The organism is Ureibacillus thermosphaericus (genome assembly GCF_002370195.2).
Lineage (GTDB): Bacteria > Bacillota > Bacilli > Bacillales_A > Planococcaceae > Ureibacillus > Ureibacillus thermosphaericus.
Genome location: NZ_AP018335.1, coordinates 252672 through 310342, shown reverse-complemented (window position 1 = coordinate 310342; position 57671 = coordinate 252672). Strand labels below are relative to the sequence as shown.

At 36.8% G+C, this 57671-nt stretch carries 56 protein-coding genes, 7 tRNA genes and 3 rRNA genes (1 of these 66 only partly in view); 50 read left to right on the top strand and 16 right to left on the bottom strand.

The annotated features are described in order from the left end of the window. The 3 genes from UtA1_RS01505 to UtA1_RS16920 all read left to right on the top strand — a co-directional run. Positions 1-192, top strand: partial view of a phosphatase PAP2 family protein gene (locus UtA1_RS01505; RefSeq protein WP_096549817.1) — the 3' portion only. Its footprint begins 138 nt before the window's first position; the window shows 192 of its 330 coding nt (coding positions 139-330); the start codon falls outside the window, past its left edge; its stop codon occupies positions 190-192. A gap of 179 nt (positions 193-371) precedes the next feature. After that, complete coding sequence (zupT, locus tag UtA1_RS01500; RefSeq protein ID WP_096549816.1) at positions 372-1187, top strand: zinc transporter ZupT; 816 nt, start codon at positions 372-374, stop codon at positions 1185-1187. Between the two features lie 476 nt (positions 1188-1663). Continuing rightward, the gene (locus UtA1_RS16920; RefSeq protein WP_172597779.1) at positions 1664-1807 is read left to right on the top strand and encodes a hypothetical protein; all 144 of its coding nucleotides are present in this window, start codon (positions 1664-1666) and stop codon (positions 1805-1807) included. 65 nt (positions 1808-1872) lie between these two features. Here UtA1_RS16920 and thrB read toward each other — a convergent pair whose 3' ends face one another. Then, positions 1873-2796, bottom strand: coding sequence for a homoserine kinase (gene thrB / locus UtA1_RS01490; protein ID WP_096549815.1), 924 nt, complete (start codon positions 2794-2796; stop codon positions 1873-1875). Continuing rightward, positions 2793-3845, bottom strand: coding sequence for a threonine synthase (gene thrC, locus UtA1_RS01485; protein ID WP_096549814.1), 1053 nt, complete (start codon positions 3843-3845; stop codon positions 2793-2795). The genes thrB and thrC overlap by 4 nt, the downstream gene beginning before the upstream one ends. Before the next feature lie 252 nt (positions 3846-4097). Between thrC and UtA1_RS01480 the strand changes: the two genes are divergently transcribed. From UtA1_RS01480 to UtA1_RS01470, 3 genes are all read left to right on the top strand, one after another. Further along, positions 4098-5339, top strand: a complete 1242-nt coding sequence (locus UtA1_RS01480; protein ID WP_096549813.1) for an MFS transporter — start codon at positions 4098-4100, stop codon at positions 5337-5339. A 191-nt stretch (positions 5340-5530) separates the two neighbouring features. Then, the gene (locus UtA1_RS01475; protein WP_172597804.1) at positions 5531-6391 is read left to right on the top strand and encodes a MurR/RpiR family transcriptional regulator; all 861 of its coding nucleotides are present in this window, start codon (positions 5531-5533) and stop codon (positions 6389-6391) included. A 148-nt stretch (positions 6392-6539) separates the two neighbouring features. Continuing rightward, positions 6540-7466 carry a manganese-dependent inorganic pyrophosphatase gene (locus UtA1_RS01470; RefSeq protein WP_096549811.1) on the top strand — a complete coding sequence of 309 codons (927 nt, stop codon included), beginning with the start codon at positions 6540-6542 and terminating at the stop codon, positions 7464-7466. Between the two features lie 40 nt (positions 7467-7506). Here UtA1_RS01470 and UtA1_RS01465 read toward each other — a convergent pair whose 3' ends face one another. Next, the gene (locus UtA1_RS01465; protein WP_096549810.1) at positions 7507-8883 is read right to left on the bottom strand and encodes an FAD-dependent oxidoreductase; all 1377 of its coding nucleotides are present in this window, start codon (positions 8881-8883) and stop codon (positions 7507-7509) included. 125 nt (positions 8884-9008) lie between these two features. Here UtA1_RS01465 and UtA1_RS01460 point away from each other — a divergent pair, with 125 nt between their 5' ends. Together UtA1_RS01460 and UtA1_RS01455 are read left to right on the top strand one after the other, a co-directional pair. Further along, a complete protein-coding gene (locus UtA1_RS01460; RefSeq protein WP_096549809.1) occupies positions 9009-9713 on the top strand; it encodes a DsbA family oxidoreductase in 705 nt (234 codons plus the stop codon). Positions 9714-9832: 119 nt separating this feature from the next. Further along, positions 9833-10471 carry an FMN-dependent NADH-azoreductase gene (locus tag UtA1_RS01455; protein WP_016838340.1) on the top strand — a complete coding sequence of 213 codons (639 nt, stop codon included), beginning with the start codon at positions 9833-9835 and terminating at the stop codon, positions 10469-10471. A gap of 136 nt (positions 10472-10607) precedes the next feature. Here UtA1_RS01455 and UtA1_RS01450 read toward each other — a convergent pair whose 3' ends face one another. Continuing rightward, on the bottom strand, positions 10608-11138 hold the full coding sequence (locus UtA1_RS01450) for a YceI family protein (RefSeq protein ID WP_026019078.1): 531 nt from the start codon (positions 11136-11138) through the stop codon (positions 10608-10610). 252 nt (positions 11139-11390) lie between these two features. Here UtA1_RS01450 and murB point away from each other — a divergent pair, with 252 nt between their 5' ends. From murB to UtA1_RS01410, 9 genes are all read left to right on the top strand, one after another. After that, the gene (gene murB, locus UtA1_RS01445) at positions 11391-12302 is read left to right on the top strand and encodes a UDP-N-acetylmuramate dehydrogenase (RefSeq protein ID WP_016838338.1); all 912 of its coding nucleotides are present in this window, start codon (positions 11391-11393) and stop codon (positions 12300-12302) included. 134 nt (positions 12303-12436) lie between these two features. After that, entirely contained in the window at positions 12437-13210 is a 774-nt protein-coding gene (locus tag UtA1_RS01440; protein WP_096549808.1) for an exodeoxyribonuclease III, read from the top strand. Positions 13211-13422: 212 nt separating this feature from the next. Further along, positions 13423-13707 carry a late competence development ComFB family protein gene (locus UtA1_RS01435; protein ID WP_096549807.1) on the top strand — a complete coding sequence of 95 codons (285 nt, stop codon included), beginning with the start codon at positions 13423-13425 and terminating at the stop codon, positions 13705-13707. A 465-nt stretch (positions 13708-14172) separates the two neighbouring features. Next, the gene (locus UtA1_RS16915; protein WP_172597780.1) at positions 14173-14316 is read left to right on the top strand and encodes a hypothetical protein; all 144 of its coding nucleotides are present in this window, start codon (positions 14173-14175) and stop codon (positions 14314-14316) included. A gap of 159 nt (positions 14317-14475) precedes the next feature. Next, on the top strand, positions 14476-14889 hold the full coding sequence (gene mntR, locus UtA1_RS01430; RefSeq protein WP_016838335.1) for a transcriptional regulator MntR: 414 nt from the start codon (positions 14476-14478) through the stop codon (positions 14887-14889). 24 nt (positions 14890-14913) lie between these two features. Beyond that, the gene (locus UtA1_RS01425; RefSeq protein WP_172597803.1) at positions 14914-15768 is read left to right on the top strand and encodes a CvfB family protein; all 855 of its coding nucleotides are present in this window, start codon (positions 14914-14916) and stop codon (positions 15766-15768) included. 106 nt (positions 15769-15874) lie between these two features. Continuing rightward, entirely contained in the window at positions 15875-16798 is a 924-nt protein-coding gene (locus UtA1_RS01420; protein ID WP_096549805.1) for a DUF1002 domain-containing protein, read from the top strand. Between the two features lie 53 nt (positions 16799-16851). Further along, the gene (locus UtA1_RS01415) at positions 16852-17130 is read left to right on the top strand and encodes a GNAT family N-acetyltransferase (RefSeq protein WP_096549804.1); all 279 of its coding nucleotides are present in this window, start codon (positions 16852-16854) and stop codon (positions 17128-17130) included. A gap of 83 nt (positions 17131-17213) precedes the next feature. Continuing rightward, entirely contained in the window at positions 17214-17516 is a 303-nt protein-coding gene (locus UtA1_RS01410; protein ID WP_096549803.1) for a hypothetical protein, read from the top strand. Between the two features lie 367 nt (positions 17517-17883). Here UtA1_RS01410 and UtA1_RS01405 read toward each other — a convergent pair whose 3' ends face one another. Then, a complete protein-coding gene (locus UtA1_RS01405) occupies positions 17884-19404 on the bottom strand; it encodes a succinate CoA transferase (protein WP_016838330.1) in 1521 nt (506 codons plus the stop codon). A gap of 347 nt (positions 19405-19751) precedes the next feature. After that, positions 19752-20402: a LytTR family DNA-binding domain-containing protein gene (locus UtA1_RS01400; RefSeq protein ID WP_016838328.1), complete on the bottom strand. Its 651-nt coding sequence runs from the start codon at positions 20400-20402 to the stop codon at positions 19752-19754. A 484-nt stretch (positions 20403-20886) separates the two neighbouring features. Here UtA1_RS01400 and UtA1_RS01395 point away from each other — a divergent pair, with 484 nt between their 5' ends. The 3 genes from UtA1_RS01395 (at position 20887) to UtA1_RS01385 (ending at position 23521) form a co-directional block, all read left to right on the top strand. Beyond that, entirely contained in the window at positions 20887-21690 is an 804-nt protein-coding gene (locus UtA1_RS01395) for a helix-turn-helix transcriptional regulator (RefSeq protein ID WP_016838327.1), read from the top strand. A 91-nt stretch (positions 21691-21781) separates the two neighbouring features. Beyond that, complete coding sequence (gene yidC, locus UtA1_RS01390) at positions 21782-22540, top strand: membrane protein insertase YidC (protein WP_096549802.1); 759 nt, start codon at positions 21782-21784, stop codon at positions 22538-22540. Positions 22541-22651: 111 nt separating this feature from the next. Then, entirely contained in the window at positions 22652-23521 is an 870-nt protein-coding gene (locus UtA1_RS01385) for a M15 family metallopeptidase (protein WP_096549801.1), read from the top strand. Between the two features lie 44 nt (positions 23522-23565). Here UtA1_RS01385 and cls read toward each other — a convergent pair whose 3' ends face one another. From cls to UtA1_RS01370, 3 genes are all read right to left on the bottom strand, one after another. Continuing rightward, a complete protein-coding gene (gene cls / locus UtA1_RS01380) occupies positions 23566-25020 on the bottom strand; it encodes a cardiolipin synthase (protein WP_016838324.1) in 1455 nt (484 codons plus the stop codon). A gap of 110 nt (positions 25021-25130) precedes the next feature. Further along, complete coding sequence (locus UtA1_RS01375; RefSeq protein ID WP_096549800.1) at positions 25131-25922, bottom strand: YwqG family protein; 792 nt, start codon at positions 25920-25922, stop codon at positions 25131-25133. Between the two features lie 143 nt (positions 25923-26065). Further along, on the bottom strand, positions 26066-27232 hold the full coding sequence (locus UtA1_RS01370; protein WP_026019077.1) for a tetracycline resistance MFS efflux pump: 1167 nt from the start codon (positions 27230-27232) through the stop codon (positions 26066-26068). A 248-nt stretch (positions 27233-27480) separates the two neighbouring features. Between UtA1_RS01370 and UtA1_RS17765 the strand changes: the two genes are divergently transcribed. Then, positions 27481-27612, top strand: coding sequence for an Lmo0850 family protein (locus UtA1_RS17765; RefSeq protein WP_016838321.1), 132 nt, complete (start codon positions 27481-27483; stop codon positions 27610-27612). A gap of 42 nt (positions 27613-27654) precedes the next feature. Here the strand turns inward: UtA1_RS17765 and UtA1_RS01365 are convergent, their stop codons facing one another. Then, complete coding sequence (locus UtA1_RS01365) at positions 27655-28851, bottom strand: FtsW/RodA/SpoVE family cell cycle protein (protein ID WP_016838320.1); 1197 nt, start codon at positions 28849-28851, stop codon at positions 27655-27657. A 204-nt stretch (positions 28852-29055) separates the two neighbouring features. Here UtA1_RS01365 and UtA1_RS01360 point away from each other — a divergent pair, with 204 nt between their 5' ends. From UtA1_RS01360 to UtA1_RS01340, 5 genes are all read left to right on the top strand, one after another. Further along, positions 29056-29805: a hypothetical protein gene (locus UtA1_RS01360; protein ID WP_096549799.1), complete on the top strand. Its 750-nt coding sequence runs from the start codon at positions 29056-29058 to the stop codon at positions 29803-29805. A gap of 112 nt (positions 29806-29917) precedes the next feature. Continuing rightward, a complete protein-coding gene (locus UtA1_RS01355) occupies positions 29918-30991 on the top strand; it encodes a D-alanine--D-alanine ligase (RefSeq protein ID WP_096549798.1) in 1074 nt (357 codons plus the stop codon). 12 nt (positions 30992-31003) lie between these two features. After that, positions 31004-32368 (top strand): UDP-N-acetylmuramoyl-tripeptide--D-alanyl-D-alanine ligase, encoded by a 1365-nt coding sequence (locus UtA1_RS01350; RefSeq protein ID WP_096549797.1) that lies wholly within the window; start codon positions 31004-31006, stop codon positions 32366-32368. Positions 32369-32490: 122 nt separating this feature from the next. Then, on the top strand, positions 32491-33186 hold the full coding sequence (locus UtA1_RS01345; RefSeq protein ID WP_096549796.1) for an alpha/beta hydrolase: 696 nt from the start codon (positions 32491-32493) through the stop codon (positions 33184-33186). Positions 33187-33525: 339 nt separating this feature from the next. Further along, entirely contained in the window at positions 33526-34962 is a 1437-nt protein-coding gene (locus tag UtA1_RS01340; protein WP_016838315.1) for a DEAD/DEAH box helicase, read from the top strand. Positions 34963-34999: 37 nt separating this feature from the next. Here the strand turns inward: UtA1_RS01340 and UtA1_RS01335 are convergent, their stop codons facing one another. Continuing rightward, on the bottom strand, positions 35000-36583 hold the full coding sequence (locus UtA1_RS01335) for a long-chain-fatty-acid--CoA ligase (RefSeq protein ID WP_096549795.1): 1584 nt from the start codon (positions 36581-36583) through the stop codon (positions 35000-35002). A gap of 201 nt (positions 36584-36784) precedes the next feature. Here UtA1_RS01335 and UtA1_RS01330 point away from each other — a divergent pair, with 201 nt between their 5' ends. Together UtA1_RS01330 and UtA1_RS01325 are read left to right on the top strand one after the other, a co-directional pair. Continuing rightward, positions 36785-37267, top strand: coding sequence for a PH domain-containing protein (locus UtA1_RS01330; RefSeq protein WP_016838313.1), 483 nt, complete (start codon positions 36785-36787; stop codon positions 37265-37267). Then, a complete protein-coding gene (locus UtA1_RS01325; protein WP_016838312.1) occupies positions 37257-38756 on the top strand; it encodes a PH domain-containing protein in 1500 nt (499 codons plus the stop codon). Before UtA1_RS01330 ends, UtA1_RS01325 begins: the two co-directional genes overlap by 11 nt. A 46-nt stretch (positions 38757-38802) precedes the next feature. Here UtA1_RS01325 and UtA1_RS01320 read toward each other — a convergent pair whose 3' ends face one another. Then, positions 38803-39408: a rhomboid family intramembrane serine protease gene (locus UtA1_RS01320; RefSeq protein WP_016838311.1), complete on the bottom strand. Its 606-nt coding sequence runs from the start codon at positions 39406-39408 to the stop codon at positions 38803-38805. A 70-nt stretch (positions 39409-39478) separates the two neighbouring features. On the opposite strand from UtA1_RS01320, the gene acpS reads away from it, so the two are divergent. From acpS to rrf, 22 genes are all read left to right on the top strand, one after another. Continuing rightward, a complete protein-coding gene (gene acpS / locus UtA1_RS01315; RefSeq protein WP_016838310.1) occupies positions 39479-39835 on the top strand; it encodes a holo-ACP synthase in 357 nt (118 codons plus the stop codon). Between the two features lie 101 nt (positions 39836-39936). After that, positions 39937-40944, top strand: a complete 1008-nt coding sequence (locus UtA1_RS01310; RefSeq protein ID WP_096549794.1) for a LolA family protein — start codon at positions 39937-39939, stop codon at positions 40942-40944. Positions 40945-41036: 92 nt separating this feature from the next. Beyond that, a complete protein-coding gene (gene alr / locus UtA1_RS01305; protein WP_096549793.1) occupies positions 41037-42158 on the top strand; it encodes an alanine racemase in 1122 nt (373 codons plus the stop codon). A gap of 134 nt (positions 42159-42292) precedes the next feature. Next, a complete protein-coding gene (locus UtA1_RS01300) occupies positions 42293-42577 on the top strand; it encodes a transcriptional regulator (protein WP_096549792.1) in 285 nt (94 codons plus the stop codon). A 5-nt stretch (positions 42578-42582) separates the two neighbouring features. Continuing rightward, on the top strand, positions 42583-42933 hold the full coding sequence (locus UtA1_RS01295) for a type II toxin-antitoxin system PemK/MazF family toxin (protein WP_096549791.1): 351 nt from the start codon (positions 42583-42585) through the stop codon (positions 42931-42933). A gap of 324 nt (positions 42934-43257) precedes the next feature. After that, positions 43258-43659, top strand: coding sequence for an anti-sigma regulatory factor (locus tag UtA1_RS01290; protein ID WP_096549790.1), 402 nt, complete (start codon positions 43258-43260; stop codon positions 43657-43659). A gap of 14 nt (positions 43660-43673) precedes the next feature. Then, positions 43674-44672 (top strand): PP2C family protein-serine/threonine phosphatase, encoded by a 999-nt coding sequence (locus UtA1_RS01285; protein ID WP_016838304.1) that lies wholly within the window; start codon positions 43674-43676, stop codon positions 44670-44672. Between the two features lie 74 nt (positions 44673-44746). Continuing rightward, positions 44747-45091, top strand: coding sequence for an STAS domain-containing protein (locus UtA1_RS01280; RefSeq protein ID WP_016838303.1), 345 nt, complete (start codon positions 44747-44749; stop codon positions 45089-45091). Next, positions 45078-45551 carry an anti-sigma B factor RsbW gene (rsbW, locus tag UtA1_RS01275; RefSeq protein ID WP_096549789.1) on the top strand — a complete coding sequence of 158 codons (474 nt, stop codon included), beginning with the start codon at positions 45078-45080 and terminating at the stop codon, positions 45549-45551. Before UtA1_RS01280 ends, rsbW begins: the two co-directional genes overlap by 14 nt. Continuing rightward, on the top strand, positions 45526-46308 hold the full coding sequence (sigB, locus tag UtA1_RS01270; RefSeq protein ID WP_096549788.1) for an RNA polymerase sigma factor SigB: 783 nt from the start codon (positions 45526-45528) through the stop codon (positions 46306-46308). The genes rsbW and sigB overlap by 26 nt, the downstream gene beginning before the upstream one ends. 181 nt (positions 46309-46489) lie before the next feature. Then, positions 46490-48679 carry a Tex family protein gene (locus UtA1_RS01265; RefSeq protein ID WP_096549787.1) on the top strand — a complete coding sequence of 730 codons (2190 nt, stop codon included), beginning with the start codon at positions 46490-46492 and terminating at the stop codon, positions 48677-48679. A gap of 156 nt (positions 48680-48835) precedes the next feature. Further along, a complete protein-coding gene (locus tag UtA1_RS01260) occupies positions 48836-49306 on the top strand; it encodes a SprT family protein (RefSeq protein WP_096552354.1) in 471 nt (156 codons plus the stop codon). Positions 49307-49486: 180 nt separating this feature from the next. Continuing rightward, positions 49487-49561: transfer RNA gene (locus UtA1_RS01255), tRNA-Asn, on the top strand. A gap of 1 nt (position 49562) precedes the next feature. Continuing rightward, a tRNA-Glu gene (locus UtA1_RS01250) sits at positions 49563-49634 on the top strand. A gap of 9 nt (positions 49635-49643) precedes the next feature. Beyond that, positions 49644-49719, top strand: a tRNA-Asp gene (locus UtA1_RS01245). Positions 49720-49723: 4 nt separating this feature from the next. Beyond that, a tRNA-Gln gene (locus UtA1_RS01240) sits at positions 49724-49798 on the top strand. Positions 49799-49807: 9 nt separating this feature from the next. Continuing rightward, a tRNA-Lys gene (locus UtA1_RS01235) sits at positions 49808-49879 on the top strand. A gap of 67 nt (positions 49880-49946) precedes the next feature. Continuing rightward, positions 49947-50032, top strand: a tRNA-Leu gene (locus tag UtA1_RS01230). 39 nt (positions 50033-50071) lie between these two features. Next, positions 50072-50145 (top strand) — tRNA-Gly (locus UtA1_RS01225). Between the two features lie 132 nt (positions 50146-50277). Next, a 16S ribosomal RNA gene (locus UtA1_RS01220) occupies positions 50278-51830 on the top strand. Between the two features lie 303 nt (positions 51831-52133). Continuing rightward, positions 52134-55060: ribosomal RNA gene (locus UtA1_RS01215) — 23S ribosomal RNA — on the top strand. A 68-nt stretch (positions 55061-55128) separates the two neighbouring features. Beyond that, positions 55129-55244, top strand: a 5S ribosomal RNA gene (rrf, locus tag UtA1_RS01210). The 16S, 23S and 5S rRNA genes sit together here with 7 tRNA genes alongside, the layout of an rRNA operon. A 1034-nt stretch (positions 55245-56278) precedes the next feature. On the opposite strand, the gene UtA1_RS17995 is transcribed toward rrf, so the two are convergent. The 4 genes from UtA1_RS17995 to UtA1_RS17415 form a co-directional block, all read right to left on the bottom strand. Next, entirely contained in the window at positions 56279-56371 is a 93-nt protein-coding gene (locus UtA1_RS17995; RefSeq protein ID WP_408647335.1) for a hypothetical protein, read from the bottom strand. A gap of 153 nt (positions 56372-56524) precedes the next feature. Then, a complete protein-coding gene (locus tag UtA1_RS17425) occupies positions 56525-56845 on the bottom strand; it encodes a transposase (RefSeq protein ID WP_197722737.1) in 321 nt (106 codons plus the stop codon). 275 nt (positions 56846-57120) lie between these two features. After that, positions 57121-57207: a transposase family protein gene (locus UtA1_RS17990; RefSeq protein ID WP_126434555.1), complete on the bottom strand. Its 87-nt coding sequence runs from the start codon at positions 57205-57207 to the stop codon at positions 57121-57123. Between the two features lies 1 nt (position 57208). Further along, complete coding sequence (locus UtA1_RS17415) at positions 57209-57418, bottom strand: hypothetical protein (protein WP_197722736.1); 210 nt, start codon at positions 57416-57418, stop codon at positions 57209-57211. Between the last annotated feature and the right edge of the window lie 253 nt (positions 57419-57671).

The window sequence follows — 57671 nt, the reverse complement described above, 5'->3', positions numbered from 1 at the left end:
TTTCCATCTGGTCATGCTATGATGGGGTTATTGTATTTATTCACCATAGCTTATTTATTGTCTGAACTTACTAAAAATCATAAAAGTAAGTTGAGGTATTGGATTGGAGGATTGGTGTTAGCTATATTGACAGGATTATCAAGAGTGGCGGAGAAAAATCATTTTGCAACAGATGTAATGGCTGGAGTTTAGGATTTACATGGTTTTGTATTTGTATTTTTTTGTATGAAAGTATTAAACGCTGATATAGCGTTTATTTTTTTGAAATAAGTTTTCTAAATCCACAAAATATAGATAAGGTAAAAAAAGTTGCACTAAGGAAAGTTCTGCGTATATAATAATATTAGGATATTAAAAGAAAGGATGTTCGAATGAGTAACATCATATTAGCATTTAGTCTGACCTTATTTGCAGGGTTAGCAACTGGACTTGGTGCGCTTATAGCATTTTTTACCGAGAGAACGAATAAAAAGTTTTTATCTGCTGCTTTAGGTTTTTCAGCTGGCGTAATGATATATGTATCATTAATTGAAATTTTTTTTAAAGCGAAAGATGCATTAACGGTTGCTTTAGGAGAGTCGAAAGGGTATTGGATGACGGTGATCGGATTTTTTGGAGGAATGCTATTTATCGCTATGATAGATAAGGTGATTCCGAAAAAAACAAATCCTCATGAAGTAAAAACAGTAGAGGATGTTATGCAAGCAGAATTATCACCTAAGGAATTAGATGAAGCTAATTTAATGAAGGTAGGAATATTTACGGCACTTGCTATCGGTATTCATAATTTCCCTGAAGGGATTGCGACTTTTATGTCAGCAATACACGATCCGAGTGTGGGAATTGCTATTGCCATTGCCATTGCTATCCATAATATACCTGAAGGGATTGCTGTAGCTATACCGATATTTTATGCAACTGGTAAGAGGAAGAAAGCTTTTAAACTTTCCTTTTTTTCAGGACTTGCAGAGCCGATTGGTGCACTCGTTGCCTTTTTAATATTGATGCCGTTTCTAAATGACATTATGTTTGGAATAATTTTTGCAGCAGTTGCAGGAATTATGGTGTTTATTTCTCTGGATGAACTATTGCCAGCTGCGAAAAAATATGATGAGACCCACTCATCTATATACGGGGTGGTTGTGGGAATGGCGGTAATGGCGATAAGTTTAATTTTGTTGTCATAAAAGTATAACAGGAGTTGTTCTGAAGTAGGGAACTTTCGAACAACTCCTGTTTTAGTGCGCCTGGCATGGGTGTAATCTATAGGGTGTAAGTCCCGAACTGTGAAGGCAGAAGTAACAGTTAGCTTAACGCAAGGGTGTCCGTGGTGACGCGGAATCTGAAGGAAGCGAGCGGCAAACTTCCGGTCTGAGGAACACGAACTTCATATAAGGCTAGGTATCATTGGATGAGTTTGCTAAACAAAACAAAGTCCTTTCTGCCAAAGGTGGTACAGAGTAAATGAAGCAGATAGATGGAAGGAAAGATTACATTCTTACCCGGGGAGGTCTGGCGGATATGTGAAGTACGCTTCATAACCTACTTAGTGATAAGTAGCTGAACCGTCAGAAGTCAGCAGAGGTCATAGTATTAGTTGGTTTAGAACTACTAAGAAGGACCGAACAATTAAGAGAGAATAGCCCTTGGCATTCAGTGAGTCATGATGAACACAGAAAACGTAGTACCTCACTTGAGGAAGGAAGCGGTGAATCCCGTGGGAGACCTCTTGGAGGGTGGAGTGACCACTGGCATAAAGAGAACAGCTATTCACGGAAGTTATAAAGACTTGCGTCAATCATCTTAATTGAACCGCCGTATACGGAACCGTACGTACGGTGGTGTGAGAGGACGGGAGTTAATCGCTCCCTCCTACTCGATTGCTTTAGAAACGCTTGATATTTCTTCAACATAAACGCCACATTGATCTGGTTTTGTCAGAATGATTTTATGTGTCGGGAATAATTCCTCCATTTTTGCAACAAATTGTTGACCTATGGAATTTGGAATTATTGAAATCATTGTTGGTCCAGCACCACTTAATGCAGTACCATACGCTCCAGCTTTTTTTGCTTCCTTGCGAATTTCATGGTAATAAGGGATAAGTTCTGCACGGAATGGCTCATGGAATAAATCAGATTCCATATATTTTCCGATGCGTTCATAATCCTTTAATACTAATGCTGCTGCGAGCATATTTGCACCAGCACTTGCTTGGACGGCATATGGTCTTTGGAATGTTTTTGGCAACACATCTCTTGCTTCAGAAGTTTTTAACTTTACATTCGGAATAAATAATACAAATGATGCTTCAAGGTCATGGATGTGAATTGTATCAACATTGCCTGCTTCATCCATTGTTGAAATGGTTAATCCACCTAATACAGAAGCAGTGGCATTGTCTGGATGGCCTTCAAACTGTGAAGATAGATTTAATTTATCTTGCACAGATAATTGAAGGTCACAAAGGAGGTTTGCAATTTCAATTCCTGCTACAATTGCTGCTGCACTACTGCCAATTCCTCGAGCAAAAGGCAGTTCACTTGTGATTTCGATACGACAGCTAGGCATTTCTCTATTATATTGTTTTGCAGTTTCATGAGCAATTTTATAAATTAAGTGATCTTTTATTTCAAATTTTTTAGGTAATCCTTCTGATAAATGGATAATTTCCCATTCGTCTTGAGGAGAAACAGTTAACTTTAAATAAAGTGATAGGCTAAGCCCTATAGAATCAAATCCCGGGCCTAAATTTGCAGTGCTTCCTGGAACTGTAATTTGCCATTTTTTACTCATACTAAACCCTCAATGTAGTTTCGAATTTCTTCCATGTTATTTTTCAAAGAAACGACTTCCACAGTCGATACATTCATAGCAGTATCAGGGTCTTTTAGCCCGTTCCCCGTAAATACAGTGACCACTGTACTACCTTTTTCAATTTTTCCGTTATTTACGGATTTGACTACACCAGCAAGGGAAGCAGCTGAACCTGGTTCGACAAAAATTCCTTCACTTTTTGCGATTTCTTTATATGCAGCAATGATTTCTTCATCAGTAACGGAGTCGATTATTCCATTTGATTCATCGCGAGCCGCTTCAGCGAATTTCCAACTCGCAGGATTACCAATGCGAATAGCTGTCGCAACTGTTTCAGGATTGTCTATTGGTTGACCTTTTACAATGGCAGCTGCTCCTTCCGCTTCGAAGCCATACATTTTAGGTAAACCACTGTTTTTTGCTTCATTATATTCTTTAAAGCCTTTCCAATAGGCAGTGATGTTACCTGCGTTACCAACAGGAATACATAAATAATCAGGGGCTTTTCCTAAAGCATCGACAATTTCAAAGGCAGCAGTTTTTTGTCCTTCGATACGGTACGGATTGACAGAGTTTACGAGCGTTACTTTTCCTTCTTCACCAATTTTACGAACGATTGAAAGAGCATCATCGAAATTTCCATCAATTTCAATGATTTTTGCACCATACATACAAGCTTGTGCTAATTTCCCAAGAGCGACTTTTCCTTTTGGAATAACGACAATGGATTGAATACCTGCGCGAGCAGCATAAGCGCTAGCAGCAGCAGATGTATTACCAGTAGATGCGCAAATAACACATTTTGCTCCTTCTTCCACAGCTTTTGCTACTGCAACGACCATTCCACGATCTTTGAAAGAGCCAGTAGGATTTAATCCTTCGTATTTTCCGTATAATTCTATGCCTAGTTTTTTAGATAAATTTCCTAAATAAATTAAAGGAGTATTTCCTTCATTCAAAGTTAATGTAGGTGTTTTTTCTGTCACAGGTAAAAATTCTTTATATTCTTCGATAAGACCTTTCCACATAGTAATATCTCCTTTTGTTTTCGCTAGATGAACATCTGTTTTTATATAAAAGACATTTTAGCGCACAATAATAGTATATTTCAATAGAAAACGAAAAATTTAAAATATTATATACACAAATTATTTTATCATTTTTATTAAACAACAAGATAAATAATTACAAAAATAAATCAAATATAATACTTGCTAATAATAGTGAATGGGTTTAATGTAATAATATCATCTAAATTGTAAAGACAGGTGAAATAACAGATGGATAATAAGTTGTTGCAATCCAAGAAAACCCGGACCATCTCTCGCAATAAATTGTTGGGGGTTGCTGGTGTCGGATGGTTATTCGATGCAATGGATGTCGGAATACTTTCATTTATTATTGCAGCGCTAGCGGTAGATTGGGGTCTTTCCTCCAATGAAATGGGCTGGATTGGAAGTGTCAACTCTATTGGGATGGCCGTAGGAGCTTTTCTATTCGGATTGATGGCAGATAAAATAGGAAGAAAAAACATTTTTATTGTAACACTATTGGTTTTCTCCATTGCAAGTGGTATATCGGCATTTACAACGACATTAGCTGCGTTTTTAATTTTACGATTTATTATTGGTATGGGACTTGGTGGTGAACTTCCTGTTGCTTCTACATTGGTTTCAGAAAGTGTACCAGCTAAAGAACGTGGCCGGGTAGTTGTATTGTTAGAAAGTTTTTGGGCATTTGGATGGTTGTTAGCTGCAATCATTGCTTACTTTGTTATTCCAAGTGATATATGGCCAATTGCCGGTTGGAGAGTGGCATTAATCATAACAGCTATACCAGCATTATACGCGGTATTTATTCGTTTGCATTTACCTGACTCTCCTCAATTTGCCGCAAAACCTGAGGCGAAAAAACGCACTATTTTTCAAAATATTAGTGGTGTATGGTCAAAAAAATATGCGAAGTCTACCCTTATGCTTTGGGTTCTGTGGTTTTCCGTTGTGTTTTCTTACTATGGAATGTTTTTATGGCTTCCAAGTGTTATGGTAGGAAAAGGATTCAGCTTAATCTCTAGTTTTAAATATGTCTTGATTATGACCCTAGCTCAACTGCCAGGTTATTTTACTGCTGCATGGTTTGTAGAAAAGATTGGGCGAAAATTTGTATTAGTTACTTATTTATTAGGAACAGCTGCAAGTGCATATGTATTTGGACAAGCAGAATCCATTACAGTGCTTTTAATTTCAGGTATTCTTTTATCCTTCTTTAACTTAGGTGCTTGGGGAGCTTTGTATGCTTATACACCGGAACAATATCCATTAGTAATTCGTGGAACTGGCGCAGGGATGGCAGCAGCAATTGGACGGATTGGAGGCATTTTTGGTCCTTTGCTTGTAGGGTGGTTGCGTACGGCAGGATTTGATTTCGGATTTATTTTTGCTGTATTTTGCATTTCGATTGTAATTGGAGTAGCGGCAGTTGTTTTTTTAGGAAAAGAAACAAAACAAATAGAACTAGAGTAAATTTCATGAAGGAAGCTTTTCGAGAACAAAAAGCTTCCTTCATAAATTTGACAATTTAATGAATATTTGCATAGTTACTCTTAAAAATTTTTCTGAAAACTCATTGTATTCACTCATTATACATGCTAACCTACTCTTTATAATATTGCATACATTATAGTAATTTCATGAAGGAGGAATTCATTAAGAAAATGGGCTTTTGTGATGAAGTGAAGAAACGCTTTATCCGACTTTCAAGGGGACAACGTAAAGTAGCGCAATTTGTTATAGAAAATCCGAATGTAGTCGCTACTCATATTGCCTCTGAAGTAGGAAAAATTATCGGTGTAAGTGAGTCAACAGTGATTCGGTTTTGTTATGCAATGGATTTATCTGGCTATGGTGAACTGCAAGATAGAATTCGAAAGGATTTATTAGAATCGAAACATGTTTCGGCTGGCGAACAATTATCCATTGGAAAAAAACATGAATATTTATTCAGTGAAATAATGAATCGGGATGTAACAAGTATTTTAAATACAATACAATGCATTGATGCAGAAAGCTTTGAAAAAGCCACAATTTATTTACATGAAGCAGGGATCATTTATACGTTGGGTTATAGACAGTGCGCTCCATCTACATGTTATTTAACTTCAATGTTAGAAAATTTCGGAAAAAAGGTTACTCAAATCAAATTTAATGTTGAAGATATTGTAAATCAAATAAATAGAATGGATACAGATTCAGTATTGTTTGTAATCGCTTTAGATTCGGTAGTAGAAGATATATTAACAATTGTTAAATTAGTGAAAAATAAAAAGGTCAAAATTATTGCTATAACAAATTCTTCCATATCCCCTGTACGTGATTATGCAAATATCAGTTTTGTTGCAGGGGCTCAAAAACAAATTGCTTTCGAAGCAAATACCGCAGCTAATTCCCTTGTACACGCTCTCGTCGAAGGTATGACTCTACATAATAGAAATTATTATAAAAAGTTTTTAAATTTAAATGCTCAATTAGATGATCGTCTCCATTTTTTAGAAAAAAGAACGTTAACAATGAAATAGTGATACTTAAATATTCGTAAAACTTTGAATTTTTCAAAAACGTTTTTGTTTTTCATAAATTTTATGTTATATGTTACGTTTTTCTATTATAAGGAAGTTATGATAAAATAGACACGGACTATACACAAATTTAGGAGGAACTATTTGAATGAGCAAAGTAGTAGTTTTCGGACATAAAAACCCTGATACAGATTCGATTACATCCGCAATCGTTTATGCTTATTTAAAACAGCAACTCGGAGTAGATGCAGAAGCTGTAAGACTTGGTGAAATTAATAATGAAACAAAATATGCTTTAGAAAAGTTCGGTTTCGAGCCACCAAGACTTATTTCAAATGTTGCAGAAGAAACTGGTGTAGTTATTTTAGTTGACCACAATGAGCGCCAACAATCTGCAGACGGAATTGAAAACGTAAAAATTTTAGAAGTTATTGACCATCACCGTATTGCAAATTTTGAAACAGCTGATCCGTTATATTATCGCGCAGAACCAGTTGGATGTACGGCAACGATTTTAAATAAAATCTTCAAAGAAAAAAATGTTGAAATTCCTTCAAACATTGCTGGATTAATGCTTTCTGCCATCATTTCTGATACGCTTTTATTCAAATCTCCTACTTGCACGGAAGAAGATGTACAAGCAGGTAAAGAGTTGGCTGAAATTGCAGGAGTGAATGCGGAAGAATACGGTCTTTCGATGCTAAAGGCTGGTGCGGATCTTTCAGATAAATCTTTAGAAGATTTACTTTCTTTAGATGCGAAAGAATTTACGTTTGGTACAGTGAAATCCGTTGTTGCTCAAGTGAACGCAGTTGATGTGAATGATGTGTTGAACCGTAAAGAAGAATTAGTAAGTTTACTGAATAAGAATGTTGAAGAAAAAGGTTTAAACTTATTCTTCTTCTTTATTACTGATATTTTAAACAACGATTCCGTAGCGATAGTTGCAGGAAATGCTGCTCTAGATGCAGCAAAAGCATTCGGTAAGGAATTAGTGGATAACCAATTCGATTTACCAGGAGTAGTTTCACGTAAAAAACAAGTAGTTCCTGTGTTGACAGATGCATTAAGTTAAAAAAAGACGGTGTTCAAGGTAAATCCTTGACACCATTTTTTTATTCCAATGATAGTGGATATACTGCTGGGCCTTCAATGACGTTGCCCAACTTATCGAATCGTGAACCATGGCAAGGGCAATCCCAAGTTTCATCCGCTTCATTCCATTGTGTTTTACAACCTAAATGGGTGCATTTTGGAGCTTCTATTCGCATTAAATATCCTTCTGCGAGATTCGATACTGTAAAGCCAATTTCCTTTAACATTCGCATAAAAGTTTTCCCGAACATATTTCTCGAAGGACTATAAAGATATTGGGCAGGGTGCTGTCCCTCAGTAATTTGTGTTGAAATCATTTCACCTGCAACAAGCGAGTTGGAAAGCCCCCATTTCCGATAACCAGTAGCAATATATATACTCGGTTCACTTTCTGAAATGCGACCTACGTATGGAATATAATCAGCCGTATTTGGATCTTGAGCACTCCATAAATATTCAGGTTTAGGCAAATCGAAAGTAGACATAAGCTCTTTTTCTAACATGTCATAATAAAATTGTGTGTTTTGAACAGCACCTGCAACATGGGAGCTGCCGCCGAAAATAAAGTATGGTTGATGATTAATTAAAGCTGTTCGAATTGTTCGAGAAGATTGATCGGTAGATAAATATTGCCCTTTCAATATCTCCGAAGTTTTCGTTGCCATTAAATAAGAACGGTCAATGGATAATTTTGCAATTTGCAGCCCCTTTATCGCCTCGATGGGATAATGGGTTGCAAGCACTATGGATTTGAAGTTTACTTCAAAATGATTCTCCGTTAAAAGGCGATTTTCATCAATAATTAATTTTGTTACCCTTGTATTTACAAATAGTTTTGCTCCCGCTTTTAATGCTAATTTTGCAAAATGATTCGTAAATTTCGTCGGATGGATTTGATAGGTATTTTCCATTTTTAATGCAGTGATCACATCAAAAGGCAGTTCAGTATCAGTTGTTTCGATTCCTTGTATACCTATTTTCTTGTAAGCCTCTATTTCTTTCTTGATTTTTTCCGCACCCTGTTCTGTTGTTGCATATAAATAAGAATCAACTCGTTGGAATGTATCCGCTATTGCATCATGAAGTGCGTTTTCAATAGCCGTTGCATTGGCATCATAATAGGTGCGCACTTCTTCTTCATTAAAAGTGTTTAGTAATAAATCATAAACTGCACCATGTTGGGGAGTTAGTTTTCCCGTAGAGTGACCTGTTGTACCATACGCAACAGAAGATTTCGCTTCTAGCAAAACAACATCTATCCCTTTGTTTGCAAGAAGATAGGCAGTATAGACCCCCGTTAATCCACCGCCAACTATACATACATCGCAGTTCAGGGAAGTGGATAATGATGTTAAAGATAAAGGGGTTACATTATGTAACCAAAGCGAATTCTGCATGAAAATCCCCCTAAAAATGTGTTTTTTACGAGTATGTAAAAAAAATCATTACATTATTCAGTAGGAGCATATATTTTGTTGTTTTAAGATGATACAAGTAAAATAGCGAAAAAGGAGGAAAAGAAATGAAAGTAGAAGTTTGGTCAGATTTCGTTTGTCCATTTTGTTATATCGGAAAGAAGCAGTTGGAGAAAGCAATTCAAGATACAGGGTATATTGGACAAGTGGAAGTAGAATTAAAAAGCTTTTTATTAGATCCTACAACATTAGAAGATTCGGATGAGTCCATTTATGAGCATCTATCAAAAAAATATGGGATGCCGATTGATGAAGTAAAGAAAATGACAAACAGTGTTGTACAGCGGGCGAATGAAGTAGGACTTCAATATAATTTTGATGAACTAAAAACAGCAAATACTTTAAAGGCTCATCGATTGTCAAAATGGGCTTATTCAAAAGGAAAAGGTATAGAGTTCAGTGAACGGGTATTCCATGCGTATTTCATTGAAGGGAAAGCTATTGGAAAAGAAGATGTGTTAATCAAATTGGCAGAAGAAGTTGGACTTGAGAGTAAAGAAGTAGAAGAAATATTGAAGAGCAATCGATTTTCTGAAGAAGTCGAAAAAGATATTCAACAAGCTCAAATTTACGGTATTCGGGGTGTTCCATTTTTTGTATTTGAAAACAAATATGCAATCTCAGGAGCACAACCTCAAGAGTTATTTAAGCAGACAGTAAAGAAAGTAGCTGAAGAAAAAGGATTAAAACCATCATTACAAATGCTCGGCGGAGACGGAGATATTTGCTCGGACGGACATTGCGATATTTAATTTCAGCCAAAAGTATGAGTGTTATTTGCTTGATAAAATGAATCCCCCCTTTTATACTTGATTTTGTGAATCTTGAATTTGAGATGTTTTAAATTAAAGAAAGGGAGCATATATACATCATGAAAAATGTGTTAGTAATTAAAGCAAATAACCGTCCAGACGGAATTTCAACAAAAATGTTTGAAACATATATTGAAGAAGCGAAGAAAATTGAAAATATTAATCTAAAAATATACGATGTTTTCGAAGAAGATATGCCATATTTCGGTCAACAATTATTCGATGCATTGGCAAAACAAAACGAAGGTAAAGAATTAACGGAATCAGAGTCTCGTTTACTAGCTGCGAAGAAAAAAGCGATGGATTTAGTAAAAGAAGCAGAAGTAATCGTTGTTGCTTTCCCATTATGGAATTTAACAATTCCTGCACCTTTACACACATTCATTGACTATATTTATCAAGCAGGATTTATGTTTAAATATAATGAAAAAGGGCAACTAGTACAGTTATTAACAGATAAAAAATTCGTCATTTTGAACGCACGAGGTGGATATTACTCATCACCAGAAGCTCAACCGATGGAAATGAGTGTAAATTATATTAAAAATGTTCTTGGTAATATTGCGGGAATGGAGCTTCTTGATGAAGTGATTATTGAAGGCCATAACGCTGAACCAAATCGAGCAAATGAAATAATTGAAGCAGGTTTAGAACAAGTAAAAGCTTCTGTTCAAAAACTAGTACCAGTAGCAGTTTAATAGAAAAAGTGGTGCCTGGAGTGATTTCAAGGCACCTCTTTATTGTATATAAATGTATGGACGCTTCAATATGTATTTATTAAAAATGTTTATCTAATCCACTATGTTTCTTAAATAGATTTAGATTTATAAAACACTATAGTATTGGATAAATTTCAAATTCCGCATTAACATCTACTAATTCTCCAATTAGAAGTCCTCCAGATTCTAACCTTGCATTATAAGTTAAGTCAAAATCTTTTCTGTTGATTTTCGCTGCTGCTGAAAATCCATATGTATCTTGTCCCCAAGGGCTTTTAACATGTCCTTTATAAGTCGTTTCAAAGATCACAGGTTTTGTTACTTCTTTTATTGTCATATCACCATGTATGTAAAATTTATTATGATCGATTTGTTCTATGCTTGTTACGTTATAAGTGATTTTTGGATATTTATCCGCATAAAAAAACTCGTTTGAAGTTAAATGTTGATCTCTCAATAAATCGTTTGTTGAAATACTGGCTACATCAATTTCTATACTAATGTTTGCATTTATTAAATCTTCAATTGAATCTGCTTCGATTTCCGCATGATAAGAATTAAAATGGCCTATTACATTTGCTATCATCATATGTTTTACAGAAAAAGTGATGGAAGAGTGGGAAAAATCTACAGCAAACTTTTTCATTTTTTCACCTGCTTTCAACATTCTTATTTTCATAATAGTTTATTATAATGTTAGAGACAATACTTGGAAGTATTATTTATAGTCTAAACTTTTATAACTAATGGAAAACATGGTACACTTATCGAGGAAAGATTTATGTTTTGAAAAGTTGGAAAATAATCGTAAAATTCTTGCAATTAAAGCATATATTTGCTTGTCAAAAAGTATACAATTACAGATACAAGGTTTAATACAGGAAAGGAATATGCTTTTATGACAATTGAACAATGGGTTAAGGATTTATCTGGGGTTACAAATAAAGAAAATATAAAAATAAACGAATCGTTAAAAAAATATACAATGACACAACTTGGAGGAAATGCTGATATATTAGTCATGCCGGAGACGGAAGAGGAAGTTGAGGCAATTGTACAGTATACGTATAACCATCAAATTCCGTTGTTAATTTTAGGAAATGGTTCTAACATGATTGTTCGTGACGGTGGCGTTCGTGGAATTGTAATGAATTTATCGAAACTCAATCAAATAAAAATTGAAGGAACCGAAGTGTATGCACAAAGTGGAGCACTTATTATGGATGTTTCCAAAAAAGCAGCAGAAGCAAGTTTAACAGGCTTAGAATTTGCTTGTGGAATTCCAGGTTCAGTAGGTGGAGCAATGGCGATGAACGCCGGTGCTTACGGTGGAGAAATCAATGACATCATCGTTCATTCCACAGTACTAACTAGGGAAGGAAAGCGTCTTGTATTATCAAAAGAAGAATTGGAATTAGGTTATCGAAAAAGCATTATAGCTCAGAAGAACTATATTGTGCTTTCATCATTATTCCGACTAGAAAAAGGTAATAAAGAAGAAATTGATGCAAAAATTGCAGATTTGACTTATAAACGACAATCTAAACAGCCGTTAGAATATCCTTCAGCAGGAAGCGTATTTAAACGCCCACCAGGTTATTTTGCTGGAAAATTAATTCAAGATAGTGGTCTTCAAGGAAAAGGGGTTGGCGGAGCAGAAGTTTCTACAAAACATGCCGGGTTTATTATTAATAAAGGAAACGCAACTGCGACGGATTATATAGAAACAATCAAAATGGTCCAAAAAGTTGTAAAAGAAAAATTTGGTGTTGAGCTAGAACTTGAAGTGAAAATTGTTGGAGAAGATTAATGTCCAAGATAAATCATTGGAAATTTCCCAATTGAATCTTTATTATTCATAGGGAGGTAGCAACCTTCATTAAAAAGGTTGCTTCTCCCTTATTTTGTTTTTCGTTAAATTTTTCATACGTAGTAGGTGGGAAAGTGAAATTTATTTCGTGGAATGTTAATGGAATACGAGCTTGTTTAAAGAAAGGGTTTTTAGACTACTTTAATAGAATGGATGCAGATTTTTTTTGTATTCAAGAAACGAAATGTCAAGTGGGACAAGTAGAGCTGCCGCTAAAAGGATATTATCAGTATTGGAACTATGCAGAGAAAAAGGGATATTCAGGAACAGCAGTTTTTACGAAGTATAAACCTCTCTCCGTAAAATATGGAGTCGGAGAAATGGATTCTGAATCAGAAGGCAGAATTATTACATTAGAATACGATTCATTTTATTTAGTAAATGTGTATACACCAAATTCACAGAGGGATTTAGCAAGATTGGATAAACGATTGCAATGGGAAGATGATTTATTCGATTATTTGAAAGCGTTAGATTGTAAGAAGCCTGTTATTTATTGTGGAGATTTAAATGTCGCTCATCAAGAAATTGATTTAAAAAATGCCAAATCCAATATCGGAAATTCTGGATTTACCTTTGAAGAAAGGGAAAAAATGACAAGATTATTATCAGAAGGTTTTACTGATACGTTTCGATATTTATATCCAAACCGAACAGATGCATATACTTGGTGGTCCTATATGAATAAAGTAAGAGAACGAAATATTGGATGGCGTATCGATTATTTTATCGTTTCAGATTTGATTGTCGATGCGATCATAAATAGTGAAATACATTCTGAAATTTTAGGAAGTGACCACTGTCCAATTGTTTTGGAATTAAATGAAAATTTATTAGTTCGTAAATAATAGGTAATTATTAATAATAGATAGTCCTACTAAAGATATAACATCAAGGGGAATGTAAAAATGTTAATAAAAATAGCAAATTTTGAAACAATTCTACAAGATGAAATTGCATTTATAGGGATTTCTATGAAAAAATAACTTGATACTATTGAGTATTTTGTTCTATCCGTTTATAGTATTACTTAATAAAAGTGAACGGAGGGAAACAATGTATGTCACAACTTAGATTAGTAAATGTAATGGAAGAGATAGTAAGCGGACTTGTTCGTTATTTTTTACGAAGTGTGGAATATCAAACATTCTGTAATTGTGAAGAATGCGAATTAAATATAGTGGCAAATGTGTTAAATAATTTGCCTACATATTATGTAGTTTCTTTAAATGCTCGAGAAGAAGCGTTTAAAGAATTAAAGGACTCAAGAAATATAGAAAACATTAATAAGGAAATCATACGTGCCATTCATGCTGTGGGCAAAAGAAGTGGCCATGTAGAGTAATGATGTCCAAAAAGTTGAAAACTAAACTTTTTGGACATTTTTGGTGCGCCCGGCATGTACATGAACTATAGGGTGTAAGTCCCGAACCCCGAAGACAGAAGTAGAGGTTAGCCAAGAGCAAGGGTGTCCGTGGTGACGCGGAATCTGAAGGAAGCTGGAGGCAAAACACCGGTCCGAGGAACACGAACCTCATATAAGGCTAGGTATGATTGAGTGAGTTTGCCAAACAAAACAAAGCTCTTTCTGTCGAAGGTCATATCGAGTAAATGAGGCGGATAGATGGTGTGAAAGTGCATGTACTTACCCGGGGAGGTCTGGCGGATAGGTGAAGTACGCTTCATAACCTACTTAGTGATAAGTAGCTGAACCGTCAGAAGTCAGCAGAGGTCATAGTATTAGTTGGTCTAGAACAACTGAGAAGGACCGAACAATTAAGAGAGAATAGCCCTTGGCATTCAGTGAGTCATGATGAACACAGAAAACGTAGTACCTCACTTGAGGAAGGAAGCGGTGAATCCCGTGGGAGACCTTTTGGAGGGTGGAGTGACCACTGGCATAAGAAGACAAGCTATTCACGGAAGTTATGAAAACTTGCGTCAATTATCTTAATTGAACCGCCGTATACGGAACCGTACGTACGGTGGTGTGAGAGGACGGGAGTTAATCGCTCCCTCCTACTCGATTTTGGTTCTTTTGCCGTTAAAAGTTACATTTTTTAGTTACATTGTAGTAAACTGAATATGATAGACGAAAGTGAGGGGTCGTGTTATGCCAACACCTAGTATGGAAGATCATATCGAACAAATATATTTATTAATTGAAACAAAAGGATATGCCCGGGTGTCTGACATAGCTGAAGCTTTATCGGTTTTACCTTCCTCCGTAACAAAAATGGTGCAGAAACTAGATAAAGACGGTTATTTGGTATATGAAAAATACAGAGGGTTAACACTTACACCAAAGGGAGAAAAGCTTGGGAAGCGACTTGTTAAACGACATGAACTTCTTGAGCAATTTTTAAGACTCATTGGTGTTGATGAAGATAAGATTTATGAAGATGTGGAAGGGATTGAACATCATTTAAGTTGGAATTCAATCGATCGCATCGCAGATTTAGTTCAATTGTTAGAAGAAGATGAGGAAATTGTAAAAAAGCTTGAAAAAATGAAACAACAACCATAATTTATTGGCGGAAGGGAAGCAATAATGAAAGATTTAAAAGCTGGTCAAGTAGTAGAGCTAACAGTCCTAGAGAAAGCTGGTTCAAGGTGGATACTGACAAATGGTGAACTAGAAATCCCACTTAATAGTTCTGAAGCAGCTACCCCTCTCACAGTAGGAGATTGTATAAAGGTATTTTTATATGCGAATCGCCGTGGGGAGTTATTAGCGACAACAATGGTACCGCATATTATTCAAGGAGAATATGGATGGGCAAAGGTATTAAAAATCTCGAATGAAGGTGCTGTTGTAGATATCGGCTCAACTCGGGAAGCCCTTGTGAAAGCAGAAGATTTACCAAAAATTCGTTCTTTATGGCCTAAGGCAGGAGATCATTTATTTATTACGTTGTATACAAATCGAAAGGGCGAATTGTTTGGGCGTCTCATAACAGAAGAAAAGGTAAGTGAGTTGTACGAAGAGGCTTCTGAAAAATTGTTTAATAAAAATATAATGGCTCGAGCTTATCGGCTATTGCCAGTAGGTTCGTTTTTATTAGGTATAGATCATCCTTATCGAATATTTGTACACCATAGTGAAATGGAATCTGAACCAAGGCTAGGGCAAGACGTAGAAGTTCGGATTATTGCTGTCAAGGAAGATGGAACAATGAATGGTTCCATGCTACCTCGCAGTCACGAAAGACTCAGCAATGATGCTGAGAAGATTTATGAGTACCTACAAAGTGTAGGAGGAAAGATGCCTTTTAGCGATAAGTCGACTCCGGAAGAGATTTATGCAATGTTTGATATGAGTAAAGGTGCATTTAAACGAGCTTTAGGTGTGCTCATGAAACAAAAAAAAGTAAAACAAGAAGATGGTTGGACGGAAATAATTTAATGCTTCTATGAATAGACACAAAAGGACAGTACGGAAACCTTTTGTGTTTTTTATTCGTACTAATTATGAGCAAACCTGAAGTTTAGGTTTGAAAGGAGAATGATGAATGAAGAAATGGTTGTCAATCATAGCTGGTTTGTTTTTCATGTTCAGTACGCTTATGCCTGGACAAGCATTAGCCACTCCTAAAACGATTAACGAAAAACTAGGTGTTCCAATAGTGGTTTATGGTGCAAACCTTTCAGATACTGAAAAAGAAATGGTACGAGAAGTATTAAGAGTAGATGAAGAACAAGAAGTAGATGAAATCATCGTTTCGGGACAAGACTTAGTAAAATACATTAGTAATAGTAATCCAAATGCTCGCATGTATTCTTCCGCCAAAATTACTCGAGAAGAAGAGGGGAAAGGTCTTACAGTCAGCATCGTAACGCCGGAAAATATAACAGAAGTGACATCTGAAATGTATGCGAATGCCATGTTGACGGCGGGCCTAGAAGATGCAACGGTGGAAGTAGCCGCTCCAAAGCCAGTAACGGGACATTCAGCCCTTGTTGGAATTTACAAAGCATATGAAGTAAAAACAGGAGAAACATTAGATATTGAAAGAACAGATGTTGCAAACGAAGAATTATATGTCGCAACAGAACTTGCTGATAACGCAAATATTAGCGATGAACAAGTTGCGCAGTTATTAACGGAGATTAAAAAGCAAATTGCTGAAATTGATCCACAAACAAGGGAAGAAGTGGAGAAAATAGTAACAGATCAATTATCAAAATTACAAATTGAGTTAAGTGATGCTGATAGACAAATGTTGATTGATTTAATGGACCGAATTCGACAGCTGGATATTGATTTTTCAAAATGGGCAGATCAATTGTCAAACATCAGTTCAAAGATTGAAGAAAAGTTTGGAAATCTTCTGCATGATGAAGGATTTTGGGAAAAAGTGAAAAACTTCTTTAGTAAATTAATCGAAACAATTTCCTCATGGTTCTCATCTTCTGAAGAACAGGAAGCAAACTAAATTACAATGCATGTTCCCTATGATATAGTAATTCAAAAAGGGGTGGAATGTTTATGGAATTCAAACTTGTTGAAAGAGGGACGAACTACTTTGCTTTTGAGTATGAAAAAGATGGGAAAATGTTAGCGGAAATTACGTGGAATCAGCATGATGGAGTAATGGATATGACGCATACCTTCGTTTCACCAGAGCTTCGCGGGCAAGGTGTCGCGAAAAAATTATTAGAACGGGCAGTGGAATATGCGAGGGAACATCAATATAAAATGAATCCTATATGCTCATACGTCGTGAATGAGTTTCGTAGCGGTGTATACGATGATGTAAAAGCGTAAAAGATAAGTGACATAAGAACATTATGTTTTTATGTCACTTTTTTTATTGTCAGTAAGAAAAGAAAATGAAAGGAGTTATTTCCATGGCAAAAGGGAAAGGTGTTGTATTGACTGCATTTGTAGCAGGTGTAGCAGCATTTCTCAGCAAAAAAGAAAATCGAGATAAAACGAAGAAGATGATAAAAAATATGAGGACAACATTCTCGAAGGAAACGGACTTTGGTGAAAAGCGTTATAGCAAAAATAATAATAATGATTTAAAAGAAATTGCTGAAACGGCTGCAGATGATACTGAAACAAAAATTAGAGAAAACAATATGATTGCAGAAAGTGGACTACAAACGGCAGTTATTTATTATAACGAAAACAATCAAGAAGTTAGATAACTATTTTAGTGCAAGGTTGGGATAACGAACTCAAAAGAAAAATGGTCGTAGTAGCGACGAGAATTGTGGAAACTTATTTTGACTACCACAGGAGCAAATCATAAATAATTTGAGGATGTCTTGAATATTTTCGGCTTTCTAGACCCCCCCCAATCGGCCATTTTATTTAGCGCGGTGTTATTGTCCCAACCTTGCAATTGTTTATGCTTTATTATCAATCTGTTTTCTTTAAAGCCCCTCATAATACATATTGATAGTTTGGAAATTTTCTTAATATGTGGAAGCTTTGAACGTATTCGATTGATGTAATGTTCTAAAAAAATAGCACAAACCAATGATTAGTTTGTGCTATTAATAAAATCATACATTATTTTACTTCTACTTCTTTTTTCATCGTGTTGTTTTTCAATAGGTTCACGTGCCAGCTTAATGCTTCCTCTAAAATATGAGGAGTTTGAACATTTCCGTATTTTTCTACTGCTCGATGATAATAATCCCAAAGTTGATCTTTGAAATCTGGATGCGCACAGTTTTCAATGATTAACGGCACTCGTTCTTTTGGCGCTAGACCACGTAAGTCAGCGATACCTTGTTCAGTTACGATGATGTCCACATCATGTTCAGTATGGTCATGGTGTGAAACCATTGGAACGATGGATGAAACTGCTCCACCTTTTGCATAAGATTTTGTTACGAAAATAGTTAGACGAGCGTTACGAGCAAAGTCTCCAGAACCACCGATACCGTTCATCATTTTTGTTCCAGCTACGTGAGTAGAGTTCACGTTACCGTAAATATCTACTTCAAGTGCAGCGTTAATAGAAATTAATCCGAGGCGACGAACGATTTCTGGGTGGTTAGAAATTTCTTGAGGACGCAAGCAAATTTTATCTATATATTTTTCAATGTTGCCATATACTTTTTGCTGTGCTTCAGCAGTTAAAGTAATGGATGTTGCAGATGCAAAGTTTACTTTTCCAGCGTCGATCAAATTAAATACAGCATCTTGTAAACATTCAGAGTAAACTTGTAAATTTTCAAATTCAGATTCTTTAAAGCCGTCTAAAACAGCATTTGCTACAGATCCAACTCCAGATTGAATCGGCATTAATTGGTTTGTTAAACGTCCAGCTTTAATTTCAGAACGGAAGAAGTCTAATAATAAATTTGCCATTCTTTGTGTTTCTTCATCTGGATCAACGATTAGTGAAGGAGCATCTGGCTCTTCAGAAATGACAATTGCTTTAATTTTCTCTGGGTTAACGCGAATTCCTTTTTCACCGATTCGTTGGTTTGCATTTGTTAAAGGAATTGGTTCACGCTCACCTTGAGGACCAGGAATATAAATATCATGAATACCAATTAAAGTTTCTGGATGGGAAATATTTAATTCAAGAATGATATTTTCAGCGTATTGTGCAAAAATTGGTGCGTTACCTACAGATGTAGTTGGAATAAGTAATCCATCTTCAGTAATTGCACAAACTTCAATAATTGCATATTGAATTGGACCGATAATTCCTTGACGTACTAACTCAGCATTGTGTGAAAGGTGTGCATCTACATATAGAATGTCACCTTTGTTGATCAAATTACGCATTGCTCTTTCGCCTTGGTAAGGTCCACGTTTACGAATAACGCCAGCTTCTGCAAGGTAATGGTCTACTTCAGGTCCAAGTGAAGCACCAGTATATACATCAATTTTGAATTGTTCTTTTTTTGCTCGTTCAACAAGAGCCATAGGAACAACTTTCGCATCCCCTGCACGTGTAAAACCACTCATGCCGACTACTGCACCATCTGGGATAAGGGCAGCTGCTTCTTCGGCAGATACAATACGTTCTTTTAATTGTGGTATACCAATTCTTTTTTCAATGATTGAATTCATATAATCCTCCCCTTTATTGATGTTCGTGTTGAACAGAGAAAAAAGCTTGTAAGAATTTTCAGTATATTGAGCGAGTAACGTTGCCATGCTCAAGAATACATTAATAATAGCACTTCTTTGTCACACAATCTTCAAATGTTGCATGAAAATGCTTAATTATCGTTTGAACGAGAAAATACGAGATTTTTCGACAAAAAATTATTTTAGAAAATTAAAAAACTATATAAATATGTTGGTTGATATAAAAAAACGCCGCTTTCTCAAAGGAAAACGGCAATTTTATTTAAAAAATTTATATGATGAAATTGCTGCAAAGTATGTGCCAAAACACTTTCGTTAGCGAAATATTAGAAACCTAATGAACGACGGAAGTAGCTTGCATATCTTTGGCTTACAGGAATTCTAGTACCATCTTTCATAACTAAAAGGAATGTTGAATGGGAATCAGGTTGAATTTCATCAATATAATCGATGTTTACGATATATGAACGATGGCAACGAATAAAATGGTCGTTGGATAGGAACAGTTCAAGATCGCTTAGATTTAAACGATGGAATCCTTCTTTATCCATTGTTTTTACGAAAGTTTTGCGAAGTTGAGTTTCTAAATAAACAACTTCATTATGTTTAATTGGATACCAGCAATCATCAACTTTGATTGTAATGTAGTTTGTTAAAAAAGGTGATGGCTTTTGAGGGAAAATAGCAGTGACAGCCCCTTTAATTTCTCCTTCAGTAATTAAAGGGATACTCATACCATAGTAAGGAACGCCAAAAACATCGGATTCAATGTAAGTGTTGATTTTTTTACCATATTGTATTGCTTTATATGCAGCAGAACCTTCTTTAATTGGGTCGCCAGGTTTAATTTTTAAGTCCACATGTTTACTTGGCTGATAATATATATATTCTTTAGTATCTGAAATAGCGATGGATGTATTTTCAGGGAAGAATTCTTTAATGACATCCATAATTTCTTCTATTTCTTTTGGATCCACTCTAAAACACCTCGTTTGTCCACATTTATAATTTTAATAATTTCTATTTTACTACATATTTTTAGAAAAGAAATAGAGAAGAATGTAATAACATAAGAACATTTTGCATCTGAGTTAATGAAAAAATTTGTTGAAAAATCTAGTTCTATTTTATTAGGAAATATATATTATTGAAAAACAGAAATCACATTTCCATAGTGTGAATCAAAGATAATATTCATCGGTAATTTAATTAGGAAATGGGAGTTGAAAAAAAAACGAAAATTATGGTAATATTCACTTTAGTTATAAATATTTATTTAAATTTTCAATTTTTTTCGGTCTTTAGGACAGATTTTTAGTATGAAACTAATCAAATTGTCACCTTTTTCATATTAAAAAATTTTTATTTATAGCATTTTTATGATTGGTTATATTAGTATAGTAACTATTGACATATATACGATTGATGCAAATTTCATTCTGAAGAAAGATGGGGTATTTTATGCAACTACACCAACAATCAATTTCTGAAACGATTTCGAAGAGATATTTTCAAGAAATTGACAGTATTAATCAATACACCGGTATTGAAGAATTTTTTACCATTGAATCACGTCTGTTATTTGAAATATTCCATTTGGAGGCAGATAAGGCGAAAAAATCATTGCACGAGCTAATTGATATCTTATCAATTCGTTTTGGAAAGCAAGTTATTAAAGAAGTTAGAAATTATTTTATGACACTTTCCTCGATTGTTGCAAGAAAACTTATGGAGAATCAAGTGCCTTCGAAGAAAGCCTTTGCCTTTAATGTTGCTTGTATAGACATGATTCAAAATAAAATGAAAGATGCAGAGTTCTTACAGTTTGCTGATGAGTTAATAGACTTTTATGTAAGTTTTATTGCGGATCGAAAACAACCTACATTCCGTCATCAAACTGTCAATAAAGTAATCATGTACATAAATGATGAATTAGAAAATGATTTAACGGTAGAAAGTATTGCGCAAAAATTTCATATTAGTACAAGCCACCTGTCCCGCATTTTCCGTGAACATGTAGGAATTACATTGGTAGAATACTTAAATGTAAGAAGAGTAGAAGAATCCCAATACTATTTAAGACATACAAATAAAAGCATTACATCCATTTCTGAACAATTCCATTTTTGCAACCAAAGTTATTTTACTCGTATTTTTAAAAAGTATACCGGAGTTACACCGAAACACTTCAGAGATGAATTGCATCATGATTTTTTTAGATTCGAACTTCCAGAAACAGCAAACGTCGAAAAAGAAAAAATATAAAGTTGTTTTTCATTTTGACACCTGCTGTTTGAAATTATAAAGTATATTCCGTATACTTCAATTTAGTTAGAATTTAATAGTAGGTGGAAAAATGAAAAAACTAATGCTGTTTTCACTTTTCGGCATCATGTTATTAGTGTTATCAGGATGCCAAGCAGTTGAAAATCAAGAAGGATTCTTTTATCATACCTTTGTCAAGCCAATGGATTGGTTGTTGAATACGCTTGGCGAATGGTTTGGCGGTAGTTATGGTTTAGCGATTATTGCGATTACAATTCTCATTCGCCTTATTTTGATGCCTTTTATGTTGCGTAATTATCGCCAACAATCGATTATGAAATCCAAAATGGATGTTATTAAGCCTAAAATGGATGAAATCCAAGAAAGATTAAAAAAGGCAACAACAAAAGAAGAACAAATGAAAATTCAACAAGAAATGTTAGCCTTATACCGTGAACATAATATTAACCCGTTAAATTTAGGATGCTTGCCGATTTTAATTCAAATGCCGATCATCATGGGGCTATACTTTGCTATTCTGTATTCAGACGAGGTAAAAACTCACGAATTTTTATGGTTTAATTTAGGAACACCGGATTTCGTTATAACGGCAATAGCTGGTATTGTTTATTTCATACAAGCGAGAGTTTCATTATGGACAGTTCCAGAAGCTCAAAAGCAACAAATGAAAATGATGATTTATATCTCGCCGATTATGATTGTAATCATCTCAATTTCGTCCATGGCGGCATTACCGTTATATTGGTCCGTCAGCGGGATATTACTAATTTTACAAACCTATATAGGAAGAAAATATTATTCTGAGCATCCAGTTGAAGAAGCAAAATAAGTAGTTTAGTCGAGTCTAAATGGGCTCGACTAATTTTTTTGAAGTAAATATGAGAAAATAGTGTTAAAATAATAGAGCGTGTTTTGAAATGAGACGGGATTAGGTGATTTTATGAAAAACAAAAAAAAGCATTATACACTACTTGGTATTTTGTTGATAATGATCATTGCTATTGTCTCCATCGTTTTCATTAATAACAATCTGAACAATGAGAGTGAAACAATTAAAACGGAAGATCAGGCTATTTCAGAAGAAAAAGAAAATGGGCTTGAAGAAGCAAAGGAAAATTCTGAAGTATTAGAAGATGAATTGGAAAATTCCAGCGACTCACAAGATGAAGGAAAAGTTGAAGGGGAAGAACCTCACCAAAAACCACAACAGCAACAACAACAGAAACCAGAAGATAAGAAATACAAAGAGAATAATGGTTATATTGAAGGGCAAACATTGCCTAGTGAGCCTACTTATATTAAGGGAGTACTGATTGCGAATAAAAAATATCCACTTCCAAAAGATTATGCACCGGGTGAAAACGTAGAAGCTCGTGCCGCTTTTGAGTTGATGGCCCAAGAAGCAAAAACATTAGGTTTTGAATTAGTAGCATTTAGTACATATCGTTCTTATGAATATCAGGAATTACTTTATAACAAATATGTAGAACGAGATGGCAAAGAGAATGCAGATCGCTACAGTGCACGTCCTGGTTATTCCGAACACCAAACAGGCTTAGCCTTTGATATTGGTGAAAAAGGCCGTGAAGATTTATGGCTTACAGAAGCGTTTGGACAATCGGAAGCTGGTAAATGGTTAGCAGAGAATGCACATAGATACGGCTTTATATTAAGATATCCGAAAGGGAAAGAGCACATTACAGGTTATATGTATGAATCTTGGCATTTTCGTTATTTAGGCGTGGAGCTTGCAACTAAAGTAAAAGATTCAGGAGTGACTTTAGAAGAATATTTGGGAATTGATAAATAAAAAGAATTCGTTTTTCCAAAGGTTTTTTTGGAAAAACGAATTCTTTATAATATTGGAGTTAACAGTCTAGAAATTGACTCTTTAAATTTGATTATGACTGAACGATTTTCGTATTGTTCCAGTGTTAATTCTCTAGAATCTAAAATATCTTTTTCAAAGATTTCGGCTAATTCATGGCAAACAAGTTTATCATAAATAAATGCATTCACCTCAAAGTTTAATTTAAAACTTCGAACGTCGATATTAGCAGTTCCTACTGAAGCTGCTTCATCATCAATCACAATGGTTTTCGCATGGATAAATCCTTTATCGTAAATATACACTTTCGCGCCCGCCTTCAATAATTCCCCAATATAAGAATAAGTAGCCCAATAAACAAACAAATGGTCAGGTTTATTTGGAATCATAATACGAACATCGATTCCCGATAGGCTAGCCACTTCAATTGCATTTAAGAAGCTGTTATCCGGAATAAAATAAGGTGTTTGAATATAAATATACCGTTTTGCTTCCATGAGTAATTTCAAATATGCGTTTTTAATTGTTGGCCAGTCTGTATCAGGACCACTGGAGATAATTTGCATAGCCACATCCCCTTTTTTAGGAATGGCAGGAAAATAACGTTCTGAATACTCTATTTTGTGTTCGCTAGCTTGATTCCAATCTAAAATAAAGCGAGTTTGGATTGGAAGAACTGAACTGCCTTCTATGCGTAAATGGGTATCTCTCCAGTAGCCAAATTTATTGTTTAAACCTATATATTCATCCCCGACATTAAACCCACCAATGTAGCCAATTCGACCATCAATCACGACGATTTTTCGGTGGTTTCTAAAATTCAAACGCGGATTAATAAGCGGGAAAATCGAAGGGAAAAATACTTCAACTTCTCCACCTAATTCAATCAATTCTCTAAAATGTCTTTTTTTTATGCTTCTTGAACCCATTTCATCGTATAAGATTCTAATTTTGACACCCTGTTTTGCTTTTTTCTTTAATACTTCATAAATTCTTTGCCCTAAATTATCGAGCTTGAAAATGTAATATTGAATATGAACATGATCTTTTGCATTCAATATGTCATTGATTAATGACTGGAATTTTTCAACTCCATCATCAAAAATTTGAACTTGATTATCCTGCGTAAGAATGGCATCTCCCGTATTTAAATTCATTTGAATAAGATTTTTATAATTTTTAACGTAGTTTTCATTAAACTGAAACGTATCATTTTCAAGGGCTTCTATTTGATATTTGATTAAATTGTCGATGCCAATATCTTTTTGTCCATCCCAGCGAAATAAATGTTTTTTTCGTAGTTGTCTGCCAAGCAATAAATATAAAATAAAGCCAATTAAGGGTAGGAAAAATAAAACAAGGATCCATGCCCAAGTGGAAGATGCATCTCTTCTCTCTAAAAAGATAATTGTAATGGCAAGAATAATATTTAAAGCAAATAAGATAGGAATGAAAGGGATTGAATTAATGATGATGCTCATTCCACACCCACCTACTCCCCCAGTAATTATATATTATTATAACGTATTTATTGATTAGATAGAAATTATTGGCATATAAAAAGGCAACCACTTGATTGGTTGCCCATTAGCTAGTACTGTTCAGCCTGCAAATATATATCAGTAAAATCACATTGGGCGAGTTTTTTGCTATTAATAAAAAATTTGATGATTCCAGAGTCTCCCCACATAATATTTTGCTCATCATCTGAAACCATTTGTAATAGTAGCGTATCATACCGTTTTAACAGGGTTGAATGGGTTCTAGTATCTTGGTGAATGAAGTAGGGATATCCTCCGATTTTATGCTCTGCTCCTAAAAAATGTTCAAAATAATGTTCTTCAAGTGTACGTCCATCATGAAGCTGTTTATTTAGATCTGAGTGACTGATATATTTGGTTAATCGATAATCCATTGCAGAAACTGGTTCGACCGTATAGATAAATCGGAGTGACATCTCATTTCTTATCGGAGAGTATGCAAAGTTTGGCAGAAATGAAAAATCTGTGACTAGTTCATGTTCAGGTAATATATTGGGATAATAGCGAACTTTAAAATAATGTTGAAAAATCTCTTCGGTCAGTTGATACTTTGCTAATGAAGGTGAAATGAAAAATTGCAATATTCCTCGTGAAGGAAATGGATGAAACGAATGACATTGTTCAAAATTTATTTGAGCAAGAAGTATTAAATAATTCCCATCTATATCTTTTGGATACTTCATAGTTTTTGGTAAATATGGATAACCAGCAAATTTACTATCAGTGAAATTGGTTTGTTGAATGGTAGGTAAAATATTTATTGCTTTTAATACTGATGCTTCTAGTCTTGTACGAATCCCTTCAAATTGGGACGGCAATCGTAACAAATATGAAAAGTCCAAGTTCTATCCTCCAACACATTTTTATTATTCTTATAACCGTTTGTAGTAAATATATGCATAAAAATATGTTGTTACCTTTTCTAAAATATGAAAAAGGGGCGCTTGAAGGATTTAGCGCTCCCTTTTTATTGATAATTAGCTATTTATTCAAATTCAGTGCGAAGGGATTTTTTTGAACGACTGAAAATGAAAATGAATACGATGATAATCAAACTAATGATGAACGAGATGTAATAAGTTAGAGACATTCCAACTTTAAATAAAACAGTGAAAAATAACGGTCCGATAATTCGACCTAAGTTATCCATGGAGTAAGAAAGTCCGGCAGCGAGACCGTATTTTCCTCCGGATTCTTTAGTTGTTAGCGAAACAACACATGTTCTAGCTAATGCATTACCTGCTGTAAACACGCATAGAGCAATGCCGGCCGTTACCAGGCTAGATGTTAGAGCAATTAATAATAGCCCGATAGCAGTCACGATTTGAGCTGCAAACAGCCATTTTGTTTCTGTACCATCTTTTATTTGTCGAATGACTCCTCCTTGAATGAAAGCATCGACAAATCCACTAAACATAAATAAATATCCTAGTTGAAGGGGAGTGATGCTGATGCGATTAATTTGGAACAATTGAAATGTTGCTTCTACTCCCGCTAACGTAAATGTAACGAAAAATGAAAAGAGAAATAAATATCGAACGCGATATTGGAAAAGCGTGGATGCGCCTTTTGGTATGATTTGCCGCTTGTTTGCTTCTCCTTTTCTTTCAGGTTCTTTTAATCCAATGAGTGCGATAACAAAGAGAATGGCAATTAGAGCTGCTGACGCAGTGAAAGGAAGATGCAAACTCTTTTCACCGAGCACTCCGCCAATCGCAGGACCAAAAATGAACCCTAGACCAATCGACATGCCCATTAAGCCCATATATTTATTGCGATTCTCGTTTGTGGATATATCACTGATATATCCTGTGACAGATGTATATAAAGCCCCAGAAAACAATCCACCAACGATGCGTGAAAAATATAGCATAAATAAATGATCGATAAATAAGCTGAAAATAAGAAAACTTAAACAAAAACCAACAAGACCTACTAAGATTAAATGTTTTCTGCCAAATTTATCAGATAATTGTCCCCAAAAAGGTGCTGTAAAGAAGCTGGCTAATGCGTAAACCGTTAATAACCCGCCAACATGAACTTCATTCCATTGGTTTTGCACAATTACTTCCGGCAAAACAGGAATAATAATTCCGAATCCCAAATAAACGAGAAATTGTATAGCTAATAATAGAACAATCTTTTTCATAATGTTCCTGCCTTTATAAATTTTAAATTAGTATGAACACTGTACATTGTAACTTTACCGATTTTTGAAAACAAGTAAATTCAATATGCCATAAATTTTTAGGGCATTTTATTTGACAAGATTGTAGTTGTAACATTTTTGAAAAATTAAACGGAATAGAATCATGGTAAAATATTTTGAGGATATTTGTACGAAACTTTTTTCACTATTTGTACGTTGTAAATAATATAATGTGAGGATAGGTGGTTGGAATGGGCAAGGAAGTGGATTTGAGAAAGATTGCTTCAAAATTATCGAAATTAGGGGTAACTGCAACTGTAACAAAGTCACGGCTAGAATTGTTAAAAGTATTAGCACCACCAAAAACTACTTCCCAATATTGATTTGGTTGAACGAAAAAATTCCCGCATCGGCGGGAATTTTTTTCATAATTCATCATCTTCATTTGCTGAGAACATGTATTTTTTGTAATGAAACTTCATGCTAAATACAAGACCAATAGCAAGGGCATTTCCCATAAGTGAACTTCCACCGTAACTAATAAACGGTAAAGGGATTCCGGTAATCGGAAGTAGTTGTATTGTCATTCCGATGTTTTCAAAAACATGGAAGGTAATCATTGCGATAATACCAGCACACACATATGTACAGAATGGATCTTTTAATGTGAGTGTGATTTTTGTTAAATGGTAAATTAATAGGAAATAAAGACAAATGACGAAACTAGCACCTATAAATCCCCATTCCTCGCCGATTACGGCAAAGATAAAATCGGTATGGTTTTCTGCTACATATACTTCACGGTTCATATATCCTTTGCCGAAAATTTCTCCTGAACCAATGGCATTGAGTGAAGTGATTAAATGATAACCAGCTTTATCTGCATATGAGTATGGATCAATCCATGAATATATTCGTCCGAAATGGTAAGGTTTTACTCCTAAATATTCTGCAAGAAAATCTTGCATATATAAAGCCATCCATAAAATTAATCCGGCAATGCTCATACCACTGATAAAAATAGGTAGAATAATCTTCCATGAAATTCCTGCAACAACAATGAGTGCAGCAGTAATGGCAATAAATACTAGTGATGAACCTAAATCAGGTTGCTGCATGATAAGAGCAAGCGGAATGAATAATGACAAACCAATTTTTCCTAAAAGTAAAAAGTCTGTTTTAAGTGTTTTACTTACATACTTTTCATGGTGAGTGCTAATCAGTCTTGCGGTTGCAAGAATAAAAAAAGTTTTCATAAATTCAGAAGGTTGAATACTTCCGAGACCTGGTATATGATACCAGCTTTTTGCTCCGTTTTTTGGCTCCCCTATTTGGCCTTGACCTTCTGGCATAAAAATAAGTACAAATAAGAGTAAAATTCCAAAACCATATAAATACCAAGACATTTTTTTATATTGCTCCGGCTCGAAATACATGACAAAAGCAACGATGAAGGAACCAATCACGTACCATTGTAATTGTTTAAAAACAAAATTTATTTGACCATATTGCCCTGTCGTTTGAGCGGAAGAAATAGCTACTAAACTAATAATTAAAAACATGACGAGTATGGCAGCAAGTTTCCAATCGAATCTTTCTGCAAAATTTCTGTTATTCTCCATTTTGTCCACCTATGTTCTATAATATTGCAATCAACAAAGCTCTTCATCAATATACTGTATCATATTCTATATGGTATTATAGCGAAAATATGATTTTATCCGATTAAAACACAACAATAAGACGAAACCTTTGTGAAATTGTTTCAAAAAACATAATTACATCTTATAATAAACTTAACTGTTGCGGTATTGGAGAGTGATCGAATGGCTAAAAAATATAAGACGGTTGATGATTATTTTTACCATTTGTTTATACATATGAACGATGTTGATCGCTTTGTTATTTTTAGCGGTTTGTCATTAAAACAATTTATTGGAGCAATCGATTCAATCAAAAATATTTTACTGTTAAAACACAATTACGAAGATGGTTTATTTAATATGCATACCCAGCTAGATTATATTCCAAGCGATGAAATAAAAAACTTTGTTAAAAAAGTGGATGATACAAATCAAGATTTGTGCTGGGTTGATTTTGCTGACGAAAGGCATGTAAATCAGCTTACTCCCATTGAGCAAGCAGAATTATTATATTTAGCTCATAAAAAGGAACCTGTTTCAACACCGTTTTTTGTGAACCTGCAAAATCGTTATGTGTATTGTTCATCCGCAGCTGATCAAACAACGAAAATTTATTTTCGCTACTTAGAAGATTTTGAGACTCTCATTTCAGCACTTATCAATAATATTATAAAAGAAAACGGAGGAAATGGGGGTTTTTGGCGAAGAAAGTCGAAGGAAACAATTCCAACGATTGACGTCTCATTATTAAAAGCATATCGCAATTATTTTAAAGAAGGTGCCTTGATTTCACTTTATAAAGTGGATAAACCAGACAACCACTTTGGCTTAGAAATTCGCACACTCTCCGATTATGATTATCCTGATGAAGTATGGAATGATTTAAAAATGATTTTAAAACAAGAACATGATGAACTTATTAAACTGAAGTAAACTTCCCTGTCCAAGGGTATTGCCAAATGACAGGGAGTTTTTTCTTTTTAGCATTCATGAATTAAATCTTTTCATGATAAACTAGTATTACTCAAAAGTTGGAGGTCGAAAAATGAAAAAACGAATCGGATTATTATATGGGGGGAAATCCGCGGAGCATGAAGTATCACTAATAACGGCTACAGCGGTAACCAAAGCTATCGATTTTGATAAATATGAAGTAATTCCGATTTATATTACCATTGATGGCGAATGGTGCAGAGGTCCTCAGTTAACGAAACCAGCTGAATCTATTGAAGAATTACAATTTACAAAGAAAGAAAGTAAACCAAACTACATTCTTGAATTTATTTTGGATGAGAATCAGGAACAAGCAAAATTTGATGTGATTTTTCCATTGCTCCACGGTACTTATGGTGAGGATGGCACAGTACAAGGATTGCTTGAATTATTGAACCTTCCTTATGTTGGAAATGGTGTTCTATCCTCTTCAGCTGGAATGGATAAGGTTGTCATGAAGCAATTGTTTAGCATTGCAGGACTAAATCAAGTACCATTCGTTTATTTTATTCGATATGAATGGGACCATAACAAAGAGGCATTGCTTTCAAAGTGTGAACGTGAATTAACTTATCCGATGTTTGTTAAACCGGCAAACCTAGGTTCTAGCGTAGGAATAAGCAAAGCATCGAACAGAGAAGAATTAGAGAAATCGATTAATATCGCTTTTAAATATGATCGGAAAGTAGTTGTAGAGCAAGGAATTGAAGCCCGTGAAATTGAAATGGCTGTGCTTGGACATAATGAACCGAAAGTATCCGTAGCAGGAGAAATAAAGCCAACAACTGAGTTTTATGATTACGAATCAAAATATAAGGACGGATCAACAAAATTAATTATTCCGGCAGAAATTACAAAAGAAGTGGAAGAGAAAATGAAAGATATGGCCATTCGTGCCTTTAAAGTTTTAGATTGTTCCGGCTTAGTAAGAGCTGATTTCTTCGTATGTGGAGATGAAGTATTTATAAATGAAGTAAATACGATGCCAGGCTTCACTCCTGTCAGCATGTATCCACTTCTTTGGCAAAACAGTGGGTTAAACTATTCTGAATTAATTGATCAGCTAATCGAATTAGCACTTGAGCGACATAAAGAAAAACAACAACTTCAATTTAATAGAGAATAAGTGGGATGAATGATGAGAAAAAGTATTCAAGACATTGCAAATTGGTTAAATATCGAAGCTGGTGAACATGGTGAAAAAATCGTAACCGGCGTATCCATTGATACAAGAACAATTAAAGAAGGAGATTTATTTATCCCTTTTCGCGGGGAAAAAACGAATGGACATAAATATGTGCTTCAAGCTTTTGAAAAAGGAGCAAGTTGTTCCCTTTGGTTAAAAGATGAACCGAATCCACCAAAAGATGTACCGCTTCTTTTTGTAGAGGATTCTGGGCTCGCGTTGCAACAAATGGCGCGTATGTACCGCAATGAGCTGAAGGCAAAATTCATTGGAATCACAGGTTCGAACGGAAAAACATCTTCAAAAGATATTTTAGCAAGTTTGCTTTCACCATTTTATAAAGTGCAAAAAACGATTGGTAACTTTAATAATGAACTAGGTTTGCCTCTTACAATATTGTCTCTTGATGAAGATACAGAAATTGCAGTTTTAGAAATGGGAATGAGCGGGTTTGGCGAGATTGAGTTTTTATCCACATTAGCTAAACCGCATTATGCTGTTATTACGAATATTGGCGAAGCTCATATGCAAGATTTGGGATCAAGAGAAGGTATAGCGAAGGCGAAATTTGAAATTATTAAGGGATTCGATTCAGAAGGTGTATTATGTTATGACGGTGATGAGCCTCTATTGAGAGCATTAATTGAAATTACTCCCCAATTAAGATCGAAATCATTCGGTTTTCAACAAGGAAATGATTTAATGATTCGAGAAATAGAGACGACGGAAAAGGGCAGCCGCTTTATTGTTGATGGTGAATTAAACGGCGAATTTTTTATTCCGATATTAGGAAAACATCAAGTGAAAAATGCGTTAGGTGCTATGCTTGTCGCAAAATCTTTAGGAATGTCAGATGAACAAATTCGCAAAGGGTTGGAACAAGTATCTCTTACAGATATGCGGATGCAACTTGTTCCTGTTGGAGATGTTTTGTTTATAAATGATGCTTACAACGCAGCACCAACATCAATGAAAGCGGCAATTGAATTCCTCCAATCCACATCGATGCGAAAAGATAAATGGCTAGTTTTAGGAGATATGTTGGAGTTAGGAGATAAAGAGCAACAATTCCATGAAGAATTAGCTAAATACATTGATGAAAATCATATTTCTAGAATATGCTTATTTGGCCCTCGTATGGAATGGTTATATCACAAAATAGCACCAAGATTTACTGGGCGAATATTGCACACGAAAGATGACTACGGGAAAATCGTCGATTATATAAAACAACATGCCGATAAAGACTCGTTAATTTTAATTAAAGGATCTCGAGGTATGAAATTAGAGACGATAATTAATACTTTCAATAAATAAAGAATTCGCCATTAAAGTGGAATTCATGGAGACTCCGGCAGAAAAGAACGGGACGAATGGTGTTCGAAGTGAATTTCACTTTTTTATTTAGAAGAATTCTTCTGCAACAGGAGTGTTTTCTTATGTCTGTTGGTGTATTGATGTTGCATGGATTTTCTGGAGGACCGTATGAGGTACAACCTTTAGCAGAATACATACGAAATCAAACCGATTGGATTGTGGAAGTCCCCACATTTTGTGGTCATGGCGAAACACTTTCATTAAAAGGTTTCACAGCTGAGCATTGGCTGATTGATGCTGAGCTTGCCTATAAAAGATTAGCTAAAAAAGTCGACAAGGTTTATGTTATAGGTTTTTCCATGGGAGGAGTCATCGCTTTATACTTAGGAAAACGATATCCTATAAAGAAAATCGTTTTGCTTAGTGCGGCTGTGAAATATATTGCTCCAAAGCAGTTATTAAGCGATTTACAAAAATTTGCAAAAGAAGCCATTGAAGGACATTTAAAAAATAATGAATTATTCAAGCGATATGAGTATAAACTAAAAAATGTACCTGTTAGTGCAGCAATACAATTTATGAAAATCGTCCGGCAGGTTGAACCATATATTGAGTCAATCAATATACCAACCTTTATTGTTCAAGGAAAATGTGATGGAATCGTTCCGTATACAACCGCTCAATATTTATACGATAAACTTTCATCAAAGGAAAAATATATTTACTTTTCATCTTGTGGTAAACACCATATTTGTTATAGCGACGATTGTGAATCTTGGTTTACGGATGTACTGCATTTTTTACAATCGGAAAAATAAGCTTTAGACAATAGAAGCATTATCGTTGCATAATTTTCATGTACCGTGTAGACTAGGGAGAGCAATGGATACATTTTATACAATTACTCTTCAAAGGGAACGAAGAGTACTTTTTTTTGAGTATATCGGTTTTATTCTATTCGAACATACTGAAATGCATAGAATTGAACCGCTCGGCAAAGACCGGGCTTTCCTTTTCATATAAATAAATGTTTTCTCTAAGTATGAGGATTTATTAATTTGACGGAACGTTCTAACTAAAGGCTCGATATTTGCCGACATTTCATCTGAAAAATGTAACCATTTGTCGACTTAAGAGAAAAAAGGAGATTGAAGAGTTTGACAAATTTTTCAGAATTTAATATTAGTGAATCTACATTGCGTTCGTTAAAACGTATGGGATTTGAAGAAGCAACACCAATTCAAGAAGGAACTATTAAATTTGCTTTAGAAGGCCGCGACATTATCGGACAAGCACAAACAGGTACCGGTAAAACGGCGGCGTTCGGTATTCCGATTATCGAAAAAATTGATACGAATAATCCGGATATTCAAGCATTAATTATTGCACCGACTCGTGAACTAGCTATTCAAGTTTCAGAAGAGCTTTATAAAATTGGATATGACAAGCGAGTAAAAATATTATCTGTTTACGGTGGACAAGATATCGGACGACAAATTCGTGCTTTAAAAAACAAACCGCAAATTATCGTTGGAACTCCAGGTCGAATAATAGATCATATCAACCGTCGTACATTGAAGCTTGAACATGTTCAAACCCTTGTATTGGATGAAGCAGATGAAATGTTAAACATGGGCTTCATTGATGACATTAATGCGATTTTAGAAAAAGTGCCTGAAAATCGCCAAATGTTGTTGTTCTCAGCAACAATGCCGCCAGCGATTCGTAAAATCGCAACGAAATTTATGAAGAATCCAAAAGAAGTGAAAATTAAATCAAAAGAAATGACGGTTGAAAATATTGAACAATATTTTGTGAAAACTCAGGAACGAGAAAAATTTGATATTTTAACTCGTCTTTTGGATGTACATCAACCGGAATTGGCCATCGTATTTGGTCGTACAAAACGCCGTGTAGACGAATTAGCGCAAGCGTTAAATATTCGTGGATATCTAGCAGAAGGTATTCATGGAGACTTGAGCCAATCAAAGCGTTTGTCTGTATTACGTCAGTTTAAAGAAAATAAAATTGATATCCTTGTTGCAACAGATGTGGCGGCACGTGGATTAGATATTTCTGGAGTTTCTCATGTGTATAACTTCGACATTCCTCAAGATCCGGAAAGTTATGTACACCGAATTGGTCGGACTGGGCGTGCAGGGAAATCAGGACTTGCTGTTACATTTGTAACACCAAGAGAGATGGGCTATTTAAGAATCGTTGAAGAAACAACAAATAAACGCATGACGCCTCTGCGCCCACCAACTGAAGACGAAGCATTAGCAGGGCAACAGAAATTGGCGATTGAAAAGCTTGTGGAAGTTGTTCAAGCAAATGATTTAAAAGATTATCGATTGCTAGCAACAGAATTATTGGAAGATTATGATGCAGTGGATCTTATAGCTGCAGCCATCAAATCATTTACAAAAGAGCCGGACGATACTCCAGTGAAAATTACAGAAGAACGTCCGCTTCCAATACGCAAAGAACGTTCAAATGGACGCAGTGGGGGACGAAGTGTTCGCCGAGAACACCGTGGAAGCAGAAGAGAAGGCGGTAAGAAAACGGGAGAACGCCGTCGAGGTAGAAAGTAAGAATAAATGTAAGCAGGAAGGGCTTCCCTCCTGCTTTTTATATTTGTTGAACCGATTCAATATATTGTTTGCGTAATTGAACTTTTTGTATTTTGCCTGAAGCTGTTTTTGGCAATTCATCAACAAAAGATACACTTTTTATTGCCTTAAAATGTGCTAATTTTGAACGAGTGAAGTCGATTAGTTCTTGCTCAGTAACCTGGTAGCCATCTTTTAATACGACAATGGCGTGAGGAGTTTCTCCCCATTTTTCGTGTGGAATAGCAATGACGGCTGCTTCTTTTATAGCAGGGTGTTCATATAATACGCCTTCTACTTCTATGGAAGAGATATTTTCACCGCCACTTATAATAATATCTTTTTTACGGTCAGTTATATCGATATAACCTTTCTCATCAATGGTGCCTACATCGCCTGTATATAACCAACCATTAATGATTGTTTCCATTGTAGCGTTTTCGTTTTTCCAATAGCCTTTCATCACGCCGTGTCCACGAACAATAATTTCTCCCATTGTTTTCCCATCGTGAGGAACTTCTTCGCCGTTTTCATCCACTACTTTTACTTCTGTACCTATAAATGGTGTACCGGCTTTTGCTTTCAATCTCATTTTTTCAACTTCTGAAAGATTTTCATATTGTGAAAGTATTCGGGAACCTAAGCTCAGTGGTGAAGATTCTGTCATTCCATAAACTTGGATGAATTCCCAGCCAAGGTCTTTTTCAACCCGTTCAACAAAGGCAGGAGGTGGTGCAGATCCAGCAATAACAACTCTCACTTTATGAGACACCACAGGTTTATGTTCATCATAATATTGCAATAATGTATTTAATACAGTAGGTGCCATATGAATGACTGTTACTTTATATTTTTGAATAGCATCAAAGATTTGATCAGCTGCAACTTTTCTCAACGTAACGTGAGTTGCTCCATTGGCAGTATAATAAAAAGGTGATCCCCACCCGTTCACATGGAACATCGATAAGACGTGTAAGTATACATCTCGATCTGTAACGCGTAAGAAATGCATCGAGCTTAAAGCATGTAAATAATTGTTTCGGTGTGTTAGAAGGACGCCTTTTGGATTACCAGTTGTTCCGCTTGTATATAATAAACTGCATTCATCATTTTCATCCAAATCAACTCTGTCAAAGTTTGAACCATCAAAAGAAGCAAGCCATTCATCATAATTGATTTCATTTGTTTCACTATTTTTGTTATGAACAATAATTGATTCGACAGTATTTAATTTTGATTTGATTGGTTCAATTAAATGATAAAGTTCTTGATCTACAAACAATACTTTTGACTCGCTATGATTTAAAATAAAAAGATAATCTTCAGGTTTTAAACGAATATTTAAAGGTACCATTACTGCACCAACTTGATATATCCCATAAAAACCTTCAAGCATTTCAATCGTGTTTGGGGCAAGATATGCTACTTTATCATGTTTTTTAATGCCTAAAGATTGTAGCCCCCTTGACAGCTGATTTACTCGGGTGTTGAACTGGTAATAAGTGAATCGCCGATCCCCTTCATAACTGATAATTGCTTCCTTATTTCCGTATAATGCAACGGCTCGATCTAAAAAATGGGTTAAAACTAAAGGTACGTTCATCCAACTACACTCCTTACGTAATGAATAGTGATTTTATTAGACTGAAAATTCTAAAATTTATACAGAGAAAGCACTAGGAAGTCTAATATGATATATATGAATTCACTAAGCTAAAAAATGATGAATTAAAAAAATAAGGAGTTTTGAAACAAAATAAAAGGAAAACCGTATATGAAAGAGATAGATAAGAGGTGAGAGATAATGATAAGAAGAGAACCGGAATATCAAATTCCTAGAAAAGGATTAACGGTATGGAGATTATATGGACTTATTTATACTATTTTTCTATCAATAATTGCTGGAGTAGCTAGTTTTCTTACATATAAATTTGATGGGCCAACATTTATTTATTACATTGCAATTGTTTTTGTTGCCATCCCAGCCTTGGCATTAATTTGGCTATTTCCAAAAATTCGATGGGATCATTGGCGTTATGAAGTTAGGGAACATGAAATTGAAATTCAAAGTGGCTTATTTGTCGTAACGAGAACGTTGATTCCGATGGTTCGAGTACAACATGTGGATACATCACAAGGTCCCATATTAAAAAAATATGATTTAGCAAATATTTCGATTTCAACAGCAGCCACGACCCATGTAATTCCCATGTTAATAACAGAAGAAGCAGACCGTTTGCGAGCAAGAATTTCCGAGTTAGCGAGGGTGGCTGAAGATGATGTATAAAAAGTATAAACTCCATCCAGTTTCGGCTGTTATTAACTTTATAAAGGGATTAAAAGAATTAATTATTCCATTTTTAATTATTGCAGTTGCGAACGGTTTTAAAATTGAGAGTAATGACTTTTGGGAATATATCCCTTTATTAATTTTTTTATTGGTTCTAATATTTTATTTAATTTCCGGGTTTATTAGATGGTGGACTTTTGTTTATTGGTTTGAAGAAAATGAACTAAGAGTGGAATATGGACTATTTATCAAAAAGAAACGTTATATTCCTTTTGATCGCATCCAAAGTTTTAATTATAAAGAATCGATATTCCACCGTATTTTCGGTCTTGTTCAAGTTATGGTAGAAACAGCCGGAAGTACGGATGGTAAACCTGAAGTGGTGTTGACAGCTATAACGAGAGAAGAGGCTTCTCAGATTGAAAGAGAAACAAAGAAAGTAAACATAGAGCAAGCAAGTGAAAATGAATTCGAAGATAAAAACCAATTGGAAGCAGTTGAAGTTCAACAAGATCTTCATGAAATCATTTACAAAATTTCAGCAAAAGACTTATTTCTGCTTGCCACTACATCGAATAGTATAGGAGTGGTTATTGCAGGGGTAGCGGCTTTTATTTCTCAAGTTTCTGAATTTATACCTTACGAAAGGATTTTTGAAGAGCTATCAATATTTATACAATTTGGATTTATGATTGTGTTGATGACCATTTTCTTTACATTTTTAATGGCATGGATTGTATCAATCATCATTACATTTATTAATTACTATGATTTTACAGTTGTTCAAGAGAACGACCGAATTGTAATTACACGCGGTTTATTGGAAAAAAAGCGAATTACGATTCCAAAAAATCGAGTACAAGGAATTAAAATTGTCGAAAATCCTATAAGACAAATGGTTAAATATGCAACAGTCGTTGTAGAAAGCGCAAGCGGTGGTTTTGGAGAACACGATAAAAAAATCATGTTGTTTCCAATCATTTCGAATCAAAGAATGTTAGAACCGTTACGACAATTATTTCCACATTTTGATTTTGAAATGGAACCGGATTTTATTCGTCCACCAAAGAAGGCAAAACCTCATTTTTATAGGATTGATATTCTGTGGCTTCTTCCAATCATTGGATTATGTTCTTACTTCTTTTATCCATTAGGTTTATTTTCGATATTATTTGTACTTCCTGTTCTTATGCTTAGATTATGGCAGTATAAAACAAATGGCTTTATCATTACAGGTAACCAACTAACATTGCGTTATCGTGTGATTAGCCGAGTGACGTTTATTGCAGAAAAGAAACGGATTCAAGTTGTCCAGAGTAAACAAAATTATTTTCAAAAAAGAAAAAACATCGCTTCTATTCAAGCTACCGTTATGTCTGGTATTACAGGTGCAACTGCGAGAGTATCTCATTTAAATGAATCAGATGTAAATGAGTTACTTTCTTGGTTTGAAAAATCAAAGGAAATGAAAAAAGAGGATGCCTAATGCATCCTCTTTTTATATAAAAAATTTTTTATTGTCCAAATTAGTATTATTTCATGCGCCAACGTAATATATTTTTTGGTGAGAAGTAGGCAAGCCCTAACATGAATCCAGTAATTAATCCACCAACGTGGGCGTAAAAGTTCGTATTCGGTTGTAAAAATGTCATAATTAACCCGATGATAATAATTGGCATAATGATTTGTTTTAGTTGCGGCATTGTATTTCTAGTATAGTAGACAAGTGCTGCATAAGCTCCGAAAATACCATAAATTGAACCACTGGCTCCTACGCTGGCATAATCCAAATGTTGAAAAATGAAGGTAGCGACGTTACCAAACAGTCCTGATATTAGGTAAATCGTAAAGAAGCGAATTTTACCAGAAATTCTTTCCAATTCTGGCCCGAATAAAAATAAAGCAAACATGTTAAATAGAATGTGAAAGAATCCTGCATGAATAAAAGTAGCAGTGATTACTCGCCACCATTCGCCTTCAGCGATCAACCTATTCACGCTCATTCCTGAGTAAAAAATTTTATCGCCAATAATAGGAATCAGCGTTAATATGTACACGATTAAGTTCAACGCAATTATCGTTGAAACTACTGGATAGAACTTAATATATTGTCTAAAATTTTCTCTTCGAACAAACATAATAGTCACCTCAATTTATAAAATTATTATACATTGTATTTAGAGATTATTAAAAGGAGAACGCCAACATATGATAAAAGGAATAGGTTTAGATATCGTAGAGATTGATCGAATATATGAGTTAATGAATCGAACAGATAAGTTCCAGAGACGCATTTTATCAGAACGAGAATTGTCCGTTTTTAAAGAGCTTTCTGAAAAAAGAAAATGCGAATTTTTAGCAGGAAGATTTGCAGCAAAAGAAGCTTTCTCCAAAGCAAATGGAACGGGGATAAGGGAGGGATGTGAGTTTCACCAAATTGAAATCTTAAATGATGAACTTGGGAAGCCAATACTTTATTTTAATGGCCAAGCTGTAAATGGTTTTGTCAGCATTACACATTCGAGGGATTATGCTGCAGCACAAGTTATTATTTTGAATTCCTGATTATCAACATGAAATTGTGTTATTGTCCAAAAGTGATAGCATAAACTTCTACTGCCCCTCATATATTTGTCGTATCGAGTTAGAGTAGAAAGGATGGAGTTTTGAGACACAAAGTCATTATATTTTTCGTTTTGCTGTTAAGTGTCGTCGTGCTGAGTGCTTGCGGTAAAGATTCGAAGGAAGAAGTTTTGGAAAAGCTGCACGAAAAATGGGCAGAAGGCAAAGGATACGAACTCGATGCTACAATGGAAATTAAAACAGGAAACGAACCAAGAGTTTATGATGTTAATGTATGGCACACACAACCAGATTTTTATCGAGTTGAAGTTTCTCAAAAAGATGAAAATGTAACCCAAATGATTATTCGAAATAAAGAAGGAGTATTCGTAGTCACACCTTCATTGAAAAAAACGTACAAGTTCCAAAGTGAATGGCCAAAACAAAATAGCCAACCGTATCTAATTGGAGCGTTAGCTGAAGACTTGTTGGCTGATGAAAATGTTGTGATGGAGGAAACGGAAGATAGCTATATCTTTACTGTTGCAACGAGAAATAATCATAAGAGCATCATGCCTACTCAAAGAGTAACCGTAGATAAGAAAACATTGCTCCCAAAAAGTGTTTCAATATTAGACGAGTCTGAAGAAGAGCAAATGCTAATTACATTTAAAAAGATCGATTTAGGTGTGCAGCATAAAGAAAAAGAATATGCAGTTGAACAATTTACGAAAGAAAATGAACCAAATGTAGCGACCGAAAAAGAAAGTACTGAATTCCAAACACATTATCCAATATTAACTTGGGGTAACACAACTTTAGTGGATGAAAAACGTATTGAAAACGACGGCGTAGAGCGTGTTATTCTCACATTTGAAGGTGATAAGTCCTTCACATTAGTACAAGAACCGATTGAGCTAGGCGAATCTGCAACAATTCCTGTATTCCAACCAGGAGATCCACTAGATTTAGGATTTACAATTGGTGCTATTACAGACCATTCAATTAGTTGGGAAAAAGATGGTATTTCATTCTTCATTGCTTCCAATGATTTAACGAAGGAAGAATTGATTGAAGTTGCAGCGTCAGTTACAGCGGGTAGTTTGAAGTAATTTCATTGCTTTGTTGGACGGAGAGATTTACAATACAAACAAGAAAGCTTAAGATTTGAAGTTTAAAAAAAATAAAAGAGGGAATACTTAATATGCGTAACAATAAGCACTTCCGTCCAACAAAAGCAATTATTGATTTAAATGCAATAAAATACAATGTAAATGAATTAAAAAAACATATTCAACCCAATGTTCAAATTATTGCAGTCGTGAAAGCGAATGCTTATGGACATGGAGATATTGAAGTAGCGAAAGCGGCGTTGGAAGCTGGAGCAAGCATGCTCGCAGTAGCTACTCCTGACGAAGCTCTTCATGTTCGGAAACATATACCGACAGCCGAAATATTAGTGCTAGGATATTCACCAGCATCCTTTGCAGATTACGCAGCAGAAGAAAATATTACATTAACGGTATATTCTCCAAATTGGGTTGAAGAAGCAAAAAAAGTTTGCAACAAGTCACTGAAACTACATATTAAAGTAGATACTGGAATGAATCGTATTGGCGTAACAACAGTAAAAGAGTTGCGCTCCCTGTATGATGCAATTCAATCGGCAGAGCACTTTATACTTGATGGAATTTTTACTCATTTTGCAACAGCAGATGAAGAGGATGATTCTTACTTCCAAAAACAAGTTCATCGATTTGAACAATTTATAAAAGCATTACCTGAAAAACCGAGAATCGTTCATGTCGCGAATACTGCAACCACATTAGTAAAAGATGCGCGTTTGCAGTATGATGCAGTACGTTTCGGTATTTCAATGTATGGATTAGCACCATCAAAATATGTAAAATCGAATCATCCTTTTCCATTTAAACCTGCTTTTTCATTGGAAACGGAATTAGTAGCAATAAAACAAATCGGACCTGGGGAGTCTGTTGGTTATGGAGCTACATTTACTGTTAATGAACCAACTTATATCGGTACATTACCGATTGGTTATGCAGATGGATTAATTCGCAAATATAGCGGACAGGATGTATTGATTGATGGAAAACGAGTACCTATTGTCGGACGAATTTGTATGGATCAATGTATGATTGCTTTACCTACTGCATATAATATTGGTGAAAAAGTTGTTTTAATTGGAAAGCAAAAAAATGAAGAAATTACTATTGATGAGTGGGCTGCTAAAGTAGATACAATTAACTACGAAGTTCCTTGCATCATCACTTCCAGAGTACCGAGAATTTATTACAAAAATGACTAAAATACGACAAAATCCTCAACAAAAACTGTAAAAACATCAGAATTTGTAACATCTTGTCTTTTCAACTCTATATTCAGATGATAGAATGAGATAGAGTGATGAGAAAAGGTACGGTTTTTGTGGAGGTGCTTGTTGTGTACGCAAAAAAAGTGAATGGTGCAAAGGAAGTAAAGGTGGCTCTTCCTCAGGAAATGGTCATGGAATTTTGCGGTGGAAATTTAGAATATTCGAATAATGAAATGTTTATTTTTACGTTTAAAAGAAGAGAAGCTGCGTGCAAGCAACCAAATCAAATACGGGAAGCTTTGAGAAAAGGCTATGTAGAAATGGCTCAAATTAATTTGTCGATTTCATGTGAATGTCTACATGCCGAGTATGAAGCAGAACATACAGTGGAGCGTCTCGTAAGCGGGGGATGACATTATTGATTGTAAAACGTGGGGACGTTTTCTTCGCAGACTTGTCGCCTGTTGTAGGTTCTGAACAGGGCGGTACAAGGCCTGTGTTAATTATCCAAAATGATATTGGGAATCGATTTAGTCCTACTGTGATTATTGCTGCAATTACTGCGCAAATTCAAAAAGCAAAATTACCTACCCATGTCGAAATAGATGCGAAAAAATATGGATTCGAAAGGGACTCGGTAATTTTGCTTGAACAATTGCGCACTATAGATAAGTCCAGATTAACCGACCGAATAACCCATCTGGACGATGAGCTGATGGAAAAAGTCGATATCGCTTTGGAAATAAGTTTAGGTTTAATAAAATTTTAATACATATTCGATGAGGCTAATAAAGCAAACGATGCTTTATTAGCTTTTTTTGCTTAAAAAAGAGGAGAATGCAAAGATGATTTAGAAAATAATATTAATTAGATAGAAATAATAATTCGATCGTTCTTATCAAAAATATCTAAATTTTCGAAAGTACCGTCATTGCGGCTATATTTATGTAATTGATGGAAGATTATTCAATACGTTATATTAAATATATAAAATACTATTTTTATCAATATCCTTATCAATATTTTTAACTACATATTGTTTTAATAGAATAAAGACCTAGTGATTAGGGAAAATCAATGGGGGTGTTAATAAATGAGAGATCACCCGACAGTAAATATAGTTACGGAATTAGATATAGTTGCTGCACGTCGATTAAGCCGCTATTTAGCCAAGGAAATTGGCTTTGAAGTTGTTGATCAAGCAAGAATTGCCACCGCTACAAGTGAATTAGCAAAAAATATTTATTTATATGCCACCATGGGGGAAATTATTGTCGAAAAATTAGAGAAAGATGGACGAAAAGGAATTGCTATTACAGCAATAGATAATGGTCCAGGTATTTCTGATCCTCGCAAAATCCTGGAAGATAATTATACAACATCCAATAGCCAAGGAGTCGGACTTCCAGGTGTAAAACGATTAATGGATTCTTTCCAAATCAATTCTGAATTAGGTAAAGGAACTGTGATAAGGATTGAAAAGTGGTTGGAATAGGGAGTGTATTCCTCTTGAAAGAATTAAAAGTCCAATATCAAAAAGTTTTATCAGATTATTTATTAAATCAAAATGAAAGCAATCTATACATCGGTCAAAATTTAGTGCGCCAATTAATGAAGAGTAATGTTTCTCCTGAAGATTTAGTTAGTATTCATAAACAGTCGCTAGAATATATTGTTCCAGATCTTCCTGATTCTGTATTAAATTCTTTTGATTTTTTAATCGAAGTGATGGTTGACTTTGGATTGATGTTAAAGGAACATCAAAGTTTATTATTAAAGCAAGAAGAGATTCGAATTGAAATGGAAATAGCCGCAAAAATTCAGAATTTATTGCTTGAAACAAAAATTCCGAAACCAAACGGTCTTGATATTGGAATGGTTTCTGTGCCTGTTCGAAAAATGAATGGTGACTATGTTCACTTTATGCATGATGATGGGAAATATTTTAGTGTAGCTGTTACGGATGTAGTTGGCAAAGGTGTACCTGCAGCACTATGTATGTCGATGGTGAAATATGGTTTGGATACGTTAGAATATGCAAACAATAATCCTTCCTATGTTTTAGAAGTATTAAATCGCATTATTGAAAAGAGCGTTGATGACAGTATGTTCGTATCCATGTTTTACGGTCGATATGATTTAGAAAAGGATATATTTACTTTTGGTTCCGCGGGGCATGAACCTGCACTCTACTATAACTCCAAACAACAAACATTTACAGATTTAGATTCTAATGGATTATTATTAGGAGTATTGCCTGAGATGAAGTACTCTCAAACTGACATTCATCTATCAGAAAATGATTTTATTATTATGATTACTGATGGTGTAACTGAATTTAGAAAAATGGACAACTTTGACTCACGAACATATATTAAGGAATTAGCGAAATCGTTAAATCATTTAAGTGCGCAAGAAATGTGTGAGAAGATTTTTGAATACTTAAATAAATTGCAAGATTTTCTATTGGAAGATGATTTTACTATTGTTACAATTAAAAAATATTAGAAAGTAATATAATTTTAGGTTTAATCATTGTATTTTGGGGGAAAGGTACTTTAGTCAATTTGGAGGTGTCCTGGATGAATGTCAATGTACAATTTCGGGAAGAAGGGAATCGTATATATGGGGTAATAGAAGGAGAAATCGACACTTACACTGCTCCAATGTTAAGGGAGGAACTAGAGGTAATCACAATCAATAAAAGTTCGATTATTGAATTAGACCTATCAAAAGTTACCTATATGGATAGTACGGGATTGGGAGTTTTTGTTGCATTTTATAAAAAAGTATTAAAAGAAAATGCCGAATTAAAGTTAGTACGCCTATCTAGTCGCTTAGCTAGATTGTTTGAAATCACTGGGCTGAGTGAATTAATGGATATTGAAACTGATAAAAAGGTGGAACCAGCTAATGAGTGCATTTGATTATGTAGAAATACGAATTCCTGCAAAGCCACAATATGTAAGTGTTATTAGGCTTTCGATATCTGGTTTAGCAACTCGAGTAGGCTTTTTTTATGATGAAATTGAAGATATGAAAATTGCAGTCAGTGAAGCGGTTACAAATGTAGTGCAACACGCCTATTATGGTATGGATGAAGGAGAAATCGTCATCGGCTGTGCACTGTACAATAATAAAATGGAAATTATGGTTTCAGATTATGGAAATGGATTTAATTTCGAAGAGATTAAGTCAAAAATTGGACCATATCGAGAAGACGAAAATATTAGAAGTTTACGAGAAGGCGGACTAGGTCTTTATTTAATGGAAACTTTAATGGACGAGGTGAGAGTGAACAATGAAGGTGGAGTTACTGTTTTCATGACGAAATATGTCGCAAGAGAGCAGGTGAAAGAAAATGTCCACAAAATCCCAATCACTTAGGCTCGAAGAAGAAGTTGTTTCTTTCATTCTCCAATATCAACAAACAGGAGATGAAGAACTTCTGACAAGTATTGTGCTTCATTATGAGAATTTAGTTGAATCCATTGCAAAAAAATATTCCTATGGAAAATCGCTTTATGATGATGTGTTTCAAGTTGGGATGTTGGGATTGTTAGGTGCAATAAAACGTTATGATCCCTCTCTTGGCAAGAATTTTGAAGTTTTTGCTATTCCGACAATTATTGGTGAAATTAAACGTTTTTTGCGTGATAAAACTTGGGATGTTCATGTTCCACGCCGTATAAAAGAGTTAGGACCGAAGATAAAATCAGCCGTGGAAATGTTAACAGTGAAATTACAGCACTCCCCTACTATTCCAGAAATCGCGAATTACTTAGGTGTTGAAGTGGAAGAAGTATTGGAAGCAATGGAAATCGGGAAAAATTATCAAGCATTATCGATTGATCATTCTATTGAATCAGATACAGATGGAAGTACCGTTACATTATTAGATATGCTAGGAAAAGAGGATGATCGATTCGAGCTTACAAATAAAAGAATTGTATTTTCTGAAGTAATAGATATCTTATCAGAACGGGAAAAGCAAATTCTTCAGCTTACCTTTTTAGATCAATTAAGTCAAAAAGAAGCTGGTGAAATGCTAGGGATTTCTCAAATGCATGTTTCTCGTATACAGAGAAAAGCCCTTGAAAAACTGAAGAGCGCTATTACGACTAATAGCAATGTTTCAATTTAATAGAACAGAAAATGTGGACAAGCCTGCTCACTGGAGTGGGCTATTTTTATATAAGTTTATTACTTACTATTACAAATACATCAATTGGTCATTTAAATAAGCATAATGATAAAATAACTCTGTCTAATAATTTTTAGGCGATTGAATTGGAAAGGTTCTAAGGTAGAAAGGCAGTGGAAAAATGGACGAAAAGCAAATGTTTCAATTGATTGCAAACGACTCAGAAGTTAAACCATCTCAAGTGGAAGCGGTCATTAAATTATTAGAAGACGGGAATACAGTGCCATTCATCGCACGTTATCGTAAAGAAGCAACTGGCTCCCTTGATGAAGTGAAAATTAAATTGATTGAAGAACGCTATCATTATATACAACAACTAGAGCAAAGAAAAGAAGAGGTTATCCGGCTAATCGATGAGCAAGGAAAATTAACAGAAGAATTAGCCGCTGAAATTCGAGCAGCAACGATTTTGCAACGAGTGGAAGATTTATACCGCCCATATAAACAGAAACGTCGAACAAAAGCTACTGTTGCCAAAGAGCGAGGTTTAGAACCGTTAGCTGAAGAATTAATGAAATTTGGAAACGATCCAGTAGAGAAGTTAGCCAGCCCATTCATTAATGAAGAGAAAGAAGTATTCACGGTAGAAGATGCGATAAATGGTGCTAAAGATATTTTAGCTGAACGTTTTTCTGATGATGCAAAAATTCGTGATTTATTAAGAAAACTAACGTGGAGAGAAGGGCTCATTACTACTTCGGTAAAAGATGAGAATAAAGATGAAAAGAAAGTATTTGAAATGTATTATGAATACGAAGAACCTGTAAAATCTATTGTTCCTCACCGAACACTAGCCATCAACCGGGGCGAAAAAGAAGAAGTGCTAAAAGTATCCATCCATGTCCCATTAGAGAAGGCTCTTTTCATCATGGAAAAAGAATGGATTCCGTTCAAATCGAACTCACCTTCAATAACACCGGTGAAAGAAGCAATTGAAGATAGTTACAAACGTCTGATTCAACCTTCAATTGAAAGAGAAATTCGAAACGAATTAACTGAAAAGGCAGAAATTCAAGCAATTCATATTTTCTCAGAAAATTTAAGAAGCTTACTTTTACAACCGCCAATGCGCGGCATTATGGTTCTTGGAATAGACCCTGCATATCGAACGGGTTGCAAATTAGCGGTTGTTGACGAAACCGGAAAAATGTTAGAAGTTTCAGCCATTTACCCACATCCGCCACTTTCGAAAACAGAAGAATCGAAAAAGATAATCAAAGCGTTATTGAATAAATATCCAATTGATATTATTGCAATTGGTAATGGTACGGCATCTAGAGAAACTGAACAATTTATTGCGGATGTTCTAAAAGAAGTGGAACGAAAAGTATCTTATGTCATCGTTAATGAAGCAGGAGCATCCGTATATTCTGCTTCTGAAATTGCTAGGGAAGAATTTCCTGACTTACAAGTAGAACAACGAAGTGCTGTTTCAATCGCAAGACGCCTACAAGATCCATTATCAGAACTCGTAAAAATTGATCCTAAAGCAGTAGGTGTTGGTCAATACCAACATGATGTATCCCAAAAGAAATTAGCAGAATCGTTAACGTTTATTGTAGAGACGGCCGTGAACCAAGTAGGGGTTGATGTAAATACTGCTTCAAGTTCGTTATTGCAATATGTTTCAGGCCTTTCTAAAACTGTAGCGGAAAATATTGTAAAAATGAGAAGTGAAAATGGAAAGTTTACATCACGCACTCAATTGAAAAAAGTTCCTCGACTAGGCGCCAAAACTTATGAACAAGCAATCGGATTCCTGCGGATACCAGATGCAGAAAATCCATTCGATGCAACGGGTATTCACCCAGAAAGCTATTCAATAGCGGAAAGAATACTTGAAATGTGTGGACTAACTCAACAAGATATTGGTACTGAAAAATGTGAAAAGACGCTAAGCGAAGTGAACATGGTAGAGCTAAGCGAGAAATTAAGTGTTGGTGAAATCACAATTAAAGATATTGTAGATAGTTTAATGAAGCCAATGAGAGATCCTCGCGATGAGTTCCCGCAACCCTTGTTAAAAACCGATGTTTTAAAAATGGAAGATTTACAAGTGGGAATGGATTTACAAGGTACTGTTCGAAATGTTGTAGACTTTGGAGCTTTTGTTGATATCGGGGTTAAACAAGATGGACTTGTGCACATTTCAAAATTGAAAAAAGGAAGAGTGAAACATCCGCTTGATGTCGTTTCATTAGGTGATATTGTAACGGTTTGGGTGGAAAAAGTAGAAATTGAAAAAGGTAGAATTTCTTTAACGATGATTCCACCGGAAAAAGAAAATGTTGCTAACGAAATGGAAAAGTGAAAACTTAATAATAGTTGTCATGTTTTAAATGATAAATTATCAGTTCTATTATATTAGAAGTGCTAAGGGTGTCTAAACAACCAGGCACCTCTTTTATTTTTATGATAAACTTGTGTTGAAAAGGGATAAAATATTGTAATGAAGAGCGGTGGGAAAATGACTGATCAAGAGTTACAACAACTAGTGGAACGATTGTCTTTAGAGTATTTCGGTCGAAAGTTTATACATAAAGCTTATTTTAATCCTAGGTTAAGAACAACAGGAGGACGATACTTGCTTAAAAGTCACAATATTGAAATCAATAAAAAGTCATATGAGCTTTTTGGGATTGATGAATTACGGGGGATTATACTTCACGAACTTTGCCATTATCATTTACATATTCAAGGGAAAGGATATAAGCATCGCGATAAAGATTTTCGAGATTTATTAACTAAAGTTGGAGCACCTAGATATTGTTCTAGAATCGAAGAAAACATTAGAAAATATAATAAGATGATTCATTTATATGAATGCTTATCTTGTAAACAACAATATCCTAGAAAGCGAAGAATAGATGTTAGCAAATATCGTTGTGGTAAATGTTACGGCTTTTTAGAAAAAATTAATGTACCTATGAAAAAATAGCTTTACATTATTAATAATTTATGTTAGATTATTAAAGTCGCTAAATTACTTAGTTAGACCGTTGAATCCTCGAAAGTTACACATATTCATGAAAATAAAAAAATGAAAAAAGTGTTGACTTTTCGACTGACCGTCTTTATAATAATAAAAGTCGGTAGGATGATTCGACAAAATAATTATTCCGAAGTAGCTCAGTGGTAGAGCAATCGGCTGTTAACCGATTGGTCGTAGGTTCGAATCCTACCTTCGGAGCCATGGCCCCTTGGTCAAGTGGTTAAGACACCGCCCTTTCACGGCGGTAACACGGGTTCGAATCCCGTAGGGGTCATTATAATTAGGTCCCGTGGTGTAGCGGTTAACATGCCTGCCTGTCACGCAGGAGATCGCCGGTTCGATCCCGGTCGGGACCGCCATTATTGGGGTATAGCCAAGTGGTAAGGCAACGGATTTTGATTCCGTCATGCCCAGGTTCGAATCCTGGTACCCCAGCCATTCCCTTATGAGCCATTAGCTCAGTGGTAGAGCATCTGACTTTTAATCAGAGGGTCGAAGGTTCGAGTCCTTCATGGCTCACTTCTTTTATTACAAACGCTTGACAAATCAAATCGAAAGTGTATAATTAATAAAGCCACCGATAAATGCGGTCGTGGCGGAATGGCAGACGCGCTAGGTTGAGGGCCTAGTGGGGGCAACCCCGTGGAGGTTCAAGTCCTCTCGGCCGCACCAAGTGCTAATGCGAGATCTATAACAACTTTTAATAATAACGCGGGTGTAGTTTAATGGTAAAACCTCAGCCTTCCAAGCTGATGTCGTGGGTTCGATTCCCATCACCCGCTCCAATTTTATGTATTAAATAAGAATGAACCTTGAAAACTGAACAACAAAACGTTAATGTAATAAATTATCTAGTTGTTAACCCTCGTTAACAAACTAGATTCGGACATTCAATTTTTGAGCAAATCAAATTTTCTTTTATGGAGAGTTTGATCCTGGCTCAGGACGAACGCTGGCGGCGTGCCTAATACATGCAAGTCGAGCGAACCAATTGAAAGCCTAGCTTTCATGAGGTTAGCGGCGGACGGGTGAGTAACACGTGGGTAACCTGCCCTATAGACTGGGATAACTCGCGGAAACGCGTGCTAATACCGGATAACACATCAGAGTGCATGCTTTGATGTTGAAAGATGGTTCTGCTATCACTATAGGATGGGCCCGCGGCGCATTAGCTTGTTGGTGGGGTAACGGCCTACCAAGGCGACGATGCGTAGCCGACCTGAGAGGGTGATCGGCCACACTGGGACTGAGACACGGCCCAGACTCCTACGGGAGGCAGCAGTAGGGAATCTTCCACAATGGGCGAAAGCCTGATGGAGCAACGCCGCGTGAGCGAAGAAGGTCTTCGGATCGTAAAGCTCTGTTGTAAGGGAAGAACAAGTGCAGTAGTAACTGGCTGCACCTTGACGGTACCTTACTAGAAAGCCACGGCTAACTACGTGCCAGCAGCCGCGGTAATACGTAGGTGGCAAGCGTTGTCCGGAATTATTGGGCGTAAAGCGCGCGCAGGCGGTTTCTTAAGTCTGATGTGAAAGCCCCCGGCTTAACCGGGGAGGGTCATTGGAAACTGGGAGACTTGAGTGCAGGAGAGGGAAGCGGAATTCCATGTGTAGCGGTGAAATGCGTAGAGATATGGAGGAACACCAGTGGCGAAGGCGGCTTCCTGGCCTGTAACTGACGCTGAGGCGCGAAAGCGTGGGGAGCAAACAGGATTAGATACCCTGGTAGTCCACGCCGTAAACGATGAGTGCTAAGTGTTAGGGGGTTTCCACCCCTTAGTGCTGCAGCTAACGCATTAAGCACTCCGCCTGGGGAGTACGGTCGCAAGACTGAAACTCAAAGGAATTGACGGGGGCCCGCACAAGCGGTGGAGCATGTGGTTTAATTCGAAGCAACGCGAAGAACCTTACCAGGTCTTGACATCCCGCTGACCGCTATGGAGACATAGCCTTCCCTTCGGGGACAGCGGTGACAGGTGGTGCATGGTTGTCGTCAGCTCGTGTCGTGAGATGTTGGGTTAAGTCCCGCAACGAGCGCAACCCTTGTCCTTAGTTGCCATCATTCAGTTGGGCACTCTAAGGAGACTGCCGTACAAATACGGAGGAAGGTGGGGATGACGTCAAATCATCATGCCCCTTATGACCTGGGCTACACACGTGCTACAATGGACGGTACAAACGGTCGCGAAGTCGCGAGACGGAGCCAATCCGAAAAAACCGTTCTCAGTTCGGATTGCAGGCTGCAACTCGCCTGCATGAAGCCGGAATCGCTAGTAATCGCGGATCAGCATGCCGCGGTGAATACGTTCCCGGGCCTTGTACACACCGCCCGTCACACCACGAGAGTCTGTAACACCCGAAGTCGGTGAGGTAACCCTTTCGGGAGCCAGCCGCCGAAGGTGGGACAGATGATTGGGGTGAAGTCGTAACAAGGTAGCCGTATCGGAAGGTGCGGCTGGATCACCTCCTTTCTAAGGATATTTACGGAAGCATTAGCGTTTTGTGTTCAGTTTTGAAGGTTTATGACCTTCAAAGTTATAGTGTTGTTCTTTGAAAACTGGATAAACGACATTGAAAGCAAGCAATTTACTGTAAAGCGCAAACAACTAGGCTAACACGACGTAAATGCGACGTGGATTAAAGCCGTAAGGGTTGCGAGACGCAAGCAAGACAAGGAAATGAGCGAGTGAGAACCGGAGTGTACTATATGCGTACATGAGGATTCGAACGAGCGAAATTGACGAAGTATTGCGCAGCGTATCGAAAGCCTTAAAGGTTAAGTTGTTAAGGGCGCACGGTGGATGCCTTGGCACTAGGAGCCGATGAAGGACGGGACTAACACCGATATGCTTCGGGGAGCTGTAAGTAAGCTTTGATCCGGAGATTTCCGAATGGGGGAACCCACTGTTCGTAATGGAACAGTATCTTAACGTGAATCCATAGCGTTAAGAAGGCACACCCAGGGAACTGAAACATCTAAGTACCTGGAGGAGAAGAAAGAAAAATCGATTCCCTGAGTAGCGGCGAGCGAAACGGGAACAGCCCAAACCAAGAGGCTTGCCTCTTGGGGTTGTAGGACACTCTATACGGAGTTACAAAAGGATGGGTTAGATGAACCGTTCTGGAAAGGACGGCCAGAGAAGGTAAAAGCCCTGTAGTCGAAAATCCATCCTCTCCTGAGTGGATCCTGAGTACGGCGGAACACGTGAAATTCCGTCGGAATCCGGGAGGACCATCTCCCAAGGCTAAATACTCCCTAGTGACCGATAGTGAACCAGTACCGTGAGGGAAAGGTGAAAAGCACCCCGGGAGGGGAGTGAAAGAGAACCTGAAACCGTGTGCCTACAAGTAGTCAGAGCCCGTTAACGGGTGATGGCGTGCCTTTTGTAGAATGAACCGGCGAGTTACGATTACGTGCAAGGTTAAGCAGAAAATGCGGAGCCGCAGCGAAAGCGAGTCTGAATAGGGCGTTATGAGTACGTGGTCGTAGACCCGAAACCAGGTGATCTACCCATGTCCAGGGTGAAGGTGAGGTAACACTCACTGGAGGCCCGAACCCACGCACGTTGAAAAGTGCGGGGATGAGGTGTGGGTAGCGGAGAAATTCCAATCGAACTTGGAGATAGCTGGTTCTCTCCGAAATAGCTTTAGGGCTAGCCTCGTGTGAAGAATACTGGAGGTAGAGCACTGTTTGGACTAGGGGCCCACCTCGGGTTACCGAATTCAGATAAACTCCGAATGCCAGCTATTTATACACGGGAGTCAGACTACGAGTGATAAGATCCGTGGTCAAAAGGGAAACAGCCCAGACCACCAGCTAAGGTCCCAAAGTAATCGTTAAGTGGAAAAGGATGTGGCGTTGCTTAGACAACCAGGATGTTGGCTTAGAAGCAGCCATCATTTAAAGAGTGCGTAATAGCTCACTGGTCGAGTGACGCTGCGCCGAAAATGTATCGGGGCTAAACGATTCACCGAAGCTGTGGATTCGTGCGTTGCACGAGTGGTAGGAGAGCGTTCTAAGTGCGTCGAAGTCAGACCGGAAGGACTGGTGGAGCGCTTAGAAGTGAGAATGCCGGTATGAGTAGCGAAAGATGGGTGAGAATCCCATCCACCGAATGACTAAGGTTTCCTGAGGAAGGCTCGTCCGCTCAGGGTTAGTCGGGACCTAAGTCGAGGCCGAAAGGCGTAGACGATGGACAACAGGTTGATATTCCTGTACCACCTCCCCGCCGTTTGAGTGATGGGGGGACGCAGGAGGATAGGGAATGCACGCCGTTGGTCGAGCGTGTCCAAGCAGCAAGGCGTGGAAGTAGGCAAATCCGCTTCCTAATACGCCGAGCTGTGATGGGGAGCGCGTTATGCGCGAAGTTCCTGATTTCACACTGCCAAGAAAAGCCTCTAGCGAGGCGGGAGGTGCCCGTACCGCAAACCGACACAGGTAGTCGAGGAGAGAATCCTAAGGTGAGCGAGAGAACTCTCGTTAAGGAACTCGGCAAAATGACCCCGTAACTTCGGGAGAAGGGGTGCTCATTGGGGTGCAAGCCCTGATGAGCCGCAGTGAATAGGCCCAGGCGACTGTTTAGCAAAAACACAGGTCTCTGCAAAACCGTAAGGTGAAGTATAGGGGCTGACGCCTGCCCGGTGCTGGAAGGTTAAGAGGAGGAGTTAGCGCAAGCGAAGCTCCGAATTGAAGCCCCAGTAAACGGCGGCCGTAACTATAACGGTCCTAAGGTAGCGAAATTCCTTGTCGGGTAAGTTCCGACCCGCACGAAAGGCGTAACGATCTGGGCACTGTCTCAACGAGAGACTCGGTGAAATTATAGTACCTGTGAAGATGCAGGTTACCCGCGACAGGACGGAAAGACCCCGTGGAGCTTTACTGTAACCTGATATTGAATTTCGGTGCAACTTGTACAGGATAGGTAGGAGCCGTAGAAGGGGGAGCGCCAGCTTCCCTGGAGGCGCCCTTGGGATACTACCCTGGTTGTACTGAAATTCTAACCCGCAAGCCTGATCGGCTTGGGAGACAGTGTCAGGTGGACAGTTTGACTGGGGCGGTCGCCTCCTAAAAGGTAACGGAGGCGCCCAAAGGTTCCCTCAGAATGGTTGGAAATCATTCGCAGAGTGTAAAGGCATAAGGGAGCTTGACTGCGAGACCTACAAGTCGAGCAGGGTCGAAAGACGGGCTTAGTGATCCGGTGGTTCCGCATGGAAGGGCCATCGCTCAACGGATAAAAGCTACCCCGGGGATAACAGGCTTATCTCCCCCAAGAGTCCACATCGACGGGGAGGTTTGGCACCTCGATGTCGGCTCATCGCATCCTGGGGCTGTAGTCGGTCCCAAGGGTTGGGCTGTTCGCCCATTAAAGCGGTACGCGAGCTGGGTTCAGAACGTCGTGAGACAGTTCGGTCCCTATCCGTCGTGGGCGTAGGAAATTTGAGAGGAGCTGTCCTTAGTACGAGAGGACCGGGATGGACACACCGCTGGTGTACCAGTTGTCTTGCCAAAGGCACCGCTGGGTAGCTATGTGTGGACGGGATAAGTGCTGAAAGCATCTAAGCATGAAGCCCCCCTCAAGATGAGATTTCCCATTGCATAAGCAAGTAAGATCCCTCAAAGACGATGAGGTAGATAGGTCCGAGGTGGAAGCACGGTGACGTGTGGAGCTGACGGATACTAATCGATCGAGGACTTAACCAATCATTTCAATGTCGTTATCCAGTTTTGAGAGAATAACCTCTCTGAAATTACATACATAATCAAATGAGTCTAGTGACGATGGCAAAGAGGTCACACCCGTTCCCATACCGAACACGGAAGTTAAGCTCTTTAGCGCCGATGGTAGTAAGGGGCTTCCCCTTGTGAGAGTAGGACGTTGCTAGGCTCAAAAAGCTATTACTGACGTAAGGTCGGTAGTGGCTTTTTTTATGCCCCTTACTACCAAGGACTGAAAGTCCGATCGGCGCGATAGAGGAGTGGCATTTAAAACGAAAGCAAAACAATTATTTGGAGAAGACGAGAAGCACGGAGACCAAGAAGTTCAAGGAAGCGAGGCAGCCCGGAGCGGAGCGTACTGTGTACGTGAGCACCGGACTGCCGAAGGTGACGCAGAAATTCGCCGGTCAACGTGCTTCGGAGTTAGCGCCGATGGTAGTTAAGGGGTCCCCTTGTGAGAGTAGGACGTTGCTAGGCTCAAAAAGCTATTACTGACGTAAGGTCGGTAGTGGCTTTTTTTATGCCCCTTACTACCAAGGACTGAAAGTCCGATCGGCGCGATAGAGGAGTGGCATTTAAAACGAAAGCAAAACAATTATTTGGAGAAGACGAGAAGCACGGAGACCAAGAAGTTCAAGGAAGCGAGGCAGCCCGGAGCGGAGCGTACTGTGTACGTGAGCACCGGACTGCCGAAGGTGACGCAGAAATTCGCCGGTCAACGTGCTTCGGAGTTAGCGCCGATGGTAGTAAGGGGCTTCCCCTTGTGAGAGTAGGACGTTGCTAGGCTCAAAAAGCTATTACTGACGTAAGGTCGGTAGTGGCTTTTTTTTATGCCCCTTACTACCAAGGACTGAAAGTCCGATCGGTGCGATAGAGGAGTGGCATTTAAAACGAAAGCAAAACAATTATTTGGAGAAGACGAGAAGCACGGAGACCAAGAAGTTCAAGGAAGCGAGGCAGCCCGGAGCGGAGCGTACTGTGTACGTGAGCACCGGACTGCCGAAGGTGACGCAGAAATTCGCCGGTCAACGTGCTTCGGAGTTAGCGCCGATGGTAGTTAAGGGGTCCCCTTGTGAGAGATAGACGAGCGCTTTGCAAAAATTGGTTCTTTGTCAAATGGTGTTGGTGAATAAATTTTAGTGACATTATTTGGTGATATATAAGATATATAATCGGATGGCTTAGGGGAAATTCGAGATTCCCCTAAGCGGTTTTTATTTTCGCTAAGTTTTGGGTAATGAATATTCGGTTTCTAAAGTGATAGAAGGATCGATAACCGAAAGAAATGCGTTTCATCACCTTGATTTTGTTATGAATTCCCTCTAAAATGCCGTTGTTATTAATCGTATTTCAACGTATTCTCGACGTCATTGATGGATTTGTTGATTGTCTTGATGGCGGGTTTCATATAGCGGGAAACGATATTTTGTTTATTCTCTAATGTTTTCTTTAGGAGCTCAAAGTCTTTGATTTTGATGCAATGTTGCACGTATTGATATAACTCAAAGGAGCCTCCAGTATTTTTTTCAATTTATTGTAATTCTTTTTATCCCGATTCATGACGTTGATGCGCGTTTTGTTTAAAGCTCTGCTAAATAGTTGGAGGATATGGAATTTGTCGAGTATGATTTCTGCTTTAGGGAAAACTTCTTGGATTAAGGAAATATAAGGGCTGTACATATCGATGACAATCGTTTTTACCGCATCTCTCGCCTTCTTGGAATACCGTAAGAAATACTCTTTGAGGACATGTAATCTTCGGTCCTCCACGATATCCACCTTTCAGAGTCGCAGAAAATAAAGGACATCGCTCCAGCTGCGGATTTCACTGATTTAAACTCATCAAAACACAAATGCTGTGGAAGGTAGTGAACATTTGGTTGATAGTAGCTATAAAAGCTGTCGATGACTCGACTGACAGTGGCATGAGATACATTGTGTTTGATGGCAATATCTTTTTCGGATATTTTATCTTTGGCGTTTAAAGTAATCGATACTTTAGTATTGTTGGAAATACAACAGTTTTTAGCCACGACGCTCGTTTTTCAAGTAAACGTGGCATGACAATGTTTACAGAAATAACGCTGTTTACGCAATTTTAAGTAGGTATGAAAACCTGAAACACTAGGCATTTTAATGAGAGACGTTTAAACCGTGTTTAATGATTTGATCATCGAAGACATGGCCACAAGCATAGCACGCTTTTGGTTGGTAAGTTAATTGGCCATAAAAGACTTTTGATTGGACCCCATTAATGAGTTCTTCTGCACAAAAATTTTCATCAAATGTGATATTTTTATCTTTAATATTTAATAAATTACGTATAGAATAATGATGAGACATGTGACATCACTCCTTGTAAATGTGGTTTTGGTCGATTACATTTTACCAGAGTTTTGTCACTGTCTCATTTTTTTGTTCAAAAAAATTGGTGCTGGTTGTATCCACCAACACCAAATATTATAGAGCCGAGAAAACTCGTTATTTGGAAAACTAATTACTCTCCAATAACGAGTTTTTTTATTTAAATGTCTTTATATTAATTTTAATATTCTATTCATTTTTATTTCTAGTAATAAAAGAGTGTATTGCTAGC

Excerpts from the sequence above, each read along its gene's own strand:
- UtA1_RS01320 (WP_016838311.1), bottom strand. The coding sequence starts at position 39,408 with ATGTTTGTTCGAAGAGAAAATTTTAGACAATATATTAAGTTCTATCCA.
- UtA1_RS01460 (WP_096549809.1), top strand. The coding sequence starts at position 9,009 with ATGAAAGTAGAAGTTTGGTCAGATTTCGTTTGTCCATTTTGTTATATC.
- UtA1_RS01475 (WP_172597804.1), top strand. The coding sequence starts at position 5,531 with ATGGGCTTTTGTGATGAAGTGAAGAAACGCTTTATCCGACTTTCAAGG.
- UtA1_RS01470 (WP_096549811.1), top strand. The coding sequence starts at position 6,540 with ATGAGCAAAGTAGTAGTTTTCGGACATAAAAACCCTGATACAGATTCG.
- zupT (WP_096549816.1), top strand. The coding sequence starts at position 372 with ATGAGTAACATCATATTAGCATTTAGTCTGACCTTATTTGCAGGGTTA.
- UtA1_RS01405 (WP_016838330.1), bottom strand. The coding sequence starts at position 19,404 with ATGAATTCAATCATTGAAAAAAGAATTGGTATACCACAATTAAAAGAA.
- UtA1_RS01265 (WP_096549787.1), top strand. The coding sequence starts at position 46,490 with ATGGACGAAAAGCAAATGTTTCAATTGATTGCAAACGACTCAGAAGTT.
- UtA1_RS16920 (WP_172597779.1), top strand. The coding sequence starts at position 1,664 with ATGATGAACACAGAAAACGTAGTACCTCACTTGAGGAAGGAAGCGGTG.
- UtA1_RS01385 (WP_096549801.1), top strand. The coding sequence starts at position 22,652 with ATGAAAAACAAAAAAAAGCATTATACACTACTTGGTATTTTGTTGATA.
- UtA1_RS01395 (WP_016838327.1), top strand. The coding sequence starts at position 20,887 with ATGCAACTACACCAACAATCAATTTCTGAAACGATTTCGAAGAGATAT.
- UtA1_RS01335 (WP_096549795.1), bottom strand. The coding sequence starts at position 36,583 with ATGAACGTACCTTTAGTTTTAACCCATTTTTTAGATCGAGCCGTTGCA.
- UtA1_RS01420 (WP_096549805.1), top strand. The coding sequence starts at position 15,875 with ATGAAGAAATGGTTGTCAATCATAGCTGGTTTGTTTTTCATGTTCAGT.
- UtA1_RS01330 (WP_016838313.1), top strand. The coding sequence starts at position 36,785 with ATGATAAGAAGAGAACCGGAATATCAAATTCCTAGAAAAGGATTAACG.
- UtA1_RS01350 (WP_096549797.1), top strand. The coding sequence starts at position 31,004 with ATGAGAAAAAGTATTCAAGACATTGCAAATTGGTTAAATATCGAAGCT.
- UtA1_RS01325 (WP_016838312.1), top strand. The coding sequence starts at position 37,257 with ATGATGTATAAAAAGTATAAACTCCATCCAGTTTCGGCTGTTATTAAC.
- UtA1_RS01345 (WP_096549796.1), top strand. The coding sequence starts at position 32,491 with ATGTCTGTTGGTGTATTGATGTTGCATGGATTTTCTGGAGGACCGTAT.
- UtA1_RS01415 (WP_096549804.1), top strand. The coding sequence starts at position 16,852 with ATGGAATTCAAACTTGTTGAAAGAGGGACGAACTACTTTGCTTTTGAG.
- UtA1_RS01410 (WP_096549803.1), top strand. The coding sequence starts at position 17,214 with ATGGCAAAAGGGAAAGGTGTTGTATTGACTGCATTTGTAGCAGGTGTA.
- UtA1_RS01435 (WP_096549807.1), top strand. The coding sequence starts at position 13,423 with ATGTCACAACTTAGATTAGTAAATGTAATGGAAGAGATAGTAAGCGGA.
- acpS (WP_016838310.1), top strand. The coding sequence starts at position 39,479 with ATGATAAAAGGAATAGGTTTAGATATCGTAGAGATTGATCGAATATAT.
- UtA1_RS01290 (WP_096549790.1), top strand. The coding sequence starts at position 43,258 with ATGAGAGATCACCCGACAGTAAATATAGTTACGGAATTAGATATAGTT.
- UtA1_RS16915 (WP_172597780.1), top strand. The coding sequence starts at position 14,173 with ATGATGAACACAGAAAACGTAGTACCTCACTTGAGGAAGGAAGCGGTG.
- UtA1_RS01455 (WP_016838340.1), top strand. The coding sequence starts at position 9,833 with ATGAAAAATGTGTTAGTAATTAAAGCAAATAACCGTCCAGACGGAATT.
- UtA1_RS01480 (WP_096549813.1), top strand. The coding sequence starts at position 4,098 with ATGGATAATAAGTTGTTGCAATCCAAGAAAACCCGGACCATCTCTCGC.
- UtA1_RS01425 (WP_172597803.1), top strand. The coding sequence starts at position 14,914 with ATGAAAGATTTAAAAGCTGGTCAAGTAGTAGAGCTAACAGTCCTAGAG.
- UtA1_RS01280 (WP_016838303.1), top strand. The coding sequence starts at position 44,747 with ATGAATGTCAATGTACAATTTCGGGAAGAAGGGAATCGTATATATGGG.
- UtA1_RS17765 (WP_016838321.1), top strand. The coding sequence starts at position 27,481 with ATGGGCAAGGAAGTGGATTTGAGAAAGATTGCTTCAAAATTATCGAAA.
- rsbW (WP_096549789.1), top strand. The coding sequence starts at position 45,078 with ATGAGTGCATTTGATTATGTAGAAATACGAATTCCTGCAAAGCCACAA.
- UtA1_RS01260 (WP_096552354.1), top strand. The coding sequence starts at position 48,836 with ATGACTGATCAAGAGTTACAACAACTAGTGGAACGATTGTCTTTAGAG.
- thrC (WP_096549814.1), bottom strand. The coding sequence starts at position 3,845 with ATGTGGAAAGGTCTTATCGAAGAATATAAAGAATTTTTACCTGTGACA.
- yidC (WP_096549802.1), top strand. The coding sequence starts at position 21,782 with ATGAAAAAACTAATGCTGTTTTCACTTTTCGGCATCATGTTATTAGTG.
- UtA1_RS01355 (WP_096549798.1), top strand. The coding sequence starts at position 29,918 with ATGAAAAAACGAATCGGATTATTATATGGGGGGAAATCCGCGGAGCAT.
- thrB (WP_096549815.1), bottom strand. The coding sequence starts at position 2,796 with ATGAGTAAAAAATGGCAAATTACAGTTCCAGGAAGCACTGCAAATTTA.
- UtA1_RS17415 (WP_197722736.1), bottom strand. The coding sequence starts at position 57,418 with ATGTCTCATCATTATTCTATACGTAATTTATTAAATATTAAAGATAAA.
- sigB (WP_096549788.1), top strand. The coding sequence starts at position 45,526 with ATGTCCACAAAATCCCAATCACTTAGGCTCGAAGAAGAAGTTGTTTCT.
- alr (WP_096549793.1), top strand. The coding sequence starts at position 41,037 with ATGCGTAACAATAAGCACTTCCGTCCAACAAAAGCAATTATTGATTTA.
- UtA1_RS17995 (WP_408647335.1), bottom strand. The coding sequence starts at position 56,371 with ATGAAACGCATTTCTTTCGGTTATCGATCCTTCTATCACTTTAGAAAC.
- UtA1_RS17990 (WP_126434555.1), bottom strand. The coding sequence starts at position 57,207 with ATGCCTAGTGTTTCAGGTTTTCATACCTACTTAAAATTGCGTAAACAG.
- mntR (WP_016838335.1), top strand. The coding sequence starts at position 14,476 with ATGCCAACACCTAGTATGGAAGATCATATCGAACAAATATATTTATTA.
- UtA1_RS01465 (WP_096549810.1), bottom strand. The coding sequence starts at position 8,883 with ATGCAGAATTCGCTTTGGTTACATAATGTAACCCCTTTATCTTTAACA.
- UtA1_RS01365 (WP_016838320.1), bottom strand. The coding sequence starts at position 28,851 with ATGGAGAATAACAGAAATTTTGCAGAAAGATTCGATTGGAAACTTGCT.
- cls (WP_016838324.1), bottom strand. The coding sequence starts at position 25,020 with ATGAGCATCATCATTAATTCAATCCCTTTCATTCCTATCTTATTTGCT.
- UtA1_RS01360 (WP_096549799.1), top strand. The coding sequence starts at position 29,056 with ATGGCTAAAAAATATAAGACGGTTGATGATTATTTTTACCATTTGTTT.
- murB (WP_016838338.1), top strand. The coding sequence starts at position 11,391 with ATGACAATTGAACAATGGGTTAAGGATTTATCTGGGGTTACAAATAAA.
- UtA1_RS01450 (WP_026019078.1), bottom strand. The coding sequence starts at position 11,138 with ATGAAAAAGTTTGCTGTAGATTTTTCCCACTCTTCCATCACTTTTTCT.